This is a genomic window from Thermus thermophilus, assembly GCF_019974155.1.
Classification (GTDB): domain Bacteria; phylum Deinococcota; class Deinococci; order Deinococcales; family Thermaceae; genus Thermus; species Thermus thermophilus_C.
This window is the reverse complement of sequence record NZ_AP025158.1, coordinates 1030964-1084963: the sequence shown is the minus strand read 5'-3', so window position 1 is coordinate 1084963 and position 54000 is coordinate 1030964. Positions and strand designations below refer to the sequence as shown.

Sequence of the window (54000 nt, the reverse complement as noted above, 5' to 3'; positions counted from 1 at the left end):
CGGATGAAGTAGAGCTTAGCCCGGCGCGCGCGGCCCCGCTGGACGATTTCAATCTTCTGGATGAGGGGGGAGTGCAGGGGGAAGATGCGCTCCACGCCCACGCCGTAGCTCATCTTCCGCACGGTGAAGGTGGTGTTGAAGCCGTTGCGGCGGATGCGGATCACGATGCCCTCAAAGTCCTGGATGCGGGTGCGGTTGCCTTCCTTGACCTGGTAGGACACCCGGACGGTGTCGCCGGGACGGAACTCGGGAAGGTCCGTGCGAACGTAGCGGGACTCCACCAACTTGATGAGCGCTCCTCGGTTCATGCTCCCTCCTTCCCCAGAGGAACCCTCGGCGGGTTCATGGGCAAACAGCCCCAAGTTTACTCCTCCCGATCCATTTCCGCAAGCAAGCGGGCCTCCAAGAGGCTAAGGGGCGCCCGGGCGACGAGCTCGGGCCGCAGGGCCAGGGTGCGGCGCAAGGCCTCCTGCCGCCGCCACCTCTCCACCTCTTGATGGTGGCCCGAAAGGAGGACCTCGGGCACCCTAAGCCCCCGGAACTCGGGGGGGCGGGTGTACTGGGGGTAGTCCAGAAGGCCGCGGACGAAGGAGTCCTCCCGGTGGCTTTGCGGGTCCCCGATCACCCCGGGGACGAGGCGGGCGGTGGCCTCGAGGACCGCCAGGGCCGCCACCTCCCCTCCCATGAGGACGTAGTCCCCGATGGAGAGGATCCGGGTGGCGAAGGCCTCTACCCTGGCGTCAAACCCCTCGTAGCGGCCGGCCAGGAGGACGAGGTGCTCCTTTCCGGCGAGCTCCTCCGCCACCTTCTGCGTGAAAGGCCTCCCCGCCGGGGAGAGGAGCACCACCTCGTCCGCCGGGAGCGCCCGCTCCAGGGCCGCCACCGCCACGTCGGGACGGATCACCATCCCCGCCCCGCCGCCGTAAGGGGTGTCGTCCACCGTGCGGTGCCGGCCGAGGCCGAAGGCCCTGAGGTCCACCACCTCCACCTGGATCAGGCCCCGCTCCAGGGCCTTCTTCAGGAGGGACTCCTCCAGCCAGGGGCGGACGAGGTTGGGGAAAAGGGTGATGACGGTGTAGCGCATCAGTCAAAGAGGCCGGGGATGGGGTCCACGTGGATGCCCCCCTCCTCCACCCGCACGTAGGGGGCCTGCAGGGGCACGAGCCGCTCGGCCCGGTCCCTGAGCCTCTCCCCTACGCCCCGGATGATGAGGACGTCCTGGGCCCCGGCGTCCAGGATGTCCACCACCTCCCCCACCTGCCGCCCCTCCACGTACACGGGCAGGCCGATGAGGGCGAAGTAGTAGTACCGCCCCTCCTCCAAGGGGGGGAGGTCGGCCACCTCCGCGTAGACGCGAAGCCCCACCAGGGCCTCGGCCAGGGTGCGGTCGGTGACGCCCGCCAGGTGGACCACCAGCTCCTCCCCCACCCGGTAGAGGTCCTCAATGGCCCGCCACCCGTGGCCTTCCACGTAGACCCGTTCCAAATGGAGCACCACGGGCTCTCCCCGGAACCTAAGGCCCCCTTTCAGGGCGTAAGGGGCGCCGAACCGGCCGATCTCCACCAGGCGCATACCCTCATTATGCCGGGTCCTTCCGCCGCGGCCTCAGCGCACCTCCACGCCCACCTTGCGCTTGGCGTACGCCCGGACCACGGTGCGGAGGGACTCAATGACCCTCCCCCCTTTGCCGATGAGCCGCCCCTTGTCCTCCGGGGCGACCTCCACCAGGTAGACCGTGCCCTCCTTGCCCCTACGCACCTGAACCCGCACCGCCTCGGGGCGGTCCACCAGGTAGCGCACCAGGTACTCCACCACGTCCTTCATACGTCCATGCTAAACGAAAGGCCCCGGGGACTTCCCGGGGCCTCGGCCGGCCCTCCCCTCAGGCGCCCTCCTGGGCCTCCTGCCGAAAGACCCCCGCCTGGCGGAGGAGCCTGCGGGCGGTGTCCGTGGGCTGGGCGCCCACGGAAAGCCAGTACCGGGCCCGCTCCACGTCCACCTTGAGCCAGTCGGGCGTGGTCTTCCGGGGGTCGTAGTAGCCGATCTTCTCAATGTACTTGCCGTCCCGCTTCCTGCGGGCGTCGGCGACCACGATGCGGTAGTGGGGGTTGTGCTTGGAACCAAACCGAGCCAGACGGATCTTGACCATGCGCTTACCTCCTGAACATTCCCATGAGTCCCCGGCCCTTGCGACGCTCCAGGGACTTCATCAGGGCCTTGGCTTCCTCAAAGGCCTTGACCAGCCGGTTGACCTCCTGAACCGTGGTGCCGCTTCCTTTGGCGATGCGCCGCCTGCGGGAGGCGTTGAGGATCCGGGGGTCCTTGCGCTCCTCCGGGGTCATGGAGAGGACGATGGCCTCCAGGCGCTTGAAGGCCCGCTCGTCCACCTGGAACCCCTGGGGCAGGGCCCGGCTCACCCCGGGAAGAAGCTTTAGGAGCTCGGAGAAGGAGCCCAGCCGCTTGAGGTTCTGCATCTGCTTGAGGAAGTCCTCCAGGGTGAGCTCCTTGGCGGACTTGGGCGCCTCGGCCTCGAGGCCCGCCTGGCGCACCTTCTCCGCCAGGGTGGCCACGTCCCCCATGCCGAGGATCCTGCCCGCGAGGCGGTCGGGGTAGAAGGGCTCCAGGCCCTCCGGCCGCTCGGAAACCCCGGCGAAGTAGATGGGCTTGCCCGTGACCCGCCGCGCGGAGAGGGCCGCCCCGCCCCGGGCGTCCCCGTCCAGCTTGGTGAGGACGAGGCCCGTGACCCCCACCCGCTCGTCAAAAGCCTGGGCCACGGAGAGGGCCTCCTGGCCCGTCATGGCATCCAGGACGAGGAGGACCTCGTCGGGGCGCAGCGCCGCCTTGAGGCGCACGAGCTCCTCCATGAGGCGCTCGTCAATCTGGAGGCGGCCGGCGGTGTCCACCAGGACGAGGTCCCGCACCTCCAGGCGGGCCCGCTCCTCCACCCGCCGCCGGATGGACTCGGGGCTTTCCCCGTCCTGGACCTCGAGGACCGGCACCCCCACCTTCTCCCCCAGGACGCGGAGCTGCTCCCGCGCCGCCGGGCGCTGGGTGTCCGCCGCCACCAGTAAGGGGCGCCGCCCCTTCCCCTTGTAGTAAAGGGCGAGCTTGGCGGCGGTGGTGGTCTTCCCCGACCCCTGGAGCCCCACGAGGAACCAGACGTTCCGGTCCTTCAGCTGGGGATGCTTGGGCTCCCCGCCCAGGGCCTCCTTCAGGGCCTCGTAGACCGTGGCCAGGACCACCTCGGCCGGGGTGAGGCTCTCCAGGACCTTCCGCCCCAGGGCCCGCTCCCGCACCTCCTCCACGAAGGCCCGGGCCACCTCCAGGTTCACGTCGGCCTCAATGAGGGCGCGGCGGATCTCCCGGAGGGTCCCCTTCAGGTCCTCCTCCGTGATCCGGCCCCGGCCCCTGAGCCGGTCAATGGCCTCCTGGAGTCGCGCGGCCAGTTGCTGGAACATAAGGCTCCCCGGCCCTTAAGGCCGGGGTCCAGGATAGACCAAGGGGGTTGAGCGTGTCAACCGCAATTTTTCTGATGTGTTTACCGGGCCTCGAGGGCTAGCCCGCCCCGCCGCCGAAGCCCTCGGCGATCTGAACCAGGACCGCCTCCCCCCGGACCGTGAGCGTTCCGTCCGCGTAGAGCTCCGTCTCCACCACCACCTTCCTCCCCTTCACCTCCTTGGGCCGGCCCACGAGGCGGAGGCCCGGCCCCAGGGGGGTGGGCTTGAGGAAGTCCACCTTGAGGCTCGCGGTGACGAAGCGGAGAGGGGTGGCCTCCAGGGAAAGCCCCTCGGCCTGGGCCTTGGCCGCGGCCGCGGTGGCGGTGGAGTGGCAGTCCACCAGGGAGGCGAGAAGCCCCCCGTAGACGAAGCCGGGGATGGCGGTGTGGTAGGGGCGGGGGGTGAAGCGGGTCTCGCTCTCCCCCTTCTCCGGGTCCCAGTAGGTCTGGATGTGGAGGCCGTGGGCGTTCAGGTAGCCGCACCCGTAGCAGTGGGCCCACTCCGGGGGGTAGTAGAGCTGGATGGCCTTCATGCGAGCCCCTGGGCCTTCCAGCGCTCCGGCACCGCCTTCTTCAGGAAGTCCACGATCTCCTGGGTGCTGGTGCCGGGACCGAAGACGGCGGCCACGCCCAGCGCCTTCAGCTTGGGCACGTCCTCGTCGGGGATGATCCCCCCGCCGAAGAGGAGGATGTCCGAGGCCCCCTGCTCGTCCAAAAGGCGCTTCACCTCGCGGAAGTAGTGCATGTGGGCCCCGGAGAGGATGGAAAGCCCAATGGCGTCCACGTCCTCCTGGATGGCGGCGGAGACGATCATCTCCGGGGTCTGCCTTAGCCCCGTATAGATGACCTCCATCCCCGCGTCCCTGAGGGCCCGGGCCACCACCTTGGCCCCCCGGTCGTGGCCGTCCAGGCCCGGCTTAGCGATGAGGACCCGTATCCGCCTGTCCACGTCTGCCATTCTACCCCTCCCTTCCCAGGCTTCTCACGATGGCCAGGGTCACCGTGGCCTTGGCCACCAGGCGGTCCGTGTGCACCTCGGACTCCACCACGCTCAAGGTCCGCCCTCCCCGCAACACCTGGGCCCGGCACCGAAGGCGTTCCCCTTGGGCTGGCCGGAGCAGGTTGAGCTTGAACTCCACGGTGAGGACGGCTTCCCCCGGGGCCACCAGGGTGGTGGCCGCCGCCCCTGCGGTGTGGTCGGCCAAGGTGGCCTGCACCCCGGCGTGGACGAAGCCGTCCTGCTGCAGGTGGACTGGGCCCACGGGCATTTCCGTGAGGCACCACCCCTCCCCGGCTTCCACGAGCCTGATCCCCAGGTGGTTCACAAAAGGCGCCGTGAACACCCGTGAAAGCTCTTCCTGGTTCATGGGCGTGGATGTCCTCTTGGGGCTCCTTAGACGTAGGCCGGTTCCTGGTAGGTGCCGTAGACCTCCCGCAGCACGTCCATCATCTCCCCCAGGGTGCAGTAGGCCAGGGCGCACTCCACGAAGTGGGGCATGGTGTTCTGCCCCTCTGCCGCAGCGCGCCTTAGGCCCTGAAGGGCCTCCTCCACCCGCTTGGGGTCGCGCTCCCGGCGCACCTTGGCGAGGCGCTCCGCCTGGACCCTTTCCACCTCGGGGTCCACGAGCTGGATGGGCACCTTCAGGGGGATCTCGTCGGTGAAGGCGTTCACCCCCACGATGATCCGCTCCTTCCGCTCCACCTCCTGCTGGTAGCGGTAGCTGGCCTCGGCGAGCTCCCGGAGGAAGTACCCCTCCTCAATGGCCCGCACCACGCCCCCCATGCGGCGGATCTCCTCAATGATCTCCATGGCCTGCCGCTCCATCTCGTCGGTGAGCCACTCCACGTAGTAGCTCCCCGCCAGGGGGTCAATGGTGTGGGTGACCCCGGTCTCGTAGGCGATGATCTGCTGGGTGCGCAGGGCGATGGTGGCGCTCTCCTCCGTGGGCAGGGCCAGGGCCTCGTCGTAGGCGTCGGTGTGAAGGCTGTTGGTGCCGCCGAGGACCGCCGCCAGGGCCTGGATGGCCACCCGGGCGATGTTGTTCAGGGGCTGCTGCGCGGTGAGGGAGACCCCGGCGGTCTGGGCGTGGGTGCGGAGCATCCAGCTTTGGGGGTTCTTGGCCCCATAGCGGTAGCGCATCTCCTTGGCCCAGATGCGCCGGGCCGCCCGGAACTTGGCGATCTCCTCAAAGAAGTCGTTGTGGACGTCAAAGAAGAAGCTGATGCGGGGGGCGAACTCGTCAATGTCCAGCCCCCGCTTGAGGGCGGCCTCCACGTACTCAAACCCGTCCGCCAGGGTCCAGGCGAGCTCCTGCACCGCGGTGGAGCCCGCCTCCCGGATGTGGTAGCCGGAGACGGAGATGAAGTTCCACTTGGGGACGTTCTTGGGCCCCCACTCAAAGGTGTCAATGACCAGCTTCACGCTGGGCTCGGGGGGGAAGATGTACTCCTTCTGGGCGATGAACTCCTTGAGGATGTCGTTCTGGATCGTGCCCCCGAGCTTCTTCCAGTCGTAGCCCCGCTTCTTGGCCACCGCCAGGTACATGGCCCAGATGGCGTTGGCGGGGCTGTTGATGGTCATGGAGGTGGTGACCTCCTCGAGGTTGATCCCCTCAAAGAGGATCTCCATGTCGGCGAGGCTAGAGACCGCCACCCCGCACTTCCCCACCTCCCCCTTGGCCAGGGGGTGGTCGGAGTCGTAGCCCATGAGGGTGGGGAGGTCAAAGGCCACGCTGAGGCCCGTCTGCCCCGCCTTCAGGAGCTTCTTGAAGCGCTCGTTCGTCTGCTCGGCGGTGCCGAAGCCGGCGAACATGCGCATGGTCCAGAGCTTGGACCGGTACATGGAGCCGTAGACCCCCCGGGTGTAGGGGAACTCCCCGGGGAAGCCCCGCTTCTCCTCGTACTCGGGGTCCAAGACGCCGATGTCCTCGGGGGTGTAGAGGGGGTCGGGGGCGATGCCCGAGAGGGTGCGGTGGGCCACGGGGCGCTCGGGGATCTTCTCCAGGCTCTTCTTATAGGTCTCCCTGAGCCAGTCGTGCTTCCTGCGCATGGGGCCTCCTTTGCCCCATAGTTTACGCTTTTTTGCCGGGAAGGAAAAGAGCGTTAGGGGTTTACCCGCTTCCGCTCGCCCTCGGGCTCCACGTGGATGGTGGCCTGCAGGCCGGGAAAGGCCTGGGCCAGGGCCCCTTCCAGCTCGTCGCAGAGGCGGTGGGCCTCCTCCACGGGGGTGTCCCCCCGCACCACGAGGTGGAACTCCAGGAAGCTCCTGGGACCGGCCCTTCGGGTTCTGAGGTCGTGCACCTCGAGGGCCCGGCCCCGGATGCGCTCCTGAAGGAAGGCGCGGATGCGCTCCACCTCCTCCGGGGGAAGGCCCTCGTCCATAAGCCCCCCCACGGAGTCCCGCACGATGCGGTAGCCCAGGAAGAGGATCTGGACCGCCACCGCGAGGGCGAGGAGGGGGTCCAAGACCCAAAGGCCCGTGAGCCCGGCGAGGCCCACGCCCAGGACCACCCCCAAGGTGGTAAGGACGTCGGAGAGGACGTGGTACCCGTCGGCGGCGAGGGCGGGGGAGCGGTGGCGGCGGCCCTCCTTGAGGAGGTGGTAGGCCAGGAGGCCGTTGAGGAGGGAGGCGAGGAGGCTCACCCCAAGCCCCAAGCCCAAGCCCTCGAGGGGCACGGGGTGGAGGAGGCGGGGCAGGGCCTCCTTGGCGATCCAAAAGGCGGCCAAGACCACCAGCACCCCTTCCAGGACGGCGGAAACGTACTCGGCCTTGGTGTGGCCGAAAGGGTGGTTCTGGTCCGGCGGTTTGCGGGCGACCCGGAGGGCGAGAAGGGCGGCGAGGGCCGCGGCCACGTTCACCAGGGACTCGAGGGCGTCCGAGAGCAGGGCCACCGAACCCGTGAGAAGGTAGGCGAAGGCCTTGAGCCCCAAGACGAGGAGGGCGACGACGAGGCTCAACCGGGCGGCGTTTTCGGCCATCTAAACCCCTCCTTCCACCGCCTCCTTCTTGGGCTTGAGGAGGGGGAAGAGGAGGACGTCCCTTAGAGAGGGCTGGTCGGTGAGGAGCATGGCGAGGCGGTCTATCCCGAGGCCCAGGCCCGCCGCCGGAGGCATCCCGTACTCCAGGGCCAGGAGGAAGTCCTCGTCGGGCTCCGGGGCTTCCTCGTCCCCTTCCTTGCGGCGCCTTGCCTGCTCCAGGAAGCGCTCCCTCTGGTCCAGGGGGTCGTTGAGCTCGGAGTAACAGGGGGCAAGCTCCATCCCCCCGGCGTAGAGGTCCCAGCGCTCCACGAGGCCCGGCTTCTCCCGGTGCCGCTTGGCCAAGGGGCTGATGGCCAGGGGGAAGTCAAAGACGAAGGTGGGGTCCTGGAGCTCGGGCTCCACGTAGATGCCGAAAAGCTTGTCCAGAAGCTTATAGTTCGGCACCTGGGAAAGCTCGGGGTGGTGGGCGTCGGCCCAAAGCCTTAGGCGCTCCAGGTCTAGGGGGTCAAAGGGGAGGCCCGCCTTCTCCTTCAGGGCCTCCACGAAGGAGATGCGCTTAAAGGGCGGCTTGAAGTTCAGCACCCGCCCCTGGTAGGGGACCTCGTGGCTCCCGAAGAGGTGGAGGACGAGGCCCGAAAGGAGCTCCTCCACCAGGCCCGCCATGTCCTGGTAGTCGGCGTAGGCCCAGTAGGCCTCCAGCATGGTGAACTCGGGGTTGTGGTTGTGGTCAATGCCCTCGTTGCGGAAGTTGCGCCCGATCTCAAAGACCTTCTCGTACCCCCCGACGAGGAGGCGCTTGAGGTAGAGCTCCAGGGAGATGCGGAGGTAAAACTCGTGGTCTAGGGCGTTGTGGTAGGTCTTGAAGGGCCTGGCCTCCGCCCCGCCCGTGGTGGGCTGGAGGATGGGGGTTTCCACCTCCAAAAACCCCTTGGCCTCAAAGAAGCGCCGGATGTAGCGGACGATCTCCGAGCGGCGGCGGAAGACCTCCCGCACCTCGGGGTTGACGATGAGGTCCAGATAGCGCTGGCGGTAGCGGACCTCCTTGTCCCGGAGGCCGTGCCACTTGTCGGGGAGGGGGTGGAGGCTCTTGACCAGGGGCGTCCAGTCCAAGACCTTGACCGTCACCTCCCCCGTCTTGGTGGTGAAGGGGTGCCCCCTCACCCCCAGGATGTCCCCCACGTCCAGCTTCTTGAGGAGCTCGTACTTGGGCGTGAGGTCCCTCTGGAAGTAGAGCTGGATCCTTCCCGTCTCGTCCAGGAGGTGGGCGAAGGTCACCTTGCCCATGCGCCTCAAGGCCACGAGGCGCCCGGCCACGGCCACCTCCTCCTCCGGCCACTCGGACTCGGGGGGGGCGCCCCGCTTGGCCTTGAGGATGGCCTCGGCGCTGTGGGTCTTGGGGAAGCGGTAAGGGTAGGGAGCAAACCCCGCCTCCACCAGGGCTTCCAGGTTGAGCAGGCGCTGGCGGGTCTGGTCGTTCATGGTCTCAACCGTGGATGGCCACCACCCGGAACTCCCGCTTGCCCTTGGGGGTGTCCAGGGAGAGCACGTCCCCCACCCGGTGGCCCAAAAGGGCCTTGCCCATGGGCGAGGCGTCGGAGATCTTCATGGGCGTGTCCAGGACGTTGGCCTCCGCCGGAGAGACCACCTGGACGGAAAGCCGCTCCCCGGAAAGGGGGTCTTCCAGCTCCACCACCGAGCCCAGGCCGATGACCTCCCCGCTTCCCTCCTCCAGGATCACGGCCCGGGAGAGGATGTCCTCCAGGGAGTCAATCCGGGCCTCAATCCGGGCCTTCTCCTGCTTGGCCGCCTCGAGGCCCGAGTCGTCGTAGTCGTCGCTGGACTCCATCAGCTCCTGCAGGATCTTGGTGGCCTCCTGCAGGCGCTCCCGCTCGCGCTCCAGCTGCTGCATGAGCCGCTCGTAGCCGGCCTTGGTAAGCTTCACCTCGCGCGCCATAGGTCACCTCGCTAACCCCCACTGGCAAACGGGAGGCCGGCGGCTGCCGACCTCCGCGCGGCCCTGGGGCCTTTCTCAGGAGAGTATACCCCGAAGGAGGATCTCCCTCAAACGCCCGGGTGGGGCGTGGCTGGCGCAGCGGGCCGTGTCCTGGCAGAGGACCAGGTAGCGCAGGTGCCTCGGGTCCCCTCCCACGGTGTGGCGGAAAAACCCAGCCGCCTGCCCGGAGAGGTGGCGGTGGCAGGCCTCGCAGACCTGGGGGGTGGCGGGGCTTCCCGGGAGGGGTTCCAAGACGAGCTTGAGCTCGGGCGGGCCCTTCTCCAGGATCACCACCCGGCCCTCCCCGTCCCGGTAATAGAGGATCTCCCCTATGGGCAGGAGGTCGGGGGAGGTTCCTGGAAATAGCTCCAGGATCAGCTCCCTCTCCTCGTATTCCATACCTTCGTGTGCTACTTGATCTGGACCCCCGGGGTGTGAAAAAAGAGGGGGTGCCATGCGGCAAGATCGTGAGCACCCCCTTTACCATCTTGACGCAGAGACCCTTCTCGTGGCTATCTACGTCTGGGTAGATGACGAACTGAAAGCCCTGCAGGCCCAAGGATTCAAGCTCCCCCCAAAGCAAAAGCACCAGAAGGCCACCCTGGCCGAGCTCTTGACCCTCGCCATCTTCGTCCTGTTGCAAGGCCAGGACCTCGCCAAAGGCTACCTGGCCGCCAAGACCACCCTCAAGGCCTACTTCCCCTCCCTCCCCCACCTCTCCCGCTTCTACCGGGTCCTTCAGAAGGCTCAGGGGTTGTTGGCTCACCTGGCCATAAGGCTCTCCGGAGGGCAAGGTCTTCTGCAGGTGGTGGACCTCAAACCCATCCCCCTGGCCCACGGCCACCGGATTCACGGCTTGGACCTTCCTGAGGCCGCTGTGGGGGTGGGCCCCCTGGGGGCTTTCGCGGGCTACGTTCTCATGCCGGTGATGAACGAGCGCGGCCTCTTTTTTCGTTGGGCTATCCTCCCCGGGAATGCCCGGGAGACCTGGGGGAGGGACCTGCTGGACGGTCTGCCCGCGGTCTTGGGGGACCGGGGCTTTCGCTGGGTCCAGGGGGTCAAGACGCCACCCTATCGGGTCAGGGGAGGAACGGTGGTGGAGACGGGATGGAAAGAGTGGATGGGGAGGGTACGGAACTGGATTGAGACGCGGTTTAGCGTGATGGTGCGGTCTTTGGGGCTTCATCGGATAGAAGCGCGGTCCTACTGGGGGCTGGTGGCCCGGGTGAATCTCATCCTGCTCGTTCACAACCTCATACGTAGCCGGGTGCTTCTCAGGATGGCCGGGGTGGAGCTATGAGGTAGCACACGAAGGCATATCCCTAGCTTAGCCCAAACCGGGCCCAAAGGGCGGGGAGAAAGAGGTAGACCCCGAGGCCGAGGGCGAAAAGGCTCGCCAGGAAGACGGCCGCCGCGGCGGTGTCCTTGGCCCGCTTGGCCAAGGGATGGTAGACGGGGCTTGCCAGGTCGGTGAGGGCCTCGAGGGCCGTGTTGACAAGCTCCAAGGAAAGGACCAGGGCGGCCACGAGGAGGATGGGCACGAGGTCCACCCCAAGCCAAAGGCCAAGCCCCAGGGCAAAGAGGCCCAAGGCCACCTCCACCCGGAAGTTCCGCTGGACCCGCCAGGCGTAGGCGAGGCCCTCCCACGCGTAGCCGAAGGACCGGAGAACCCCTTTTAGAGGGCGAGGATCCTCTCTTGGACGCGGCGGAACCCCTCCCAATCCTCCTCCTCCCGGTGGTCGTGGCCGAGGAGGTGCCAAAGCCCGTGGGCGGCGAGGACCAGGACCTCCTCTTCCAAGGAGGCCCCCCGGGCCTCGGCCTGCCTCCTCGCGGTGTCCAGGCTGATCCAGATGTCCCCGAGGTGGGGGGGAACGAAGGGGTCCCCCGGCTCGTAGTGGGGGAAGGAGAGGACGTCCGTGGCCTCGTCCTCCCCCCACCACTCCCGCTTCAGGGCCCGCATTCTCCGGTCCCCGGTGAGGATCACGGTGACCCCCTTGTCCCCCACGCCGAGCTCCTCCATGAGGGCGGCCAGGGCCCGCCTAAGCCTGGGGACGAGCCCCCGGGGAGGGCGCTTATTGCGCACCACCTCCACCACGCTCCGCCTCCTCGTAGGCCTTGATGATGCGGGCCACCAGGGGGTGGCGCACCACGTCCGACTCCTTGAAGTAGACGAAGGCGATCCCCTCTATGCCCTTGAGGATGCGGACGGCCTCCACCAGGCCGGACCGCTGGTGCTTGGGCAGGTCAATCTGGGTCACGTCCCCCGTGATGACCATCTTGGAGGAGAAGCCCATGCGGGTGAGGAACATCTTCATCTGTTCTGGGGTGGTGTTCTGGGCCTCGTCCAGGATGATGAAGGCATCATTCAAAGTTCTTCCACGCATAAAGGCCAAAGGCGCCACCTCAATGATCCCCGACTGCAGGTACTGCTCAAACCGCTCCGCGTCAATCATGTCAAAGAGGGCGTCGTAGAGGGGTCTGAGGTAGGGGTCCACCTTGGCCTGGATGTCCCCCGGCAGAAAGCCCAGCTTCTCTCCCGCCTCCACCGCCGGGCGGGTGAGGACGATGCGCTTCACCCGGCGCGCCCGAAGGTGGCTCACGGCCATGGCCACGGCCAGGTAGGTCTTCCCCGTGCCCGCGGGGCCGATGCCGAAGGTGATGTCGTGCCGGGCGATGGCCTCCACGTACCGCTTCTGCCCCGGGGTTTTGGGGCGCAGGCGGCCCGGGAGCTGGAGCTCCAACTCGGGCTCGGTGGCCTGGTAAAGCCCCTCCCCTTCCGCCGCCAGGCGGACCGCCTGCTCCAGCGTGGCCTCGTCCAGCTCCGCTCCCTGGCGCAGGAGGGCGAGGAGGTCCCGGAGGGCCCTCTCCGCCTTCTCCACGGCCTCGGGAGGCCCCAAGACCTCCACCTGCTCCCCCCGGGAGACGAGGCGGACCTCGTCCCCCAGGTAGGTCCGGAAGAGGCTCCGCAAGCGCTTCAGGTTGCGGTCGGCCTGGCCCAGAAAGGCCAGGGCCTCCTCGCTTCCCAGGGGGATCACAACCCTTTGGGCTTCTTCAGGATTTCGTGCCATATCATTCCCTGGACCACGTCCTTGGCGCGGGTGCCAAGCCGCCTGCCTTTGGGCCGCTCGGGCGCCTCCTCGAAAGGCGCCCCAGGCTCCGCCTCCCGGAGGCCCACTTCCGGTGGCCTGGGGGGTGTGGCCTGGAGCACCTCCAGGGAGGACTCAGGCCACCGCGGAGGGGGCGGGGGGGGCGGGGGCGCCTCGGCCTCCCCCTCCACGGGAAAGGGGAGGTCGGGCGGGGGGTTCCGGCGGAAAAGCCCCTGGAGGGCCGGAAGGACGATGAAGAAGAAGACGAAGAGGAGGCCCAAAAGGTCGTCTAAGCTCATTCCTCACCCTCGGGCTTCGCCGCGCGGCTGATGGACTCCCGCATATCCGTGTCGGCCTCAATGTTCTTCAGGCGGTAGTAGTCCATCACCCCAAGGTGGCCTTTTCTCAACGCCTCCGCCAGGGCCAGGGGCACCTGGGCCTGGGCCTCCACCAGCTTGGCCCGCATGGCCTCCACCAGGGCGCGGTTTTCCTGCTCGGCGGCCACGGCCATGGCCCGGCGCTCCTCGGCCTTGGCCTGGGCGATCTTCTTGTCGGCCTCCGCCTGGTCAATCTGGAGCTGGGCGCCGATGTTCTTGCCCACGTCCACGTCGGCGATGTCCACGGAGAGGATCTCAAAGGCGGTGCCCGCGTCCAGGCCCTTTTCCAGCACGGTCTTGGAGATGCGGTCGGGGTTCTCCAGGACCTCCTTGTGGGAGTTGGCGCTGCCGATGGTGGTGACGATGCCTTCCCCCACCCGGGCGATGATCGTCTCCTCCCCCGCCCCGCCCACCAGGCGGTCAATGTTGGCCCGCACCGTGACCCGGGCGGTGGCGAGGAGCTGGATCCCGTCCTTGGCCACCGCGGCCACCATGGGGGTCTGGATGACCTTGGGGTTCACGCTGACCCGCACCGCCTCCAGGACGTCCCGGCCCGCGAGGTCTATGGCCGCCGCCCGGTCAAAGGTGAGCTTGATCCCCGCCTTGTCGGCGGCGATGAGGGCGTCCACCACCCGGTCCACGTTCCCCCCGGCCAGGTAGTGGGCCTCGAGGCGGTCCAGCCTCACGTCCAGCCCCGCCTTGGTGGCCTTGATGAGGGGGTAGATGATCTTGGCCGGGGGGACGCGCCTTAGGCGCATGGCCACCAGGGTGAGGAGGGGGACCCTGACCCCCGCCGCCCAGGCCGAGATCCAAAGCCCCACCGGGATGAAGCTGAAGAAGAGGAAGACGAGAAGCAGGACGACCGCCGCCAGGAAAACGATGCCCAGTCCTTCCATAGCTACTCCTCCAACGGTTCCACCACGACCGTTATGCCCCGGACCTCCACCACGCGCACCGGGGTCCCCTTGGGGATGAACCCCCGGTTCGCCACCACGTCCACCCGCTTGGCCCCGAAGCGGGCCACGCCCCCGGGCCTTAGGTCCGTGAGGGCGGTCCCCACCGCCCCCACCTCCACCGCCTCCTCGGTGGCGTGCCCCTGGATGGCGCTTTCCAGGACCAAGGCCTGGGCGGGCCTCGTCCGCGGGAGGTAGCGGAAGACCAGCACCAGGCCGAGCCCCAAGGCGATCACGGCCACGGAGAGGACGAGGAGGGCGTTCTCCCCGAAGGTGAAGTAGACGGAGGCCAGGATGCTCCCCACCCCCAAGACCCCGGCGATGCCGAAGCCCGGGAAGAGGAAGACCTCCACGAGGAGGAGGGCGACCCCGAGGAGGAAGAGGAGGAGCTCAAAGGCTCCGGAAAGCCCCGCAAGCCACCCCCCGGCGAAGTAGAGGGCGAGGAAGGCCAGCCCCAGGGCCCCCGCCACCCCAAACCCCGGGGTGAAGAGCTCCACCAGAAGGAGGAGAAGCCCCAAGGCGAGGAGGAGGCCCGCCACGGTGGAGCTCGTGAGAAAGCGGGCCACCTGGACGCGGGGGCCCGGGGCGAGCCGCTCCACCTCAGGGCTGAAGCCCGCGGCCTGAAGGGCCTCGGAGAGGCTCGCCGCCTTGAGGTCGGCCACCTTGAGCTCCACCGCCTTGTCGGCGGAGAGGGTCAAGGGCTCCCCCTTGGCGGAAAGGCCGGGGACCTCGAGGTTCGGGTCCACCATGGCCTCGGCGAGCTCCACGGGCCGCCCCCGGGCCTCGGCCACGGCCCGGAACTTCCCCTTGAGGGCGGAGATCACCTTTTGGTCCGCGGCCTGGGGCTCCTGGAAGGGCAGGGCCACCACGGGGAGGGCGGCCCCGATCTCCGAGCCCGGGAGCATGACGATCTGGCGGCAGGAGAGGGCGATGAGGGCCCCGGCGGAGAAGGCGTTCTGGACGATGGCCAGGGTGGGGAGGGGGGTCTGGAGGATGCGGTCGGAGATGCGGATGGCCGCGTCCACCCGCCCTCCCGGGGTGTCTATGAGGAAGGCCACGCCGCTCGCCCCTTCCCGCTCCGCCCGGGCGAGGGCCTGCTCCACGAAGACCGCCAAGGCGGGATCAATCTCCCCTTGTATGGGCACGAGGTAGGTCTTCCCCAGGGCCAGGGGGAGGAGGAGGAGGATCAAAGCCCAAAGCCTTTTCACCGTCCTTATTCTATAGGCCCGTGGGGAAAAAGTGTGCCCCAAGCCGCGCTATCCTTAAGGGGATGCTGCGCTTCGCCGTGCTGGGCCACCCCGTGGCCCACTCCCTCTCCCCCGCCATGCACGCCTTCGCCCTGGAAAGCCTGGGGCTTGAGGGCAGGTACGAGGCCTGGGAAACCCCCTTGGAGGCCTTGCCCGGGCGCCTAAAGGAGGTGCGTCGGGCCTTCCGGGGGGTCAACCTCACCCTCCCCCTGAAGGAGGCGGCCCTGGCCCACCTGGACTGGGCCTCCCCCGAGGCCCAAAGGATCGGGGCGGTGAACACCGTCCTCCAGGTGGAGGGAAGGCTTTTCGGCTTCAACACCGACGCCCCGGGCTTCCTCGAGGCCCTGAAGGCGGGGGGGATCCCCCTAAAAGGCCCCGCCCTGGTCCTGGGAGCGGGGGGGGCGGGCCGGGCCGTGGCCTTCGCCCTGAAGGAGGCGGGCCTCGAGGTCTGGGTCTGGAACCGCACCCCAAAGCGGGCCCTCGCCCTGGCGGAGGAATTCGGCCTCAGGGCCGTGCCCCTGGAGAGGGCGAAGGAGGCCCGGCTCCTCGTGAACGCCACCAGCGTGGGGCTCGGCGACCCCGGGGCCACCCCCTTGCCGCCGGAACTCCTCCCGGAGGAGGGGGCGGCGGTGGACCTCGTCTACCGCCCCCTCTGGACCCGGTTTCTGCGGGAGGCCAAGGAGCGGGGCCTGAAGGTCCAGACCGGCCTTCCCATGCTCGCCTGGCAGGGGGCTTTGGCCTTCCGCATCTGGACGGGCCTCCTCCCGGACCCCTGGGGGATGGAGGAGGCGGCCCTTAGGGCCTTGGGGGTTTAAGTACCCCGCGCTGGCTTGCGCCAGAGCGGGGGCCCCAAAAGAGGCTTCGCAGAGCCCTACCTCCGGCGTTCCATGTGGCGAAATCAAGTGCGGGCACTTAGGGCCAGCATGGGGGCCCCGGCAAAGGGTCCTCGGGTTAGCCAAGCGAAGGAAGGCGGAGAAAGGGTATAAGGTGGTGAGGATGAAGCTTCACCGGGTTCAGGTGGTGCTGGAGGAGGACCAGTGGGCCGAGGTCCAGCGCCTGGCGCGAAGGCTCGCCCTCATCCGTGGACGACGGGTGAGCGCCAGCGAGGCCTTGAAGGAGCTCGTGGCCCGAGGCCTCGCCGAGGAGGCCAAGCGAAAGGAAGACTACCTCGCCCTTCTGGAGGAGCTAAGCCGCCTCGGCGGGGAAGCCCCCGTGGGGCAAGACCTCATGGAAGAGGACAGGCGGGCCCATGACGAGCGCCTGGGTCCTTGACGCTTCCGTGGCCGTGGCCGCGGCCACGGGCCATCCCTTGCGGGAACATGCCCAGAGGCTCCTCCGGCGGGCCGTGGTGGAGGAGAGGCCCCTCTTCGTCCCCCGGCTCTTCGCCGCCGAGGTGGCCTCGGCCCTTCGGCGGGCCTCCTTCCACGGCGCCTTGACCCAGGAGGCCGCGGAAAGGGCCTTGGACCTGCTTCTCAAACTCCCCTGGATCTATGCCAAAGACGAGGAACTTGCCCTCCCCGCCCTGCGCTGGGCATCTAAGCTGGGCCAGGCGCGGGCCTACGATGCCTTCTATGTGGCCCTGGCCGAGAGGAAGAGGGCCCTCCTCTGGACGGCCGATGCCCGTTTGGTCCAAGGCCTAAGGGCGTTGGGCTTCCCCAGGGTCAAAGGTCTAGAGGAAGCATGAGCCTCACCCTGGCGGATAAGGTGGTCTACGAGGAGGAGGTCCGGAAGAGCCGCTTTATCGCCAAGGCCGCCCCCGTGGCCTCGGAGGAGGAGGCCTTGGCGTTTTTGGCCGAGAACCGGGAACCGGAGGCCACCCACAACAGCTACGCCTACAAGATCGGCCCCCTCTACCGCTTCTCTGACGACGGGGAGCCCTCGGGCACCGCGGGGAAGCCCATCCTCCACGCCATAGAGGCCCAGGGCCTGGACCGGGTGGCGGTGCTGGTGGTGCGCTACTTCGGCGGGGTGAAGCTCGGGGCCGGGGGGCTGGTGCGGGCCTACGGGGGGGTGGCGGCGGAGGCCTTAAGGCGGGCGCCCAAGGTCCCCCTGGTGGAGCGGGTGGGGCTCGCCTTCCTCGTGCCCTTCGCCGAGGTGGGCCGGGTCCACGCCCTCCTGGAGGCCCGCGCCCTAAAGGCCGAGGAGGCCTACACCCCAGAGGGCGTGCGCTTCGCCCTCCTCCTCCCGAAGCCCGAGCGGGAAGGGTTCCTCAAGGCCCTCCGGGACGCCACCCGGGGGCGGGCGGTCCTCCTGTAGCATGGAGCCGATGCTGCCCCTCTTTGAACCCAAAGGCCGGGTCCTCCTGGTGGACGGCCACCACCTGGCCTACCGCACCTTCTTCGCCCTCAAAGGCCTCACCACGAGCCGGGGCGAGCCGGTGCAGGCGGTGTACGGCTTCGCCAAAAGCCTCGTCAAGGCCCTGAAGGAGGACGGGTACAAGGCCGTCTTCGTGGTCTTTGACGCCAAGGCCCCCTCCTTCCGCCACGAGGCCTACGAGGCCTACAAGGCGGGCCGGGCCCCCACCCCCGAGGACTTTCCGAGACAGCTTGCCCTCATCAAGGAGCTCGTGGACCTCCTGGGGCTAGTCCGCCTCGAGGTCCCCGGCTACGAGGCGGACGACGTCCTCGCCACCTTGGCCAAGAAGGCGGAAGGGGAGGGGTACGAGGTGCGCATCCTCACCGCCGACCGCGACCTCTACCAGCTCCTTTCCGAGCGCGTCCACATCCTCCACCCCGAGGGCCACCTCATCACCCCGGAGTGGCTTTGGGAGAGGTACGGCCTCAGGCCCGAGCAGTGGGTGGACTTCCGCGCCCTGGTGGGGGACCCTTCAGACAACCTCCCCGGGGTCAAGGGCATCGGGGAGAAGACCGCCCTCAAGCTCCTCAAGGAGTGGGGAAGCCTGGAAAACCTCCTCAAGAACCTGGACCGGGTGAAGCCGGAAAGCGTCCGGGAGAAGATCCAGGCCCACCTGGAAGACCTCAGGCTCTCCTTGAAGCTTTCCCGGGTGCGCGCCGACCTCCCCCTGGAGGTGAACCTCGCCCAGGGACGGGAGCCCGACCGGGAGGGGCTTAGGGCCTTCCTGGAGAGGCTGGAGTTCGGTAGCCTCCTCCACGAGTTCGGCCTCCTGGAGGCCCCCGCCCCCCTGGAGGAGGCCCCCTGGCCCCCGCCGGAAGGGGCCTTCGTGGGCTTCCTCCTCTCCCGGCCCGAGCCCATGTGGGCCGAGCTCAAGGCCCTCGCCGCCTGCAAGGAGGGCCGGGTGCACCGGGCGGAGGACCCCTTGGCGGGGCTAAAGGACCTCAAGGAGGTCCGGGGCCTCCTCGCCAAGGACCTCGCCGTCTTGGCCTCGAGGGAAGGGCTGGACCTGGTGCCGGGGGACGACCCCATGCTCCTCGCCTACCTCCTGGACCCCTCCAACACCACCCCCGAGGGGGTGGCGCGGCGCTACGGGGGGGAGTGGACGGAGGACGCCGCCCAGCGGGCCCTCCTCTCGGAGAGGCTCCAGCAGAACCTCCTCGGGCGCCTCCAGGGGGAGGAGAGGCTCCTTTGGCTCTACTACGAGGTGGAAAGGCCCCTCTCCCGGGTCCTGGCCCACATGGAGGCCACCGGGGTCCGGCTGGACGTGGCCTACCTAAAGGCCCTCTCCCTGGAGGTGGAGGCGGAGATAAAGAGGCTAGAGGAGGAGGTCTTCCGCCTGGCGGGCCACCCCTTCAACCTGAACTCCCGGGACCAGCTGGAAAGGGTCCTCTTTGACGAGCTCGGGCTTCCCGCCATCGGCAAGACGGAGAAGACGGGCAAGCGCTCCACCAGCGCCGCGGTGCTGGAAGCCCTCCGCGAGGCCCACCCCATCGTGGGGAAGATCCTGGAGTACCGGGAGCTCACCAAGCTCAAGAGCACCTACATAGACCCCCTCCCGGGCCTCGTCCACCCCAAGACAGGCCGCCTCCACACCCGCTTCAACCAGACGGCCACGGCCACGGGGAGGCTTTCTAGCTCCGACCCCAACCTGCAGAACATCCCCGTCCGCACCCCCTTGGGCCAGAGGATCCGCCGGGCCTTCGTGGCCGAGGAGGGCCACCTCCTTTTGGCCCTGGACTATAGCCAAATAGAGCTCCGGGTCCTCGCCCACCTCTCCGGGGACGAGAACCTGATAAGGGTCTTCCAGGAGGGGAAGGACATCCACACCCAGACCGCAAGCTGGATGTTCGGCGTCCCCCCGGAGGCCATAGACCCCCTGATGCGCCGGGCGGCCAAGACGGTGAACTTCGGGGTCCTCTACGGCATGTCCGCCCACCGCCTCTCCCAGGAGCTTTCCATCCCCTACGAGGAGGCGGTGGCCTTCATTGAGCGCTACTTCCAGAGCTTCCCCAAGGTGAAGGCCTGGATAGAGAAGACCCTGGAGGAGGGGAGGGCGCGGGGCTACGTGGAGACCCTCTTCGGAAGAAGGCGCTACGTGCCCGACCTCAACGCCCGGGTGAAGAGCGTCCGGGAGGCCGCGGAGCGCATGGCCTTCAACATGCCCGTCCAGGGCACCGCCGCCGACCTCATGAAGCTCGCCATGGTGAAGCTCTTCCCCCGCCTCCAGGGGACGGGGGCCCGCATGCTCCTCCAGGTGCACGACGAGCTGGTCCTGGAGGCGCCTAAAGACCGGGCCCAGGAGGTGGCCGCCCTGGCCAAGGAGGTGATGGAAGGGGTCTACCCCCTGGCGGTGCCCCTGGAGGTGGAGGTGGGGATGGGGGAGGACTGGCTTTCCGCCAAGGGCTAAAGGAGCCCTGGTATAGTGGCCGCCATGAGGCGCTACTTCGGCACCGACGGGGTGCGGGGGGAGGCGGGAAAGCCCCCCTTGACCCCGGACTTCGTCCTAAAGCTCGGCCAGGCGGCGGGGGCCTATTTCCTTACCCAGGAGAAGAGGCCCGTGGTCCTCCTCGCCAAGGACACCCGGGAGTCCTCGGACCTCCTGGAGGCTGCCTTGGCCGCGGGGCTCATGAGCCAGGGGGTGCGGGTGGAGCACCTGGGGGTCCTCCCCACTCCCGGGGTCGCCCACCTCACCAAGGCCCTCAAGGCCACGGCGGGGGCGGTGATCTCGGCGAGCCACAACCCCTACCAGGACAACGGCATCAAGTTCTTCGGGCCCACGGGGGAGAAGCTTCCCGACGAGGCCGAGGAGGAGATTGAGCGGCTTCTTTCGGAAGACCACCCCACCCGGGGCATCGGCACCGTGGGGGACTTCCGGGAGGCGGAGAGGATGTACCTGGACTTCCTCCTCGCCCACGCCCCGGACCTCACGGGGCTCAAGGTGGGCCTGGACCTCGCCCACGGGGCCACCTACCGCATCGGGCCCAAGCTCTTCCAGAAGGCGGGGGCCGAGGTCATGGCCTTCTTCAACACCCCGGACGGCCGGAACATCAACCGGGGGTGCGGCTCCACCCACCCCGAGGCCTTGAGCCGCTTCGTGGTGGAGCTCGGGCTGGACCTGGGCCTCGCCTTTGACGGGGACGGGGACCGGGTGCAGTTCATAGACCGCAAGGGGCGCCTCTTCCACGGGGACCACGTCCTCTACCTCGCCGCCTTGGCCTTTGGGGAGAAGGGGGTGGTGGGGACGGTGATGAGCAACATGGCCCTGGAGGTGGCCCTAAGAGAAAGGGGCCTCGCCTTCCACCGGGCGGCGGTGGGGGACCGGTACGTCCTGGAGAAGCTCAAGGAGACGGGCCTGGCCCTGGGAGGGGAGCCCTCGGGGCACGTGATCTTCCTCCGCCACCACACCACGGGGGACGGCCTCCTCACCGCCCTCCTCACCCTGAAGGCCCTCAAGGCCCTGGGCGGGGACCTCGCCGACTGGTACGAGGCGCTTCCCCTCTACCCCCAGGTGCTCCTCAACGTGCGGGTCTCCGACAAGGCCAAGGTGATGGCCGACCCGAGGCTTGGGGAGGCCGTCCGCGAGGCCGAGGCCCGGCTAGGGGGAAGAGGCCGGGTAAACGTCCGCCCCTCGGGCACGGAGCCCGTGATCCGGGTCATGGTGGAGGCGGAAGAAGGGGCAGAGGAGGTGGCGCGGGAGCTCGCCGAGCGCGTCCGGGCCCTCTCCCAAGAGGCCCAGGCGGTATGATGGACCCCGATGGCGGAACCCCTCGGCCACTACCAGGAGCAGCGGGTAGGGGTGTTCGTGGACACCCAGAACCTCTACCACTCGGCCCGGGACTACTACGAGCGCAACGTCAACTTTGAGAGCCTCCTGCGCTTCGCCGTGGGGGGAAGACGTCTGGTGCGGGCCACCGCCTACGTGGTGGAGAAGGAGGGGGACACCTCCGCCTGGCCCTTCATCTACAAGCTTTCCACCATCGGGTACAAGGTCCGCCGGATGTACCTCACGGTGAAGGAGACGGGGGAAGGGGGGCGGCCCATCTACTCCGGCAACTGGGACATGGGCATCGCCGCGGACATGGTGCGCCTCATGCCCTACCTGGACGTGGTGGTCCTGGGGAGCGGGGACGGGGACTTCGTGGAGATCCTCGAGGTCCTGATGGAGCGGGGCATCCGGGTGGAGGTCATCGCCTTCCGGGAGACCACGGCCCAAAGGCTCATTGACGCCGTGGACCGCTTCACCCACCTCCCCGAGATCCCCGGGGCCTTCATGGAGCCTCGGTCGCCTGAGCGCTAGCCATGGAAGGCCTGGAAGCCTACGACTACCACCTCCCTCCCGAGCAGATCGCCCAGGAAGGGGTGGAGCCCCGGGACATGGCCCGGATGATGGTGGTCTACCGGGAAGGCCCCTTCCGGGTGGCGCACAAGCGGGTGCGGGACCTGCCCGAGTTCCTGCGCCCGGGGGACGTCCTCGTCTTCAACGAGAGCAAGGTGATCCCGGCGAGGCTTCTCGCCAGGAAGCCCACGGGGGGAAAGGTGGAGATCCTCCTGGTGAGGGAGCGCTCCCCGGGACTTTGGGAGGCCCTTTTGGGCCCCGCGAGAAAGGCGCCCCCCGGGACCCGGCTTCTCCTCCTCTCCCCCAAGGACCTGGCCCCGGTCCCGGGCCTCGAGGCGGAGGTGGTGGGGGTGGAGGAGGACGGGGTGCGCCTCCTCCGCTTCCAAGGCGACCTCATAGCCCACCTGGAGGAGGTGGGGGAGGTGCCCCTTCCCCCCTACATCAAGGCCAAGATCCCCATGGAGCGCTACCAGACGGTCTACGCCAAACGCCCGGGGTCCGTGGCCGCCCCCACCGCCGGCCTCCACTTCACCCCAGAGCTTTTGGAGAGGCTCCGGGGGATGGGGGTGGAGCTTCGCTTCCTCACCCTCCACGTGGGCCCGGGCACCTTCCGCCCGGTGAAGGGGGACCCTGAGAAGCACGAGATGCACGCCGAGCCCTACGCCATCCCCGAGGAGGTGGCGGAGGCCGTGAACCGGGCCAAGGCGGAGGGGCGGCGGGTCGTGGCCGTGGGCACCACGGTGGTCCGGGCCCTGGAGAGCGCCTACCGGGAAGGGGTCGGGGTGGTGGCGGGCGAGGGGGAGACGCGGCTCTTCATCCGCCCCCCCTATACCTTCAAGGTCGTTGACGCCCTCTTCACCAACTTCCACCTGCCCCGCTCCACCCTCCTCATGCTGGTGGCCGCCTTCTTGGGGAGGGAGCGGACCCTTAAGGCCTACCGCCTGGCGGTGGAGGAGGGCTACCGCTTCTACTCCTTGGGGGACGCCATGCTCATCCTGTAGAGGGCGAGGGCCAGGGCCTCCATCTCCTCCCTTAGGTGGAGGGCTCTAAGCCAGCGCTCGGGGATGGCCTCCTTGCCGTAGTGGGCCCCGGCGAGCTCGCCGTAGACCGCCCCCACGGTGTCCGCGTCCCCCCCTAGGTTCACGGCCAGCACCATGCCTTCCTCAAAGTCCCGCCCCCGGGCGAAGGCCCAAAGGGCCGCGGCCAGGGTCCCGGGGGCGTGGCCCGGGCCTTCCTCCGGCGCCTCCCAAAACCCTCCTTCCACCACCCGCTTCAGGGCGGGGTGGAGGTCGGCCTCCCGGAAGGGCTTAAGGGCGAGGAGGGCCTCTTTGGGCGCCCCCTTGAGGGCCTCCCGGAGGAGCCAGGCGAGGACCTCGGTGGCCTCGAGGGCCTCCCTCGCCCCGTGGGTGGTGCGGGCGGAGAGGCGGGCCAGGGAAAGGAGATCAGGGTGGTTCTCGTAGGCGAGGACCAGGGGAGCAAGGCGCATCAAGGGCCCGTTTCCCGCCCCCGCCTCGTCCCCCTGGTAGGGGTCGCCCGTGGCGGCGTAGCGCTCCAGGGCCCTCCTGGTGGCGTGGCCGAGGCCGAAGCAGGTCCCGGTGGCGCTCCGGTACCCCTCCCGGTACCAGCGCAGGTAGCGGTCCATCTGGTCCTTGGGGTCAAACCCCCGCTGCAAGAGGCTTTCCGCGAGGCAGAGGGCCTGGCTCGTGTCGTCCGTCCAGAACCCGGGGGGAAGGCGGTGGGGCCCCCCGCCCCGCATCTCCCGAACCTCCGGGAAGGTGCCCTTGGATAGGCCCTCCACCTGGGCCCCCAGGGCGTCCCCCACGGCGAGGCCCAGGAGGGCCCCGAGGCGCCGGTCCTGCTCCTCCTTTAGGCCCTTCACCCAGGCCCCGGCCTCCTCAGGCCCCAGGAGGGTGGGCCTGCGTTCCGGGGAGAACCAGGCGAGGAGGCGGGCGGCCTCCTGGGGGTCCAGGCCCTCGGGGCTTTGGGCCAGGAGGAGCTTGTGGTCCCCGTCGGCCAGGGCCACCATGCCCAGCAAAAGGCCCTCCGCCTCCTCCCCCGGGGGCAGGGGCGGCCCCAGGTAGACCGCGTCCACCTCCTCCCCGTCGGCGGGGTTCAGGAGGCCCGGGAGAAGGCCGTAGTTCACGGGGGCGGGGCGGTCTTGGCCCACGAAGCGAAGCCTTCCCCCCTCCCAGGCGTAGCGGTGGGGGCTTCCCCGGCTCCATTCCACGCGCATCCGAAGCCTCATACCGCCTCCAAAAGCAGGCGGGCCACGGAGAGGTAGATGAGGAGGCCGGTGATGTCCGTGAGGGTGGCCACCAGGGGGTTGGACACCAAGGCCGGGTCCACGCCGAGGCGCCTAAGGAGGAAGGGGAGCATGGCCCCCACCAGGTTGGCGAAGAAGACGATGAGGACCAGGGACAGGCCCACCACGGGGAGGAGGAGGGGGTGGCCGTCCCAGTAGACCTTGCCCAGGAGGAGGAGGCTTAGGGTGAGGCCCAGGAGGAGGCCCACCGCCACCTCCTTGAGGAAGACCCGCCACCAGTCCCTGAGGTCCAGGTCCCGGGTGGCGAGGGCGCGGATGATGAGGGTGGCGGACTGGTTGCCGGTGTTCCCCCCGGTGCCGATGAGGACCGGGACGTAGAAGGCTAAGGCGGTGATGGCCTCGAGGACGCCCTCAAACCCCTGGAGAATGGAGCTCGTGACCATCCCCGTGAGGATGAGGATCACCAGCCAACGCACCCGGGCGAGCCAAAGCTGTACCGGGCCCGCCTGGCTGTAGACGAGGTCGGGCACGTCCACGGCGCCGAGCTTGTGGATGTCCTCCGTGGCCTCGGCCTCCAGGACGTCCAGGACGTCGTCCACGGTGACGATCCCCACCAGGCGGCCCTCCTCGTCCACCACGGGCAGCACGGTGAAGTCGTAGTCGGCCATGAGGCGGGCCACCTCCTCCTGGTCCGTGTCCGTGCGGGCGTAGACCACCTTGGGGTTCAGGATCTCCGCCACCCGCGTCCTGGGGTCGGCCACGATGAGGTCCCGCAGGGAGAGCACCCCCTTGAGGCGACCCTCCTCGTCCACCACGTAGATGTAGTAGATGGTCTCGGCGTCGGGGGCGGCCCGGCGCAGGAAGCGGAGGACCTCCTCCACGGTCATCCCCTCGCGCACGGCCACGTACTCCGGGGTCATGAGCCCGCCCGCCTCGTCCTCCTCGTACCTGGCCAGGGCCTCCACCTCGGCCCGCGTCCTCGGGTCCAGGAGGTCTTTGAGGCGCTGGAAGTAGGCGGGGTCCTCCTTCCCCACCGCCTGGAGGGCGTCGGCGAGGTCGTCCAAGGAGAGCTCCTCCAGGATCTCCCTCAGGCGCCAGGGGGGAAGGGTCTTCAGGTACTCCGCCTGCTCCTCCGGGGAGAGGTGGGAGAGGACCTCGGCGGCCTTGGCCTTGGGGAGGAGGGTGAGGACCACATAGCGGTGCTCTCCCTTAAGCTCGTCCCAGAAGGCGAGGAGGTCCTGGGGGTGGACCTCCTCCAAGAGCTCCCGGAGGGCCCGGGTGTCCCCTTCCTGCAACGCTTCTTGGAGGGAAACGGTCAGCTTTTCCTCCACAGGCGGCCTCCTTTCCCGCCGAAGGCCGCCCGGAGGCGGCCCTCAGCGCTCGGGACTCGAGGGCAAGGGCCCTTCGCGCATACCCGCCCTAAAGTAGGGCCCAGGAAGCCCCCTTGTCAAGGCGGGCCTCCAGGAAGCGCTCCAACAGGAAGAGGGCCAGGGCGAGGCCCACGAGGAAGGGCCTCAAGGGAAGGGCCTCCTTCCCCGAGGAGGCCGCCGGGCCCGCGAGGAGCCTGCCCCCCGAGGCCTCGGCCAAGGCCCTCAGGACCTCCCGCCCGTCCCGCGGGCTCCACTCCCCCGGGAGGGGAAGGGCGAGGGGGAGGCGGAGCCCCCTGTCCAAAAGCACCCCCTCCCCTTCCACCCGGGCCTCAAAGCGGAGGGGCCCGGTGGGAACCATGGGCCGCCTCGCCCCTCCCGAGAGGAGCTCGGGCGCCTCCAGGGGGCCCAAGGCCACCACCCTCACCCCCTCCCCCTCCGGGTAGGCGTAGAGGGCGAGGGCCCGCCTCGCCCCGATGAGCCAGCGGAAAAGCCCCCCGAGGAAGGCGGAGGCCTCGGGGAAGTCCCGCCAGGAGCGGGAGAGGTCCGTGGCGAGGGCCGCAACCCTCCCTTCCCCCCGCTCCCCCACGGCGAGGACGGCCCGCTCGCCGCTCGTGAGGAGGACCTCGGCCCAAGGCTCGGCCCTCGCGGGGAGGAGGACGGAAAGGGGGGGAAAGCGGAAGCCCTCGGTGAGGGGGTGGGGCCTGGCCTCCACGGGGAACCTTCCCTCCAGGGCCTCTCCCCGGAAGACCTCCTGCCCCTCCCGCAGGAAGAGGCGGGGAAGCTCCCTGGGGGAGGCCGCCCGGTAGAACCGCCCCCCGCCCCTTTGGGCCAGGGCCTCGAGGAAGGGGGCGTCGGCGTCCCCTCCCAGGGCGATGGCGGAGACCTCCACCCCGCTCCGTTCCGCGAGAGCAAGGAGGACCTCCCGGTCGTCCGCCACCTGGCCGTCGGTGAGGACCAGGACCCCCTTCCGGGACCGGGGCACCCCCTCGAGGAGGCGGAACGCCTCCCGGAGCGCCCCGCCCATGACCGTGCCCCCGCCAGCCCGCAAGGAGAGGAGGAGGGTTTCCAGCTCCTTCCTGGCCCGGTCGGTCATGGGCCGCGGGGGGAAGAGGACCCGGTGGCCGGAGGCGAAGACCACCACCCCCAGGTAGTCCTCCGGGGTAGCGGTGCGGGCGAGGGCCAAGGCGGCGGAGACCGCCAAGGCGAGCTTCTCCCCCTCCATGCTTCCCGAAACGTCCAGGACAAGGACCAAGGCCGCCCCCTCCCGGCCCAGGGGCTTTAGGGGAAGCTCCTCGGGCAAAGCCCGGTCCCAGCCCCCAAAGAAGAGGCCCTTCGGGGTGGCGGTGAAAAGGAGGCCGCCTCCTTGGCGGAGGAAGGCCTTAAGGGCCTCGGGCGCCCCCTCGGGGAGGTCCAAAACCCCCACCCCCACGACCACCAGGTCGGCCTCCAGGGGGAGGCGGAAGGGGCCCTCCTCCACCTGGAAGCCCTGGGCCTCGAGGTAGCGGGCGAGGGCCGCATCCCCGAGGACCAAGGCCTTGGCCCGGTCCGCGGGGGCCACCTCCACCGCCGCCTCGCTCCGCCCCCAGGGGCCTTCCGCCACCGCCTGCACCCTGGCCTTCTCCGTGAGGGAAAAGGTGTAGACGAGGGCCTTCCTCCCCTCCACCCTCAAGGTCCTCTCCAAAACCCCCCCAGGCCCCTCCACCCTAAGCCTCGCCTCCGCGGGCGCGGGGGCCTCCAGCACCACCCCCACCCCCACGGTCTCCCCGTAGAGGGGGTAGGCCGGGGGGACGAGCCGCACCGCCACGTAAGGCCTTGGAGGGACGTAAAGGGCGTCCAGGGGAAAGGGCGGGGGGATGGGCTCCAAAAGCCCGTCGGAGACCAGGACCACCCGGCTTGGCCGGTGGCGGAGGGCCTCCTTGTAGGCCTCCCGGAGGTCCGTCCCCTCCCCGAGGTCCAGCCTTCTCGCCGTGGGCGAGGGCAGGGTGGCGGCCCGCTCGGCGAAGGCCACGTAGACCCCATCCCGGGGAAGGCGAGGGGCCAGGGCGAAGACGCTCTCCCGGGCCGAGGGGGAGAAGTCCAGGAGGTAGACCACCCGGCCCGGCAAGGACCCCTTGGGATCCAAAAAGGCCAGAACCAAGAGGAGGAGCACCGCTCCCCGCAGGAGGCGGAGCATGGCCCCATGCTACCCGGGCCTGGGGTAGGATCAGTCCATCCAGTGCCCGAGCTTCTCCTTCTTGGCCTGGAGGTAGCGCTCGTTGTGGGGGTTGTCCCCGGCCCTCAAGGGGATGCGCTCCACGATCTCTATGCCGAAGCCGGAAAGGGCCTTCACCTTGCGGGGGTTGTTGGTGAGGAGGCGCATCTTCCGCACCCCGAGGTCGTAGAGGATCTGGGCCCCCACGCCGTAGTCCCGGAGGTCCGGGGGAAACCCCAGGGCCAGGTTGGCCTCCACCGTGTCCAGCCCCTGGTCCTGGAGGTGGTAGGCCTTGATCTTGTTCACGAGGCCGATCCCCCGCCCCTCCTGCCTCAGGTAGACCAAGACCCCCTTCCCCTCCTCGGCGATCCGCTGCAGGGCCAAATCCCTCTGGAAGCCGCAGTCGCACCGCAGGGAGTGGAGGGCGTCCCCGGTGAGGCACTCGGAGTGCATGCGCACCAAGACGGGCTCCTCGGGGTCCCACGCCCCCATGACCAAGGCGGCGTGCTCCTCCCCCGTGAGGGTGTCGCGGTAGCCCAGGATGCGGAACTCCCCGAAGCGGGTGGGGAGCAGGGCCTCCGCCTCCCGCCGCACGTAGAGGTCCCCCTTCTCCAGGCGGTAGCGGATGAGGTCGGCGATGGTGCCCACCTTGAGGCCGTGCCTTTTGGCGAACTCCATGAGGTCGGGCAGGCGGGCCATGGTGCCGTCCTCCTTGAGGATCTCAATGAGGCTGCCCACCGGGGTGAGGCCGGCGAGGCGGAGGAGGTCCACCGTGGCCTCCGTGTGCCCGGCGCGGCGCAAGACCCCCCCGGGCCTCGCCACCAGGGGGAAGACGTGCCCCGGGCGGCGGAAGTCCTGGGCCGTGGCCTCGGGGTCGGCGAGGAGCCTGATGGTGGCCGCCCGCTCAAAGGCGCTGATCCCCGTGGTGGTCCCCCGGGCGTCCACGCTCACGGTGAAGCGGGTCCCTTGGGGGTCCTGGTTCCTCTCCACCATGAGGGGGAGGTCCAGGGCCTTGGCCCTTTCCTCCGTGAGGGCCACGCAGAGGAGGCCCCGGCACTCCTTGAGCATGAAGTTCACCCACTCCGGGGTCACGTGCTCCGCCGCCATGATGAGGTCGCCCTCGTTCTCCCGGTCCTCGTCGTCCACCAGGATCACGGGGCGGCCCGCCTTGAGCTCCTCCAGGAGTTCCTTGACGCTGGCGATGCCTTCCATCACGCTCTCCCCAAAAGCCGCGCCACGTAACGGGCGATGAGGTCCACCTCGAGGTTCACCCCATCCCCCACGCGAAGCCTCCCCAGGTTGGTCACCTCGAGGGTGTGGGGAATGAGGGTGACCCAGAAGGCCTCCCCCGCAAGCCCCGCCACCGTGAGGGAGACCCCGTTCAGGGCCACGCTCCCCTTCTCGGCGATGTAGGGGGCGAGCCCCTTGGGGGGGAGGAAGTAGAAGTCCTTGGCCCCCGGGGCCTCCCGCACCTCCAAAAGCCTCGCCACCCCGTCCACGTGCCCGGTGACGAAGTGCCCCCCAAGCCTGTCCCCCACCTTCAGGGCCCGCTCCAAGTTGGGCCTGTGCCCCACCCGCCAGGTGGGGGCGGTGCGGCGCAGGGTCTCCTGGGCGAGCTCCACCCAAAACCCCCCCTCCTCCACCGCCACCGCGGTGAGGCAGGCCCCGTCCACGGCCACGGAGTCCCCCACCTTGAGGTCCTCCAGCACCCTCCGGGCGGCGATATGAACCCGGAGGAAGGGCCCTTCCTCCACCTTCAGGATCTCCCCCGTTTCCTCCACGAGTCCCGTGAACATCTATCCCTCCGGGTAGGCCTCGAGCCAGAGGTCCTCCCCCAACCACTCCCTGCGGGCAAGGCGCAGGCGGAGGGCCTCCGCCATCCGCTCCACCCTAAAGCCCTCGGCAAGCCCCCTCCCCTCCCCCAGGAGCTTGGGGGCGAGGAAGAGGGCGAGCTTGTCCACCAGGCCCCTTTCCAGAAAGGCCCCGGCAAGCCCCGGCCCTCCCTCCAGGAGCACCCCGTCCACCCCCTCCTCCAGGAGGAAGGCGAGGGCCTTTTGCAGGTCCACCCGCCCCCCCTCCCGGGGAAGGGCCACCACCCGGGCCCCCGCCTCCTCCAGGACCGAAACCCGCGCCCTCGGGGCCCCCTCCCCCACGAAGACCAGAACCCGGGCGGGCTCGCCCCTGGGGCCCTTCCGGAAAAGGCGGGCCGTGGGGGGGGTGCGGGCCTCGGTGTCCAGGACCACCTTGAGGGGGTCGCGGAGGGGCGGGGGCTCCACCATGAGGGGGAAGGGGCGGAAGTCGGGCTCCCGCACGGTGAGGGCGGGGTCGTCCTTTAGGACGGTCCCCACCCCCACCATCACGGCGGGAAGCCACTGCCGGTAGGCGTGGGCCACGCGGCGGCTCGCCTCCGAGGAGATCCAGCGGGCGTCCCCCGAAGGGGCGGCCACCTTCCCGTCCAGGGTGAGGGCCGCCTTGAGGAGGACGAAGGGAAGGCCCTTTCTCTGCACGGCGAAGAAGACCTCGTTCTGGGCCCGGGCCTCGGCCTCCAAAAGGCCCGCCTCCACCTGGACCCCCCCCGCCCGCAGGCGCTCAAGCCCCCCCTTGGCCACGGGGTTTTCCTCCCGGGCCGCCACCACCACCCGGGAAACCCCCGCCTGGAGGAGGGCTAAGGAGCAGGGCGGGGTGCGGCCATGGTGGTCGCAGGGCTCGAGGGTCACGTAGGCCGTGGCCCCCCGGGCCTCCTCCCCCGCCTGCCGGAGGGCGAAGACCTCGGCGTGGGGCTCCCCCGCCCGGGGGTGGAACCCCTCCCCCACGATCCGCCCCTCCTTTACCAGCACCGCCCCCACCAGGGGGTTCGGGCTCGTGTGGCCCCGGGCGCGCTCGGCCAGCTGCAAGGCTCTTCGCAGAAAGCGCTCGTCCAGGTCGCGCAAGTGGCCCTCCTTCTCCCATCCGGACTTTCACCGTCGGCCCCGGAATTCCACCGGGTCGGGCCCCTTTAGGGGCTTCGCGGGCTTTCACCGCCGGTGGGGACTTCCACCCCGCCCCGAAGGAGGTGCCGAAGCACCTGGCCTTAGCATACCACCCGCCGGGAGCCCAAGCCCCCAGGGAGGCCCCGGCAGAGGGTTTCCGCGGAAACCCAAAGGGGTCAGCGGGCAGCCAGGGAGGCCAGGAACTCCTTGTTGTTCTTGGTGCGGGCGAGCCGGGCGAGGAGCATCTCCATGGCCTCCGCGGGGTCCATGTCTGCCAGGACCTTGCGCAGGAGCCACATCTTGTGGGTAACCTCCTCGCCGAGAAGCAACTCCTCCCGCCTCGTGCCGGACTTGAGGATGTCAATGGCGGGGAAGATGCGCCGCTCCTCCAGGCGGCGGGAGAGGTGGAGCTCCATGTTGCCCGTCCCCTTGAACTCCTCAAAGATCACGTCGTCCATGCGGCTACCCGTCTCCACGAGGGCGGTGGCGAGGATGGTGAGGCTCCCGCCCCCACGGATGTTCCGGGCCGCCCCCAGGAAGCGCTTGGGGAAGTAGAGGGCGGCGGAGTCCAGGCCGCCCGAGAGGGTGCGCCCCGTGGGCGGGGTCACCAGGTTGTTCGCCCGGGCCAGGCGGGTGATGGAGTCCAGGAGGATCATCACGTGCCCCCCCTCCTCCACGATGCGCTTGGCCCGCTCGTGGACGAACTCGGCCACCCGGATGTGGTTCTGGGGCGGCTCGTCAAAGGTGCTGGCGATGACCTCGGCCCCCTGGACGCTTTCCCGGAAGTCCGTGACCTCCTCGGGGCGCTCGTCAATGAGGAGGACGATGACCTTGATGTCGGGCTCGTTCTTGAGGACGGCGTTGGCGATCTTCTTGAGGAGGGTGGTCTTCCCCGCCTTGGGGGGGGCCACGATGAGGCCGCGCTGGCCCCGGCCGATGGGGGCGAGGAGGTCAATGACCCGGGTGGAGAGCTCGTCCGGGGTGGTTTCCAGCCGGATCTGCCGGTCGGGGAACTGGGGGATGAGCTCGTCAAAGCGGGGGCGGCTCTTGGCGGCCTCGGGGTCCAGGTTGTTCACCGCCTCCACCTTGAGGAGGGTGGCGTAGCGCTCGTTCTCCCGGGGCGGCCTGGCCTGGCCCACCACGTAGTCCCCGGCCCTCAGGGCGTACTGCTTGATGAGCCCCGCCGAGACGATGGCCACCCGGGACTCCAGGTTGTGGAGGTTCTCGGTGAGGAAGCCGTACCCGTCCTGGCTGATCTCCAGGTAGCCCTTGACCAGCCTCAGCCCCTCTCCCTGGGTCTGCCGCTCCAGGAGGGCCATGATGAGCTGGTCCTTCTTCATGCGCTTGTAGCCTTCAATGCCCGCCTCCTGGGCCAGGAGGTGGAGCTCGGGCAGGATCTTGCTGGCGAGCTCCTGGTAGGTGAGGGGGGTTTCCTGAAGGGTTTCCTTCCTCCTCATGGCTTCACCTTCTCCCAGTCTTCCAAGAAACGCTTAAGGCCGATGTCCGTGAGGGGGTGCTTCAAGAGCTGCTTGAAAACAGCGTAGGGCATGGTGGCGATGTCCGCCCCCAGAAGGGCGGCCTCGGTGACGTGCCGGGGGTGGCGGATGGAGGCGGCGATGACCTTGACGGGAAGGTCCTGGACCTGGATCATCTCCACGATCTCCCGAAGAAGCCCCCCCCCGTCCCAGGAGATGTCGTCCACCCGCCCCAGGAAGGGGCTCACGTAGCTGGCCCCAGCCCGGGCGGCGAGGAGGGCCTGGTTGGCGGAGAAGATCAGGGTCATGTTGACCTTGATCCCCTCGGCGGCAAGCCGTTTGCAGGCCTTGAGGCCTTCCTCGGTGGTGGGGAGCTTGACCACGATATTGGGGTGGATGGCGGCAAGCCGCCTGCCCTCCGCCGCCATGGCGGGGGCCTCGAGGGCCGTCACCTCCGCCGAAACCGGGCCGCCCACCGTTTCGCAGATCGCCCGTAGGTGGGCGGCGAAGGCCTCCTCGGTCAGGGCCTCCCCCTTGGCGGCGAAGGCCTTGGCCACCAAGGTGGGGTTGGTGGTCACCCCGGAGAGCACCCCCCAAGCGGCGATCTCCCGTATCTCCTCCAAGCTCGCGGTGTCCAAGTAAAGCTCCATGACCGGCTCCTTGTGGCGTGGGAAGGTTTCGGCTTGGCCTCAGTCTAGCAGGCCCCGGGCGGGCGTTGTCAAGCCAGGGCATGGGCTGCTAGCATGGGCTTAGCCGCCGACGGGGGATTTTACCCCAGAAAGCAGGCGGTGTAAAGGCGAGGATGGGGAGAGTACCCCTGCCCAAGAGCCCCAAGCGAGCCGGGGAGGGTGGGAGCCCGGCGGTGAGGGCAGGCGGGAAGATCGCCCCGGAGCCGCGGGAGGAAAGGGGCCCAAGGCCCCGAGTAATGCCCGCCGGGTGGCGCCCGTGATCGCGCCCCAACGAGGGCCTGGGGGCTTCCCCAGGAAGCGCGGTGGTACCGCGGAAGCCTTTCGTGGCTTTCGTCCGCGCCTTCGGGCGCGGGCGTTTTGCTAGGAGGTGGGAGATGTTCAAGGAGGTCGGCGAGCCCAACTTTCCCAAGCTGGAAGAGGAGGTCTTGGCCTTCTGGAAGCGGGAAAAGATCTTCCAAAAGAGCGTGGAAAACCGCAAAGGCGGTCCCCGCTACACCGTCTACGAGGGCCCTCCCACCGCCAACGGCCTCCCCCACGTGGGCCACGCCCAGGCCCGGAGCTACAAGGACCTCTTCCCCCGCTACAAGACCATGCGGGGCTACTACGCGCCCCGGAGGGCGGGCTGGGACACCCACGGGCTTCCCGTGGAGCTGGAGGTGGAGAAGAAGCTCGGCCTCAAGAGCAAGCGGGAGATTGAGGCCTACGGCATCGGGCGCTTCAACCAGGCCTGCCGCGAGTCCGTCTTCACCTACGAGAAGGAGTGGGAGGCCTTTACCGAGCGCATCGCCTACTGGGTGGACCTGGAGAACGCCTACGCCACCTTGGAACCCACCTACATTGAGAGCATCTGGTGGAGCCTGAAGAACCTCTTTGACCGGGGCCTCCTCTACCGGGACCACAAGGTGGTGCCCTACTGCCCCCGCTGCGGCACCCCCCTCTCCTCCCACGAGGTCGCCCTGGGCTACAAGGAGATCCAAGACCCCTCGGTCTACGTCCGCTTCCCCTTGAAGACCCCCGAACGGCTGGGCCTTAAGGAGGCGAGCCTCCTCATCTGGACCACCACCCCCTGGACCCTGCCCGGGAACGTGGCCGCGGCGGTCCACCCGGAATACACCTACGCCGCCTTCCAGGTGGGAGACGAGGCCCTGATCCTGGAGGAGGGGCTGGGGAGGAAGCTTTTGGGCGAGGAAACCCCGGTCCTCAACACCTTCCCGGGCAAGGCCCTGGAAGGCCTTCCCTACACCCCCCCCTACCCCCAGGCCCTGGAGAAGGGCTACTTCGTGGTCCTTGCCGACTACGTGAGCCAAGAGGACGGGACGGGCATCGTCCACCAGGCCCCCGCCTTCGGCGCCGAGGACCTGGAGACGGCGAGGGTCTACGGGCTTCCCCTTCTGAAGACCGTGGACGAGGAGGGGAAGCTCCTCGTGGAGCCGTTTAAGGGCCTCTTCTTCCGCGAGGCCAACCGGGCGATCCTAAGGGACCTGAGGGGGCGGGGCCTCCTCTTCAAGGAGGAAAGCTACCTCCACAGCTACCCCCACTGCTGGCGGTGCTCCACCCCCCTCATGTACTACGCCACGGAGAGCTGGTTCATCAAAAACACCCTCTTCAAGGACGAGCTCATCCGCAAGAACCAGGAGATCCACTGGGTGCCCCCCCACATCAAGGAGGGCCGCTACGGGGAGTGGCTCAAGAACCTCGTGGACTGGGCCTTAAGCCGCAACCGCTACTGGGGGACACCCCTCCCCATCTGGGTCTGCCAGGCGTGCGGCAAGGAGGAGGCCATCGGGAGCTTCCAGGAGCTAAGGGAAAGGGCCACGAAGCCCCTCCCCGAGCCCTTTGACCCCCACCGCCCCTACGTGGACCAGGTGGAGCTCGCCTGTGAATGCGGCGGGACCATGCGCCGCGTCCCCTACGTCATTGACGTCTGGTACGACTCCGGGGCCATGCCCTTCGCCGCCTTGCACTACCCCTTTGAGCACCAAGAGGCGTTCCGGGAGAGCTTCCCCGCGGACTTCATCGCCGAGGGGATTGACCAGACCCGGGGCTGGTTCAACTCCCTCCACCAGCTCGGGGTGATGCTCTTCGGCTCCATCGCCTTCAAGAACGTGATCTGCCACGGCCTCATCCTGGACGAAAAGGGGCAGAAGATGTCCAAGTCCAAGGGGAACGTGGTGGACCCCTGGGACATCATCCGGGAGTTCGGGGCGGATGCCCTCAGGTGGTACATCTACGTCTCCGCGCCTCCCGAGGCCGACCGGCGCTTCGGGCCCAACCTGGTTCGGGAAACGGTGCGGGACTACTTCCTCACCCTCTGGAACGTCTACAGCTTCTTCGTGACCTACGCCAACCTGGACCGGCCCGACCTCAAGAACCCCCCTCCCCCCGAGAAGCGGCCCGAGATGGACCGCTGGCTCCTCGCCCGCATGCAGGACCTCATCCAGAGGGTGACGGAGGCCCTCGAGGCCTACGACCCCACCACGAGCGCCCGCGCCCTGAGGGACTTCGTGGTGGAGGACCTCTCCCAGTGGTACGTCCGCAGGAACCGGCGCCGCTTCTGGAAGAACGAGGACGCCTTAGACCGGGAGGCGGCCTACGCCACCCTCTACGAGGCCCTCGTCCTGGTGGCCACCCTCGCCGCCCCCTTCACCCCCTTTCTCGCCGAGGTCCTGTGGCAGAACCTGGTGCGGAGCGTCCGGCCCGAGGCCAAGGAGAGCGTCCACCTCGCCGACTGGCCCGAGGCCGACCCGGCCCTGGCCGACGAGGCCCTGGTGGCCCAGATGCGGGCGGTGCTCAAGGTGGTGGACCTGGCCCGGGCGGCCCGGGCGAAAAGCGGGGTCAAGACCCGCACCCCCCTTCCCCTCCTCCTCGTCACCGCCCCCACCCCCTTAGAGCGGGAGGGGTTGAAGCGCTTCGCCCACGAGATCGCCGAGGAGCTCAACGTCAAGGAGGTCCGGGTCCTGGAACCCGGGGAGGAGATCCTCTCCTACAGGGTCCTGCCCAACCTCAAGCTCCTGGGGAGGAAGTACGGCAAGCTCGTCCCCAAGATCCGGGAGGCCCTGCAGAGGGAAAGGGAGCGCGCCGCCGCCTTGGCGCTTAAGGGCGAGGCCATCCCCCTGGAGGTGGAGGGCGAGGCCCTCACCCTCCTCCCGGAGGAGGTCCTCCTCGAGGCCGAGGCCCCCAAGGGCTACCAGGCCCTGGAGAAGGACGGGTACGTGGCCGCCCTCAAGGTGGAGGTCACGGAAGCCCTCCGCATGGAGGGCCTCGCCCGCGACCTCATCCGCCTCCTGCAGCAAGCCCGCAAAGACATGGGCCTCAGGGTCTCGGACCGGATCCGGGTGGGCTACGAGGCGGAGGGCCCCTACCTCGAGGCCCTGAAGCGGCACGGGTCCTGGATCGCCGAGGAGGTGTTGGCCACCGCCTTCGGGGAGGGCCTCTTCGGCGGGTTTGAGGCCCGGGTGGAGGACGAGGAGGGCAAGGCGGTCTTCCACCTGGCCCGGGCGGAGTGAACCCCCCGATGCTGGCGCAAGCCAGCATGGGGACCCCGCAAAGGCCTCCCTAAGCTTTACCGGGGGGAGGGGCCTTGGGGTATAGTGCCCCCGTGTTGCCGAAGGACCTCCTAGAGCCCCTCGGGCTTGACGCCCTCCTCGTCACCCGGCCGGAGAACGTCCGCTACCTTTCGGGCTTCCCCCACCCCGAGGACGCCCAGGTCCTGATCACGGGGGAAGGGGCTTTCCTCCTCACCGACCCCCGCTACCCGGAGGCCGAAAGGGAAAGCCGCATCCCCGCCAAGGTCCTCAAGCGGGAGGAACGGGAGGCCCTCCTCAAGACCCTGAAGGGCCGGGTGGGCTTTGAGGCCGAGCACCTCCCCTACGCCGCCCTAGAGCGCCTGAGGGAGCTCGTCCCCGCCGAGTGGGTGCCCACCAAGGGGGTGGTGGAAAGGCTCAGGCTCCGAAAGACCCCGGAGGAGGTGGAGAGGATCCGCAGGGCCCAGGCCCTGGCGGAGGAGGCCCTGGCCCACGTCCTCCCCCTCCTCAGGCCGGGGGTGGAGGAGCGGGAGATCGCCCTGGAGGTGGAGTTCTTCCTCAAAAGGCGGGGGGCCGAAGGGGCGGCCTTCCCCCCCATCGTGGCCTCCGGGGAGCGGGGGGCCCTGCCCCACGCCCGGGCCTCGGAGAAGCGCCTTAAGGAAGGGGAGCTCGTCACCCTGGACCTCGGGGCGCGGCTTGAGGGGTACCACTCGGACATGACCCGCACCTTCGCCCTCGGCAGGCCCAAGGAGGAACTCCGCCGGGCCTACGAGGCGGTGGCGGAAGCCCTGGAGGCGGCCCTCGCCGCCTTAGCCCCCGGGAAGCCGGGCAAGGAGGTGGACGCGGTGGCCCGAAAAGTGCTGGAGGCCCACGGGCTGGACCGCTACTTCGTCCACTCCTTGGGCCACGGGGTGGGCCTCGCCGTCCACGAGGGGCCGAGCCTCTCCCCCTACGGCGAGGACGTCCTGGAGCCCGGCATGGTGGTGACGGTGGAACCCGGGGTCTACCTGCCGGGGCTTGGCGGCGTGCGGGTTGAGGAGCTCGTCCTCCTCACCGAAAGCGGCGTGGAGCTCCTCTCCCGTTTTCCCCGGAACTTTCAGGAGCTCTAAGGCAAAGCCCGTAAGATGGGGGCGTGTACGCCATCCGCGAGGGGCTAAAGCAGGTCTTCCGCCACCCCACGGCAAGCCTCGCCACCTTCTTCACCGCCCTGGTCTCCTTCACCCTGCTCTACTTCCTGGGGCTCCTCCTCTGGAACCTGGAGCGGGTGGTCCAGACCATGGAGCGGGAGCTGGAGGTGGCCGCCTTCCTCGGCCCCAAGGCGGACGTGGAAGGCCTCCTCGCCGAGATCCAAGGGTGGCCCGAGGTGGCCTCTGCCCGGCTCCAGACCAGGGAGGAGGCCCTGGCCCAGCTGGTCCTGGACTACCCCTATCTGGCGGAGGCCAAGGACCTGGTGGAAAACCCCCTGCCCGACACCCTGCGCCTGCGGCTTAGGGAACCCGAGGCGGTGCGGCGGGTGGCGGCGCGCCTCGCCCGCCTCCCCGGGGTGGAAGGGGTGGAGTACGGGGGAGAGATCACGGAAAGGCTCGTCCAGCTCCTCCAGGGTAGCCGCGTGGCCATGCTGGTCCTCGTGGGGCTTCTCCTCCTCAACACCTTCTTCAGCGTCATGGGCGCCATCCGCCTGTCGGTGGAGAGCCGGCGGGAGGCCCTGGGCATCATGCTCCTCGTGGGCGCCACCCGGCGGTTCATCCAGGCCCCCTTCGTCGTGGAGGGAGCGTTCCTCACCTTGGGCGCGGGGCTTCTCGCCGTGGCCGTGGGGGCCTTCCTCTACCGGGCCCTGGCCCAGGCGGTCCAGACCCTCCTGCCCTTCGTCCCCGTCCTCTCCCCCGAGGACCTGGGGCGGACGGCGGGCCTCGTCCTCCTCCTGGCCCTCGTCCTGGGCGCAGGCGGGGCTTTCGCCGCAAGCCGGGCCCACCTGCGGGAGGTGTGAGGTGGGCCGCCTCCTCCTCCTTGTCCTCCTCCTCCTCGCCCCCGCCTGGGGCCAGGACCTCGTGGCCCAGGAAAGGCGCGTCCAGGCCCTGGAGGCCCAGGCCGCCCGGGCCCGGGCCCTGGAGGAGGAGGCGGCGAAGCGCATCCAGGCGCTGAACCGGGAGCTCGCCCAGATCTCCCAAAGGCTCAAGAACCTCCTCGGGGAAAAGGCGGCCTTGGAAAAGGAGATCGCCCGCCTCGAGGCCGAAAGGCGGCGGCTCAAGCAAGAGGCGGACCGCCTCGAGGAGGAGGTGCGGCAAACGGAGGCCCGGATCGCCAAGCTGGAGAAGGACCTCGAGGCCCTGCGGGAAAGGCTCCAGGCCCTCATGGTGAGCCTGCACCGGGAGCGGGCAGGCCGCTACCTTCCCTTGCTTAGGGCCGAGTCCTTCACCGACCTCGCCGTCCGGGCCCGCTGGGTGGGGTACATCTCCCGCCAGGACACCGCCTTGGTGAAGACCCTCCAGGCCACCCTGAAGGCCCTTAGGGAGGAGAAGGCGAGGCTGGAGCTTCTGGTCCAGTCCCTCACGGCCAAGGAGGCGGAGCTTGCCGAGACGCAGCGGGCGCTGGAAGCGAAGCGGCGGGGGCTTGAAGCGGTCCTCGCCGAGCTCAGGCAGGAGGAGGCGGGCAAGAAGGCCCTGCTGCGGGACGCCCTCGAGGAGCGGGCCCAGCTCCAAAGCCGCCTGGCCGAGCTGCAAAAGCGGCTCCTGGAGGAACGTCAACGCCTAAAGGCCCTCCAGGAGGAGGCCGAACGGCGGCGCCGGGAGGAGGAGGCCCGCCGGGCCGCCCAGGCCAGCGTGGTGGTCCCGCCGCCCCCTCTTCCGGCCACGGTGGGCCGCCTCGCCTTCCCCGTCCCCGGGGGACGGATCGCCGTCCCCTACGGGAAGGAAGGCCCCTTCCAGGTCATCGCCGCCCCCGCCCCGGGAAGCCCGGTCCAGGCGGCCGCCGACGGGTACGTGGCCGGGGTCTTGTACCTGCCCAACCTGGGCTACACGGTGATGCTGGTCCATACGGAAGAGCTGGCGACCGTCTACACCAACCTGCAGGCCCCTTTGGTGCAGGAGGGGGACCGGGTGCGCCGGGGCCAGGTGATCGGCTACCTGGGCGGGGGCCTCCTCATCCAGCCCAACGAGCTGGAGTTCCGCGTGGCCCTCCGCACGGGGGACGCCACCCGCTTCGTGGACCCGAGCGCCTACTACTGAGGCCGGAGCGCAGGGGCTTATCGGTAAGGCCCCAAGGCCCCAGGGTCCCGCACCGCCAGGAAGGCCCCGTAGACGTAGGCGGCCCCCGCCTCGAGGAGGGCTCCCCGGGCCCGGAGAAAGGTGGCCCCGCTGGTGAGGACGTCGTCCACCAAAAGCCAGGCCCCCTCCACCCGCACCCGGGCCCCGAAGAGGTCGCCCGGGAGGAGGCGGCGCTCCTTGAAGCCCCGGGTGGGCTGGCCCGGGGTGTACCGCCTCCGGAAGAGCACCGGGCGGTAGGGCACCCCTAGGGCCCCGGCGAGGGCCCGGGCCAAAACCTCGGGCGGGTTGTAGCCCCTGAGGGCGAGCCGGTGGGGCAGGGTGGGCACCGCCGTGACGCCCTGGAGCCGCCACCCCCTCGCGGCCACGGCCCGGGCCAGGGGCTCGGCCAGCGCCCGGGCCAAGGCCTCCCGCCTCCCGTACTTCAGCGCCCGCACCAAGGGGCCCACCCGGGCGTAGTGGCCCAGGTAGACCATCTCCCCCGTGGAAAAGGCCTCGAGGCCCGCCCGGCAACGCCCGCAGAGGGCGGGAAGGTCCAAGGGCCCCCCGCACCCCGGGCAGGCGTGGCCCAGCAGGGCCTCAATCCAGCCCCAAGGCACGCCGCAACCCCTCGGCGAAGGGGGGGTAGAGGACCCCCTTCTCCGTGATGATCCCCGTGAGGTACCGGTGGGGCGTCACGTCAAAGGCGGGGTGGTAGGCGGGAAACCCCTCGGGGGCGATCCGTACGCCGCGGAAGGCCACCACCTCCTCCGGGGAGCGTTCCTCTATGGGGATCCCCTCCCCGCTCGCCAACCGGGGGTCCACGGAGGAAAGGGGCAAGGCGGCGTAGAAGGGGATCCCGTGGTGGTGGGCCAGCACGGCGAGGGCGTAGGTCCCCACCTTGTTGGCGAAGTCCCCGTTCAGGGCCATGCGGTCCACCCCCACCACCACCGCGTCCACGGCCCCCCGGGCCATGAGCCAGCCCGCCATGCTGTCGGTGATCAGGGTGGCGGGTACCCCCGCCTTCTGGAGCTCGTAGGCGGTAAGGCGGGCCCCTTGGAGGTAGGGCCTGGTCTCGTCCACCCAGACGTGCCGCACCCGCCCAAGCCTGTAGGCCTCCACGATGGCCCCAAGGGCAGTGCCGTAGCCGCCCGTGGCCAGGGGACCCGTGTTGCAGTGGGTGAGGACCTGGCCCCAGAGGACCTGGGCGCCGTGGCGGCTGATGGCCGCCTCCGTTTCCTCCACCTCCCGCCAGATGCGCCGCGCCTCGAGGAGGCTTCCCGCCAGGTCCCCCCAAAAGGGGCGCATCCGGTCCAGGGCGTGGAAGAGGTTCACCGCCGTGGGGCGGCTCGCCCTGAGCCTCCGGTCCGCCTCCTCGAGGTCCTCCCCCGCCAGGTGGGCCAGGACCATGCCGAAGGCGGCGGAGACGCCGATGGCCGGCGCCCCCCGGACCACCATGTCCCGGATGGCCTGGGCCATCTCCCGGGCGGTGCGCACCGGGACGTAAACCTCCTCCTGGGGCAGGCGCCTCTGGTCCAGAAGCCAGAAGACCCCCTCCTCCTCCGCAAAGCGAAAGGGAAGCACCCGATCCACGCCGCCTCCTAAAGGAAAGCGGGCGGGGCCGTCCCCCGCCCTAGACCCGAGGGCCTAGCGCCCCTTGCGGTAAGAGTCGCCGTAGCGCCGCTGGAACCGCTCCACCCGCCCCTCGGTGTCCACGAAGCGCTGTTGCCCCGTGTAGAAGGGGTGGCACTTGGAGCAGACCTCCACGTAGATCTCGGGCTTGGTGGAGTAGGTCTCAATGACGTTGCCGCAACCGCAGATGATGCGGGCGGGAACCAGCTTGGGATGGATGCCTTCCTTCACGTTCGCCTCCTTCTTCGCACGGTCTTGGCCGTGCGCAAGCCACCTTTCAGTGTACAGGGGGTGAACCCCTAAGGGCAAGGCCTCCTCACCCCGGGGGAAGCCTCCGCCAGCGCCGCCTGGGCCAGACGCTCCTAAGAAGGGAGAGCGCTCCGAAGCCCAGAAGGGCCAACACCCCCACCGCCCAAAGCACCGCCAGAAGCCCCAGGCCCACCAGGGCGAAAAACGCCAAGAGCAATGGCCACGACCAAGCGGGAAGCCTTCGCACCCCTTTACCCTAACCCACACGCTGGCTAAAATAAAGTCGCCCGGGACGAGGGCGCGGTCGCGCCCAAGGGCCAACCCCCTTGGGTGAGGAAAGTCCGGGCACCATAGGGCAGGGTGCCAGGTAACGCCTGGGCGGGGTAACCCGACGGAAAGTGCCACAGAGAAGAGACCGCCAGCGGCCGGGGCTTCCCCCGGTGCGGGCAAGGGTGAAACGGTGGGGTAAGAGCCCACCGCCTGGCCTGGCAACAGGCCGGGGCACGGCAAACCCCACCCGGTGCAAGGTCCGGTAGAGGGGAAGGGCTTGCCCGGCCCGCCAGAACCCCTGGGATGGGCCGCTTGAGGCCGGTGGCGACACCGGTCCCAGAGAGATGACCGCGGAAAACAGAACCCGGCTTACGCCTCGTCCCGGAGGCGCCCGAACGTTCGGGCGCCTGTTTTTTCGCCCTGGGGTGGGACAGAAGTGGGAGGAAAGTGGGAGAGAGTGGAAAACTGTGGGACGTCCATGCTATACTTCGCGTCAGAAAACCTTCCAGCCTCACGGTCCCCGGAGGCCCTCCTCTGCTCCGGACCCGCGGCCGGAAGGTGGGACCAGGTGGAAGATGCCCTTCGGCGAGTACCAGTACAGCCTGGACGACAAAGGGCGGGTGGTCATCCCCGCGCCCTTCCGCGACTTCGTGGAGGACGGGCTGGTGCTCACCCGGGGGATGGAGGGGTGCCTCTACGTCTTCCCCCTGGACCGGTGGAAGAAGATTGAGGAGCAGCTGGTCAACCTGCCGCTGACCGACGCCGAGGCCCGGGCCTTCGTGCGCTTCTTTTACTCGGGGGCGCACAAGACCCGGATGGACAGCGCCTCCCGGGTCCTCATCCCCCCGCCCCTCCGCCTCTTCGCCGGGCTCAAGGAGGGGGGGGAGGTGGTCATCGCCGGGGCCCCGGGGAGGCTGGAGATCTGGAGCCAGGAGCGCTGGTGGAAGGCCATTGAGGAGGTGCTGGCCAAACCGCCGGCCCCGGAGGCCTTGAAGGGACTGGTGGGATGAGGCCCATGACCCACGTTCCCGTCCTCTACCAAGAAGCCCTAGACCTCCTCGCCGTCCGGCCCGGGGGGGTGTACGTGGACGCCACCCTGGGCGGGGCGGGGCACGCCCGGGGCATTCTGGAGCGGGGAGGCCGGGTCATCGGGTTGGACCAAGACCCCGAGGCCGTGGCCCGGGCTAAAGGCCTCCACCTCCCCGGCCTCACGGTGGTGCAGGGCAACTTCCGCCACCTGAAGGGCCACCTCGCCGCCCTCGGCGTGGAGCGGGTGGACGGGATCCTGGCGGACCTCGGGGTCTCCAGCTTCCACCTGGACGACCCAAGCCGGGGCTTCAGCTACCAGAAGGAAGGGCCCTTGGACATGCGCATGGGCCTCGAGGGCCCCACGGCCAAGGAGGTGGTGAACCGGCTTCCCCTCGAGGCCCTCGCCCGCCTGTTGCGGGAGCTCGGGGAGGAACCCCAGGCCTACCGGATCGCCCGGGCCATTGTGGCCGCCCGGGAGAAGGCCCCCATAGAGACCACCACCCAGCTTGCGGAGATCGTCCGCAAGGCCGTGGGCTTCCGCAGGGCGGGCCACCCGGCCCGCAAGACCTTCCAGGCCCTCAGGATCTACGTCAACGACGAACTCAACGCCCTTAAGGAGTTCCTGGAACAGGCCGCGGAGGTCCTGGCCCCAGGAGGGCGGCTCGTGGTCATCGCCTTCCACTCCCTGGAGGACCGCGTGGTGAAGCGCTTCCTACGGGAAAGCGGCCTAAAGGTCCTCACCAAAAAGCCCCTCGTCCCCTCGGAAAAGGAGGCGGCCCAAAACCCCAGGGCCCGGAGCGCCAAGCTCCGGGCGGCGGAAAAGGAGGCCCCGTGAAGGCGGCGTTGCGGCTCGGGCTCATCTACTGGGCGGTCCTCCTCCTGGTCTTCGCCCTAGGGCACCGGAACCAGGCGGAGAAGGAGGCCAACGCCAGGCTGGCGCGGGAGCTTCAGGCCCTAGAGGCGCAAAAGGCGGCCCTCGTCATGGAAAAGTGGCGCCTCCTCCGCCCCGAGCGCCTCCTGGCCTGGGCGGAGGAGGAGGGGTTCGTCCCCATGAGCCTGGGGAGGTGGTCCCGGTGACCGCAGGCCGGGAGCGGGTCCACCTCGTGGTCCTCGGCTTCCTCGCCTACGTGGCCCTCCTCGCCCTCGGGGTCTACACCCTGGCCCTCCACCCCCCGAGGATCCAGCCCGCGCCCCCCCCGCCCCCGCCGCCTCGAGGGGGGCTTTACGCTGCCGACGGCACCCCCCTCGCCCTCACCCTGGAGGGGAAGCGGCTCCACCCCTTGGGGCGGAGCGCAAGCCAGCTCCTGGGCTTCGGGGAGCGGGCCTCGGGCCGGGGCCTGGAGGGGCTGGAGCGGGACCTCAACGCCTCCCTGAGCGCGGGGCGGTCTTACACCCTGACCCTGGAACCCTTCGTCCAAGCCCTGGCGGAAAGGGCCCTTTGGCGCGGGCTAGGGGAAACCCGCGCGGACTACGGGAGCGCCGTGGTCATGGACGCAGAGGGGCGCCTCCTCGCCGTGGCCAACGGCCCCCCCTTTGACCCCGATGCCCCGAGGAAAAGCCCCGAGGAGGACATCTCCTGGCGCAACCACGCCTTCCTCGTCCCCTTGGAACCGGGGTCCACGGCCAAGACCCTGACCGCCGCCATGCTCCTGGAGGAGGGCGCCGCCACCCTGGCCACCCGGGTGGAGGCCCCCATGCGGAGGGAGCTTGAGGGCTGGACCATACGGGACATCGTCCCCCACCCCCCCGTCCTGACCCTGGAAGAGGTGCTCCGCTACTCCTCTAACGTGGGCATCAGCCTCCTCGCCGAACGCCTTCCCAAGGAAACCTTCTTCGCCTACATGGAAGCCCTGGGCCTCACCCGCACCGACCTCCTGCCGGGCGTCCGGGTGGCACCCCCCCTCTTCCAACCCCCAGAGAAGTGGAGCCGGGTGGCCTACGCCAACCACACCTTCGGCCAAGGCTTCCTCATCACCCCCCTGCACCTGGCCGCCGCCTACGGGGCCCTGGTGGACGGGGTCTACCGGACCCCCGTCCTCCTCAAGGGAACGGAGGGCCGTTCCTGGCGCGTCTTCTCCCCGACCACGGCCCAGGCCCTGCGGGAGGCCCTGGCCCGGGTGGCCGTGCCCACAGCCCACCTTCCGGGCTACCGCCTCGGGGGCAAGACGGGCACCGCCCAGGTGGTGGTGAACGGGCGCTACTCCCAGGAGGTGTTCACCGCCTGGTTCGCCGGGTTCGTCCCCGCCGACCGCCCCCGGTTCACCGTGGTGGTCGCCGTCCACCACCCCAAAACCCGGATCCACGGGAGCCAGGTGGCCGCCCCCATCTTCCGGGAGATCGCCGCCGGGCTCTTGGCCTGGGCGGGCCTGCCCCCCTATGCTGAAGGGCGGTGAGGATGTTATGCAAGGGACGCATGTTAGGGAACTAACGCCGGAGTGGGTGGCCCGGGCCGTGGGAGGACGGCTCCATCCGGGCGGAGGACCGGTGCGGGACCTGGTCTGGCACAGCGGCGCCGCCACGCCGGGAAGCCTCTTCGCCGCCCTCCCCGGGCGCACCACCCACGGGCGGCGCTACATCCCGGAGGCCCTGGCCCGGGGGGCAAGCCTGGTCTTGGCCGATCAGGCGGGCCCCGCCACCTTGGAGGTGGAGGACCCTTGGCAGGCCCTCCTGCGCCTGGGCGAGGCCCTCCGCCGCCTCTTCCCGGGCCCGGTCCTGGCCGTGGGGGGAAGCTCGGGCAAGACCACCACCAAGGAGGCCCTGGCCCAGGGCCTGGGCCTTCCCGCCCCTCCGGGGAACCTCAACACCGCCCCGCCCCTCGTCCGCTTCTTCTGGCACCTGGACCCCCAAAGCCCCGGGGCCGTGGTGGAGCTCGGCGTGGACCGCCAGGGGGAGATGGCGGAGCTCTTCGCCCTGGCGAAGCCCCACCTCGCCGTCCTCACCGCCCTCGGGGAGGAGCACCTGGAGGCCTTCGGCACCCTGGAGAAGGCGGTGGAGGAGGAGGCCCACCTCCTCCGGGCCCCCACCGCCTTGGTGGGCGAGCAGGCCGCCCCCTTCGTCTTGAGCCTCAGGGAAGACCTCCTCGTCTACGGGTTCGCCGAGGGCACCTTCCGGGGACGGGAGTTGGAGCTCGGCCTCCGGGAAAGCCGCTTCCGCTACGGAGGGCTCCTCGTGCGCGTTCCCTACCCCGGGCTGGGCCCCGCCTACGGGGCGCTCGCGGCCCTGGCGGCGGCCGAGGTTCTGGGCCTTCCCCTGGAAGAGGTGGCGGAAAGGCTCTCCCGCCTCACCCTCCCTCCAGGGCGCATGGAGACGCGGGAGGTGGGCGGCGTGGTCTTCGTCAACGACGCCTACAACGCCAACCCCCTTTCGGTGAAGGCCGGCCTCCGCTGGCTCGCCGCCCAGCCGGGGCGGAAGTGGGCCGTGCTCGGGGAGATGCGGGAGCTCGGCAGGGAAAGCCTCCGCCTCCACCTCGAGGTGGCGGAGGAGGCGGCGAGGCTGGGCCTCTCCCCCCTCTACCTGGGGCCCCACGCCCGGCACCAGGCCGCCTTCTCCGGCGAGGCGGTGGAGCGCCTGGAGGAAGCCCTGGCCTGGCTCAAGGCCCGGGTGGCCCCGGGGGACCTCGTCTACCTCAAGGCCTCCAGGGCCGTGGGCCTGGAACGGATCGTGGAGCTATGGGACGCGCCCTTCTCCTCCTAGTCCTCCTTGCGGCCTGTGCCCCCTTTCCCGAGGGGCCAGGCCTGCCCTACCCCGGAGGGTTCGTCCGGGGAAGCGTGGTGGAGGGCCGCTTCCAGGCCATCCTCCCCGGGGCGCCCCTCCTCGTGGACGCGGACGCCGAGGCCCTCTACGCCGCCTACCCCTACCAGCTCCTCGAGGTGCGGGCGGGGAAGGTCCAAAGCCTCCCCCTTCCCGGGGTGCCCCGGTTCCTCAGGGCCCGGCCCGGCCTCGCCGTGGGCCTCGAGGGCGGCGTCCTTACCCCAAGAGGCCTCCTCCCCTACCCCGCCCGAGACGCCCTGGAGACCCCCGAGGGCCTCTACTGGGTGGACGCCGAGGGGCTCCACCTGGAAGGCCGCCGCCTCCTCCCCGGGAGCTTCCGCCAGGTGGTGGCCTGGGAAGGGGAGGTGGTGGCCCTGGGGACGGAGGCCCACTTCTTCCCCTCGGGGCGGCGCCTCGCCCTGCCCGCCCCCGCCCTCAAGGCCCAGGCCGCCCGGTGCGGGGTGGCCTTCCTCGCGGAGGGCGGGCTCGCCCACCTCCTCACCCCCACCGGCCTCATCCCCCTGGGCCCGGCGGAGGACCTCGCCGCCTGGGAGGACACCCTCTACCTCAGCCCCGGGGAACGGAAGCTCCGCTGCGGGGAGGTGCCATGGTCCTAGCCACCGCCCTCCTTCTCGCCTGGGTCCTCACGGCCTTCTGGATCGCCTTGGCCCCCGGCCTGGGCCTGGGAAAGCGGGTCCGCGCCGAAGGCCCCAAGGCCCACCTCGCCAAAGCAGGCACCCCCAGCATGGGCGGGGTGGCCTTCCTCCTGGCCGCCGCCCTGGCCTACGGGCTTCACGGGGGGGACGCCTTTAAGGGGCTTTGGCTCCTCGGCCTCGGCTTCGCCCTCCTCGGGGCGGTGGACGATCTTTCGGGAAGCCGCCTAAGGCCCCTCAGGGCCCGGGAGAAGCTCCTCGCCCAGGGGGTCATGGGCCTCGTCTTCGCCCTCTGGGCCTCGAGGCTCGTGGACTACACCCCCTGGCCCTGGCTGGACGTCCTCCTCATCCTCCTCGCCGTGGTGGGGGCGGCCAACGCCTTCAACTTCACCGACGGCCTGGACGGCCTCCTCGCCTCGGTGACCGCCGTGATCCTCCTGCCCTTCTACCCCTACCCCCTGGCCCAGGCCCTGCTGGGCGGGGTGCTGGGCTTCCTCTGGCACAACGCCCCCCGGGCCAAGGTCTTCATGGGGGACACGGGGAGCCAGGCCTTGGGGGCCATGGTGGCGGGGCTCTTCGTCCTCACGGGGAAGCTCTGGCTCCTGCCCCTCGCCGCCATCGTCCCCGTGGCGGAGGTGCTCTCGGTGGTGGCCCAGGTGGCCTACTTCCGGCGCACGGGGCGCCGCCTCCTCCGCATGAGCCCCCTCCACCACCACTTTGAGCTCCTCGGCTGGGACGAGGCCAAGATCGTCTTCCGCTTCGCCGTGGTCACCGCCTTGGCCGTGGCCCTGGCCTTCGGAGGTGGAGGATGAGGCTCGTCTACGGCTTAGGACGAAGCGGCCTCGGCGTCCTCCGCTTCCTGAGGAAACGGGGGCTTCCCGCCCGCTTCTACGACGACCGCCCCCGGGAAGAGGAGGTGAGGGAGGCTTTGGCCCTGGGCTTCCGGCCGGACTGGGACCTGGAGGAGGCCTACGAGGAGGTGGTGGCCGCCCCCGGGGTGCCCCTGGACCACCCCCACCTGAGAAGGCTCACCGCCCGGGGCGCCAAGGTCCTCGGGGAGGCGGAGCTCGCCTACCGCCTCTCCCCCACCCCCATCGTGGGGATCACGGGAACCGCGGGCAAGACCAGCACCACCCTCTTCACCGCCCACCTCCTCCGCGCCCACGGGCTTAGGGCCCGGGAGGGGGGGAACGTGGACCCCCCGCTCGTGAGCGTGGTGGACGAGGCGGAGGTGGCTGTGGCGGAGCTCTCCAGCTTCCAGCTGGAAAGGGTCCACGCCTTCCGCCCCAGGGTGGCCGTCCTCCTGAACCTCGGGGTGGACCACCTGGACCGGCACGGCACCGTGGAGGCCTACCACGCCGCCAAGCTCAACCTCCTCAAAAACCTCACCCCCGAGGACGCCCTCGTCTACAACCGCCTGGACCCCAAGGTGCGCCGGGCGGCGGAGGCAAGCCCCGCCCGCCTTTACCCCTTCACCCCGGGGTCCACCCCCAGGGAGACCAACCTCCAGGCCGCCTTGGAGGCCACGCGGGCCTACCTGGACCTCCTGGGGAGGCCTCTGGACCCCGGGGCCGTGGCCGAGGCCCTAAGGACCCTCCCCGAGGCCCCCCACCGCTTCCAGGCCTTCGCCCGCAAGGGGGGGGTGGTCTTCATTGACGACTCCATCGCCACGAGGACCGAGGCGGTGCGGGCCGCCCTCGAGGCCGCCCCCGCCCCCATCGCCTGGATCCTGGGCGGGAAGGACAAAGGGGCCGACCTCGCCCCCCTCCTCCCCCTCCTCGGCCGGGTCCGGGTGGCCCTGGCCCTCGGCCGGGACGGCCCCCGCTTCGCCCGGGCCCTGGAGGGGAGGACCGAGGTGGTGGTCATCGCGGAGAAGGACGGCCGCACCGCCATGCGCAAGGCGGTGGAGGAGGCCCTCTCCCGGCTGGAGCAGGGGAGCGTCCTCCTCGCGCCCCTGGCGGCGAGCTTTGACCAGTTCCGCGACTACAAGGACCGCGCCCAGGCCTTCCGGGAAGCGGTCTTCGCCTTGGGAGGTGAGCCGTGGACCCCGTCCTCCTTCTAAGCGCCCTCCTCCTCCTCGCCTTCGGCCTCATCGGCGTGGGCACGGCGGAGCCCGGCCTCCTCCAGGACCACCTCCTCCGGGTGGCGGCCGCCCTCCTGGCCCTGGCCCTCGGCCACCTCCTCCCGCCCCGCCTCCTCCTCCGCTACGCCCTCCACGCCCTGGTGGGCGTCCTCTTCCTCCTCGTCCTGGTCCTCCTCGTGGGGGACGGGCCCGGGGGGGTGCGCCGCTGGTTCTACCTGGGCCCCGTGGCCCTCCAGCCCTCGGAGCTCGCCAAGCTGGCCCTGATCCTCTACCTCTCCTCCTTCGTGGGGCGGCGGGGGGAGGACTACCCCATCCTGGGGCCGGTCCTGGCGGTGGGCTCCCTGGTGGGCCTCGTCCTGGTGGAACCCGACTTCGCCACGGCCGCCTTCCTCGCCGGGCTGGCCGCCCTCCTCTTCGTCCTCGCCGGTGTCCCCTGGCCCCGACTCCTGGGGATGGGCCTGGCGGTGGCCCTGGTCGTCCTCCCCTTCTCGGGGCTCTACCTCGCCCAGTTCCGCTACGTCTCCGAGCGCTTTGCCAACTTCGTGGACTACCTCCAGGGCGAGTCGGAGCCGGGGGGCGGGGCCTACCAGGTGGTCCAGGCCAAGAAGGCCCTCCTCTTAGGGGGCCCCTTCGGCCAGGGACCGGGGGCCACCCTGCCCCACCTGCCTGAGGCCCACAACGACATGGTCTTCGCCAGCGTCGTCTTCGCCACCGGGTGGCTCGGCGGGGCCGTGGTCTTCCTCCTCTACACCCTGATCCTATTGAGGAGCCTGGCGGTGGCCCTGGGCCTGAAGGGCGGGGAGCGCCTCCTCGCCCTCGGCCTCGGCCTCTACCTCACCCTCCAGGCGGCGCTCAACATCGGGGTCACCCTGGGGGTCCTCCCGGTGACGGGGGTGCCCCTGCCCCTGGTGTCCTACGGGGGCAGCAGCCTCTTGGTCTCCGGCTTCGCGGTGGGCCTCCTCTCCCGGCTCGCCCGGGAGGCGGCGGAGAGGCCCAGGGGGAAGGAGGTGGCCCGGTGATCCTCCTGACCGGCGGGGGCACGGGGGGGCACCTCTTCCCCGCCCTGGCCGTGGCGGAGGAGCTTGGGCGGCGGGGCCACCCCGTCTTCTACCTGGGGGCAGAGGGGGGCCTCGAGGCCCGCCTCCTCCCCAAGACCCCCATCCCCCACGCCCTCATCCCCGCGGGGAAGCTGGACCGGAGCGCCCTAAGGCCCCAGGAGGCCCCCAAGGTGCTCCAAGGGGTCCTCCGGGCCCAGGCCCTCCTCCGGCGCCTCAGGCCCAAGGCGGTGCTCAGCACCGGGGGGTACGCCGGCTTCCCCGGGGGGATGGCGGCGAGCCTCCTCGGCATCCCCCTCCTCCTCCACGAGCAGAACGCCCGCCTGGGCCTCGCCAACCGGGCCCTGGCCCCCCTGGCCAAAGGCCTGGCCCTCTCCGTCCCTCTGGCCCTCCCCGCACCCCTGGCGCGGAAAGCCCGGGTGGTGGGCTACCCCGTGCGGGAGGTGCGCCACCCCAAGGACGAGGCCAAGCGCAGGCTCGGCTTTGACCCCCAAAGGCCCCTCCTCCTCGTCCTCGGGGGGAGCCAAGGCAGCCTGGAGCTCAACGAGCGCCTCCCCCCGGTCCTCAAGGGCCTCCCCGTCCAGGTGCTCCACCAGGTGGGGGAAAGGTGGGTGGAGCGCTTCCGGCCCCTCGAGGGGGAAGGCTACCGGGTGGAGGGCTTCGTGGACACCCCCCTGGCCATGAGCGCCGCCGACCTCCTCCTCTCCCGGGCCGGGGCAGGGACGTTGGCGGAGGCGGCCTTCCACGGCCTCCCGGCCATCCTCTTCCCCCTCTCCCCTAAGCTGGACGGCGGGGCCCAGCTCGCCAACGCCCGGGCCTACGCCCAAGCGGGGGGGGCGGTTTTGGGGGCGTGGGACCGCCTTGCCTCCCAGATCCTCGAGGCGCTGGAAGACCTGGAGGCGCGCCGAAGGGCCATGGCCCGCCTCTCCCCCGAGGGGGCGGCGGCGCGCCTCGCCGACCTTCTGGAGGCGTTCCTATGAGAAAGGCGCACATCATGGGCATTGAAGGCGTGGGCATGAGCGCCCTCGCCCGGCTCCTCATGGCGGAAGGGGTGGCGGTGACGGGGTGCGACCTCGCCCCAGGGCCCAGGGCAAGGCGGCTCGGGGTTCCCGTGCACCACGGGCACGACCCCGGCCACCTCGCCGACGAGGACACCCTGGTGGTCCCCACCCCCGTGCCCCTGGACCACCCCGAGGTGGTGGCGGCCCGGAAGAGGGGCCTTAGGGTCCTCCGCAGGATGGAGCTCCTCGCCCACTTCCTCGCGCAAAGGCCCTCCGCGGGCGTGACCGGCACCCACGGCAAGACCACCACCACGGGGATGCTCGCGGCCATCCTCCTGGAGGCGGGCCTGGACCCCTGGGTCTTCCTGGGGGGGGAGCTCGCCCTCCTCCCCGGGAACGCCCGCCCCGGCCGGGGGCCCCGGGTGGCCGAGGTGGACGAGTCGGACCCCCTCTTCCGGGAGGTCCGGGTGAGCGTCGCCGTGGCCACCAACCTGGAGGCGGACCACGTGGCCCCCCCGGGGGAGCGGGCCCCCAACTACCACGAAAGCCTCGAGGCCCTAAGAGAGGCCATGCGGGGCTTCCTCGCGGGCGCAGAAACCGTGGTGGTCCCCGCGGCGGACCCGGGCCTCCTCGCCCTCACCGAGGGGCTTCCCCGGAGGCTCTTCGGCCCCGGAGGGGAGGTTTGGGCGGAGGCGGTGGACCTAAGCCCCTCCTGTACCTCCTTCCGCCTCGTCCACCGGGAAGGCCCCCTGGGGGAGGTTCAGCTGCGGGTGCCGGGGAAGCACAACGTCCACAACGCCCTCGCCGCCGCCCTCGCCGCCCTGGCCCTGGGGGCGTCCCCGGAGGCCATCTCCCGGGGGCTTTCCCGCTTCCCCGGCGTGGGGCGGCGGTTTGAGCGGGTGGGGGAGGTGGGCGGGGCCTGGGTGGTGGACGACTACGCCCACCACCCCACCGAGGTCCAGGCCACCCTGGAAGCGGCCCTCCTCTCCGGGCGGCGGGTCCGCGTCTTCTTCCAGCCCCACCGCCTCCTCCGTACCCAAGAGCTCTGGGAGGCCTTCGCCCAGGCCCTCAAGGGGGCCCACGAGGTGGTGGTCCTGCCCGTCTACACCGCGGGGGAGCGGGGCCGGGAAAGCCCCGAGGCCCTTTCCGACCGCATCGCAAAGAGGCTTGAGGACCTGGGCCGGTCCGCGCGCCGGATGGACAAGGAAGAGGCCCTGGCCTACGCCCGCGCCACGGCAAGGCCCGAGGACCTCCTCCTCTTCATGGGGGCCGGGGACGTGACCCTTCTCGCGCGGAGGCTCGTCCATGAAGGTTGAACGGGTGCTGCTCAAGGACTACACCACCTTGGGGGTAGGGGGGCCGGCGGAGCTTTGGACCGTGGAGACCCGGGAGGAGCTTAAGCGGGCCACCGAGGCCCCTTACCGCGTCCTGGGCAACGGCTCCAACCTCCTCGTCCTGGACGAGGGGGTGCCGGAGCGGGTCATCCGGCTTGCGGGCGAGTTCCAGGCCTACGACCTGAAGGGCTGGGTGGGGGCGGGGACCCTCCTTCCCCTCCTCGTCCAGGAGGCGGCCCGGGCGGGGCTTTCCGGCCTCGAGGGCCTCCTCGGCATCCCCGCCCAGGTGGGCGGGGCGGTGAAGATGAACGCGGGCACCCGCTTCGGGGAGATGGCCGACGCCCTGGAGGCGGTGGAGGTCTTCCACGACGGCGCCTTCCACGTCTACCGCCCGGAGGAACTCGGCTTCGGCTACCGGAAAAGCCGCCTCCCCCCCGGGGGCATCGTCACCCGGGTGCGCCTCAAGCTGAAGGAGCGCCCCAAGGAGGAGATCCTGAGGCGCATGGCCGAGGTGGACCGGGCCCGCAAGGGCCAGCCCAAGCGGAAAAGCGCCGGCTGCGCCTTCAAGAACCCCCCGGGCCAGTCGGCGGGGCGGCTCATTGACGAGCGCGGCCTCAAGGGGCTTCGGGTGGGGGACGCCATGATCTCCTTAGAGCACGGCAACTTCATCGTCAACCTGGGCCAGGCCCGGGCAAAGGACGTCCTGGAGCTCGTCCGCCGGGTCCAGGAGGAGCTTCCCTTGGAGCTGGAGTGGGAGGTGTGGCCGTAAAGGAGGGGTAAGATGGGCGTGGTGAAAGGCGTTCTCCTCCTCATCCTCGGGGCGAGCCTCTACGTGGCGAGCCTCGTGGCCGTCCCCGTGGAGGAGGTGCGGGTGGAAGGGCTACGCCACCTCTCCAGGGAGGCCGTCCTGCAAACCCTCCGCCTCGCTCCGGGCGACCCGTGGCTTTGGGTCTCAGGGAACAGGCTCCGGCCCCTCCTGGAAAACCCCTGGGTGGCCGAAGCCCACCTGGAAAAGCCCGCCTTGGGACAGGTGGTCGTCCGGGTGCGGGAACGCCGGCCCTTCCTCCCCCTGGAAACCGGGGACGCCCTGGCCGAGGACGGCGTCCTCCTCCCCCAAGGAGCCCCCCTCGCCCCCGGGCCCCGGGTGCGGGGGGTAGGGCCCCTCCCCCGGGAAGCCCTCCTCTCCCTGGGCCGGGCCTTCCCCCAGGCCCGGGAGATCCGCTACACCCCGGCGGGCTTCTGGGTGGAGCTGGAAGGGGCCACCCTCTTTGCCCCCGAGGCCGCGTATCTGCTAAAGTACGCCCAAACCGCGCGCCCTAAGGGGCGGGTTTTCGTGTATTCTTGGGGGGTGAGTCAGCGCCCATGATCATCGCCGGTTTGGACGTAGGCACCACCAAGGTCAC

59 protein-coding genes, 1 other RNA gene and 1 riboswitch (2 of these 61 only partly in view) are annotated in these 54000 nt (G+C 69.9%); of the genes, 28 read left to right on the top strand and 32 right to left on the bottom strand.

Translation table 11 applies throughout. The annotated features are described in order from the left end of the window. From rplS to TthTMY_RS05790, 14 genes are all read right to left on the bottom strand, one after another. Positions 1-308, bottom strand: partial view of a 50S ribosomal protein L19 gene (gene rplS, locus TthTMY_RS05855; protein ID WP_096410608.1) — the 5' portion only. It extends 124 nt beyond the left edge of the window; only the first 308 of its 432 coding nucleotides appear in the window; it begins with the start codon at positions 306-308; its stop codon lies beyond the left edge, outside the window. Positions 309-364: 56 nt separating this feature from the next. Further along, entirely contained in the window at positions 365-1084 is a 720-nt protein-coding gene (trmD, locus tag TthTMY_RS05850) for a tRNA (guanosine(37)-N1)-methyltransferase TrmD (RefSeq protein ID WP_011173113.1), read from the bottom strand. After that, positions 1084-1572: a ribosome maturation factor RimM gene (rimM, locus tag TthTMY_RS05845; RefSeq protein WP_008632437.1), complete on the bottom strand. Its 489-nt coding sequence runs from the start codon at positions 1570-1572 to the stop codon at positions 1084-1086. The genes trmD and rimM overlap by 1 nt, the downstream gene beginning before the upstream one ends. A 33-nt stretch (positions 1573-1605) precedes the next feature. Beyond that, the gene (locus tag TthTMY_RS05840) at positions 1606-1824 is read right to left on the bottom strand and encodes a KH domain-containing protein (RefSeq protein WP_011173114.1); all 219 of its coding nucleotides are present in this window, start codon (positions 1822-1824) and stop codon (positions 1606-1608) included. 58 nt (positions 1825-1882) lie between these two features. Continuing rightward, positions 1883-2149, bottom strand: a complete 267-nt coding sequence (gene rpsP / locus TthTMY_RS05835) for a 30S ribosomal protein S16 (RefSeq protein WP_096410607.1) — start codon at positions 2147-2149, stop codon at positions 1883-1885. 4 nt (positions 2150-2153) lie between these two features. Next, positions 2154-3458: a signal recognition particle protein gene (gene ffh, locus TthTMY_RS05830; RefSeq protein WP_096410606.1), complete on the bottom strand. Its 1305-nt coding sequence runs from the start codon at positions 3456-3458 to the stop codon at positions 2154-2156. A gap of 97 nt (positions 3459-3555) precedes the next feature. Continuing rightward, the gene (locus TthTMY_RS05825) at positions 3556-4029 is read right to left on the bottom strand and encodes a PaaI family thioesterase (protein ID WP_223903074.1); all 474 of its coding nucleotides are present in this window, start codon (positions 4027-4029) and stop codon (positions 3556-3558) included. Beyond that, positions 4026-4454 (bottom strand): cobalamin B12-binding domain-containing protein, encoded by a 429-nt coding sequence (locus TthTMY_RS05820; protein WP_223903073.1) that lies wholly within the window; start codon positions 4452-4454, stop codon positions 4026-4028. The genes TthTMY_RS05825 and TthTMY_RS05820 overlap by 4 nt, the downstream gene beginning before the upstream one ends. Position 4455: 1 nt before the next feature. After that, positions 4456-4863: a PaaI family thioesterase gene (locus tag TthTMY_RS05815; protein WP_093006271.1), complete on the bottom strand. Its 408-nt coding sequence runs from the start codon at positions 4861-4863 to the stop codon at positions 4456-4458. Positions 4864-4889: 26 nt separating this feature from the next. After that, positions 4890-6545, bottom strand: a complete 1656-nt coding sequence (locus tag TthTMY_RS05810; protein ID WP_223903072.1) for an acyl-CoA mutase large subunit family protein — start codon at positions 6543-6545, stop codon at positions 4890-4892. A 53-nt stretch (positions 6546-6598) separates the two neighbouring features. Continuing rightward, positions 6599-7474: a cation diffusion facilitator family transporter gene (locus TthTMY_RS05805; protein ID WP_096410605.1), complete on the bottom strand. Its 876-nt coding sequence runs from the start codon at positions 7472-7474 to the stop codon at positions 6599-6601. Further along, the gene (gene lysS / locus TthTMY_RS05800; RefSeq protein WP_096410604.1) at positions 7475-8953 is read right to left on the bottom strand and encodes a lysine--tRNA ligase; all 1479 of its coding nucleotides are present in this window, start codon (positions 8951-8953) and stop codon (positions 7475-7477) included. A 4-nt stretch (positions 8954-8957) separates the two neighbouring features. Beyond that, a complete protein-coding gene (locus TthTMY_RS05795; RefSeq protein WP_011173122.1) occupies positions 8958-9428 on the bottom strand; it encodes a GreA/GreB family elongation factor in 471 nt (156 codons plus the stop codon). Positions 9429-9503: 75 nt separating this feature from the next. Next, complete coding sequence (locus tag TthTMY_RS05790; protein ID WP_096410603.1) at positions 9504-9866, bottom strand: hypothetical protein; 363 nt, start codon at positions 9864-9866, stop codon at positions 9504-9506. Between the two features lie 55 nt (positions 9867-9921). On the opposite strand from TthTMY_RS05790, the gene TthTMY_RS05785 reads away from it, so the two are divergent. Further along, positions 9922-10767 (top strand): transposase, encoded by an 846-nt coding sequence (locus TthTMY_RS05785; protein ID WP_096410485.1) that lies wholly within the window; start codon positions 9922-9924, stop codon positions 10765-10767. A 22-nt stretch (positions 10768-10789) separates the two neighbouring features. On the opposite strand, the gene TthTMY_RS05780 is transcribed toward TthTMY_RS05785, so the two are convergent. Genes TthTMY_RS05780 through TthTMY_RS05755 form a run of 6 tightly spaced genes read right to left on the bottom strand, consistent with a single transcriptional unit; the run spans position 10790 to position 15091 of the window. Then, complete coding sequence (locus tag TthTMY_RS05780) at positions 10790-11188, bottom strand: diacylglycerol kinase (RefSeq protein ID WP_096410601.1); 399 nt, start codon at positions 11186-11188, stop codon at positions 10790-10792. After that, entirely contained in the window at positions 11143-11562 is a 420-nt protein-coding gene (ybeY, locus tag TthTMY_RS05775) for an rRNA maturation RNase YbeY (RefSeq protein ID WP_096410600.1), read from the bottom strand. The genes TthTMY_RS05780 and ybeY overlap by 46 nt, the downstream gene beginning before the upstream one ends. Beyond that, positions 11540-12535: a PhoH family protein gene (locus tag TthTMY_RS05770; RefSeq protein ID WP_096410599.1), complete on the bottom strand. Its 996-nt coding sequence runs from the start codon at positions 12533-12535 to the stop codon at positions 11540-11542. Before TthTMY_RS05770 ends, ybeY begins: the two co-directional genes overlap by 23 nt. Then, entirely contained in the window at positions 12499-12852 is a 354-nt protein-coding gene (locus tag TthTMY_RS05765) for a hypothetical protein (protein ID WP_096410598.1), read from the bottom strand. The genes TthTMY_RS05770 and TthTMY_RS05765 overlap by 37 nt, the downstream gene beginning before the upstream one ends. Then, positions 12849-13826 carry a flotillin-like protein FloA gene (floA, locus tag TthTMY_RS05760; protein WP_096410597.1) on the bottom strand — a complete coding sequence of 326 codons (978 nt, stop codon included), beginning with the start codon at positions 13824-13826 and terminating at the stop codon, positions 12849-12851. Before floA ends, TthTMY_RS05765 begins: the two co-directional genes overlap by 4 nt. Positions 13827-13828: 2 nt before the next feature. Beyond that, complete coding sequence (locus tag TthTMY_RS05755; protein ID WP_172844617.1) at positions 13829-15091, bottom strand: NfeD family protein; 1263 nt, start codon at positions 15089-15091, stop codon at positions 13829-13831. A 62-nt stretch (positions 15092-15153) separates the two neighbouring features. Here TthTMY_RS05755 and aroE point away from each other — a divergent pair, with 62 nt between their 5' ends. From aroE to queA, 8 genes are all read left to right on the top strand, one after another. Next, complete coding sequence (gene aroE / locus TthTMY_RS05750) at positions 15154-15945, top strand: shikimate dehydrogenase (protein WP_096410595.1); 792 nt, start codon at positions 15154-15156, stop codon at positions 15943-15945. Positions 15946-16126: 181 nt separating this feature from the next. Continuing rightward, positions 16127-16402 carry a hypothetical protein gene (locus tag TthTMY_RS05745; protein WP_096410594.1) on the top strand — a complete coding sequence of 92 codons (276 nt, stop codon included), beginning with the start codon at positions 16127-16129 and terminating at the stop codon, positions 16400-16402. After that, on the top strand, positions 16380-16814 hold the full coding sequence (locus TthTMY_RS05740) for a type II toxin-antitoxin system VapC family toxin (RefSeq protein ID WP_096410593.1): 435 nt from the start codon (positions 16380-16382) through the stop codon (positions 16812-16814). Before TthTMY_RS05745 ends, TthTMY_RS05740 begins: the two co-directional genes overlap by 23 nt. Beyond that, positions 16811-17386 carry an IMPACT family protein gene (locus TthTMY_RS05735; RefSeq protein WP_096410592.1) on the top strand — a complete coding sequence of 192 codons (576 nt, stop codon included), beginning with the start codon at positions 16811-16813 and terminating at the stop codon, positions 17384-17386. The genes TthTMY_RS05740 and TthTMY_RS05735 overlap by 4 nt, the downstream gene beginning before the upstream one ends. 1 nt (position 17387) lies before the next feature. After that, positions 17388-19892 carry a DNA polymerase I gene (gene polA / locus TthTMY_RS05730; protein WP_223903523.1) on the top strand — a complete coding sequence of 835 codons (2505 nt, stop codon included), beginning with the start codon at positions 17388-17390 and terminating at the stop codon, positions 19890-19892. 24 nt (positions 19893-19916) lie between these two features. Beyond that, complete coding sequence (gene glmM, locus TthTMY_RS05725) at positions 19917-21230, top strand: phosphoglucosamine mutase (RefSeq protein WP_096412915.1); 1314 nt, start codon at positions 19917-19919, stop codon at positions 21228-21230. A gap of 9 nt (positions 21231-21239) precedes the next feature. Next, complete coding sequence (locus TthTMY_RS05720; RefSeq protein WP_011173134.1) at positions 21240-21782, top strand: NYN domain-containing protein; 543 nt, start codon at positions 21240-21242, stop codon at positions 21780-21782. Positions 21783-21784: 2 nt separating this feature from the next. After that, the gene (gene queA / locus TthTMY_RS05715; protein ID WP_096410591.1) at positions 21785-22822 is read left to right on the top strand and encodes a tRNA preQ1(34) S-adenosylmethionine ribosyltransferase-isomerase QueA; all 1038 of its coding nucleotides are present in this window, start codon (positions 21785-21787) and stop codon (positions 22820-22822) included. On the opposite strand, the gene TthTMY_RS05710 is transcribed toward queA, so the two are convergent. The 8 genes from TthTMY_RS05710 to fsa form a co-directional block, all read right to left on the bottom strand. Beyond that, positions 22789-24054 (bottom strand): ADP-ribosylglycohydrolase family protein, encoded by a 1266-nt coding sequence (locus tag TthTMY_RS05710; protein WP_223903522.1) that lies wholly within the window; start codon positions 24052-24054, stop codon positions 22789-22791. The two genes, queA and TthTMY_RS05710, sit on opposite strands and share 34 nt — an antisense overlap. Positions 24055-24062: 8 nt before the next feature. Next, the gene (gene mgtE, locus TthTMY_RS05705; protein WP_096410590.1) at positions 24063-25415 is read right to left on the bottom strand and encodes a magnesium transporter; all 1353 of its coding nucleotides are present in this window, start codon (positions 25413-25415) and stop codon (positions 24063-24065) included. Positions 25416-25503: 88 nt separating this feature from the next. After that, entirely contained in the window at positions 25504-27627 is a 2124-nt protein-coding gene (locus tag TthTMY_RS05700) for a VWA domain-containing protein (RefSeq protein ID WP_223903521.1), read from the bottom strand. Positions 27628-27657: 30 nt separating this feature from the next. Continuing rightward, positions 27658-28857, bottom strand: a complete 1200-nt coding sequence (locus TthTMY_RS05695; RefSeq protein WP_096412909.1) for a bifunctional 3,4-dihydroxy-2-butanone-4-phosphate synthase/GTP cyclohydrolase II — start codon at positions 28855-28857, stop codon at positions 27658-27660. After that, the gene (locus TthTMY_RS05690; protein WP_223903520.1) at positions 28857-29441 is read right to left on the bottom strand and encodes a riboflavin synthase; all 585 of its coding nucleotides are present in this window, start codon (positions 29439-29441) and stop codon (positions 28857-28859) included. Before TthTMY_RS05690 ends, TthTMY_RS05695 begins: the two co-directional genes overlap by 1 nt. Continuing rightward, positions 29442-30575 carry a bifunctional diaminohydroxyphosphoribosylaminopyrimidine deaminase/5-amino-6-(5-phosphoribosylamino)uracil reductase RibD gene (ribD, locus tag TthTMY_RS05685; RefSeq protein ID WP_096412906.1) on the bottom strand — a complete coding sequence of 378 codons (1134 nt, stop codon included), beginning with the start codon at positions 30573-30575 and terminating at the stop codon, positions 29442-29444. Between the two features lie 3 nt (positions 30576-30578). Further along, positions 30579-30700: riboswitch (FMN riboswitch) on the bottom strand. 90 nt (positions 30701-30790) lie between these two features. Beyond that, complete coding sequence (gene rho / locus TthTMY_RS05680; protein ID WP_096410589.1) at positions 30791-32071, bottom strand: transcription termination factor Rho; 1281 nt, start codon at positions 32069-32071, stop codon at positions 30791-30793. Further along, positions 32068-32739 carry a fructose-6-phosphate aldolase gene (gene fsa / locus TthTMY_RS05675; protein ID WP_096410588.1) on the bottom strand — a complete coding sequence of 224 codons (672 nt, stop codon included), beginning with the start codon at positions 32737-32739 and terminating at the stop codon, positions 32068-32070. The genes rho and fsa overlap by 4 nt, the downstream gene beginning before the upstream one ends. A gap of 413 nt (positions 32740-33152) precedes the next feature. Between fsa and ileS the strand changes: the two genes are divergently transcribed. From ileS to TthTMY_RS05655, 4 genes are all read left to right on the top strand, one after another. Then, the gene (ileS, locus tag TthTMY_RS05670; protein WP_096410587.1) at positions 33153-36284 is read left to right on the top strand and encodes an isoleucine--tRNA ligase; all 3132 of its coding nucleotides are present in this window, start codon (positions 33153-33155) and stop codon (positions 36282-36284) included. Positions 36285-36376: 92 nt separating this feature from the next. After that, a complete protein-coding gene (locus TthTMY_RS05665) occupies positions 36377-37411 on the top strand; it encodes a M24 family metallopeptidase (RefSeq protein WP_223903519.1) in 1035 nt (344 codons plus the stop codon). Between the two features lie 23 nt (positions 37412-37434). Next, on the top strand, positions 37435-38289 hold the full coding sequence (locus TthTMY_RS05660) for a cell division protein FtsX (RefSeq protein WP_096410586.1): 855 nt from the start codon (positions 37435-37437) through the stop codon (positions 38287-38289). A gap of 1 nt (position 38290) precedes the next feature. Then, positions 38291-39526, top strand: a complete 1236-nt coding sequence (locus TthTMY_RS05655) for a murein hydrolase activator EnvC family protein (RefSeq protein ID WP_096410585.1) — start codon at positions 38291-38293, stop codon at positions 39524-39526. A gap of 17 nt (positions 39527-39543) precedes the next feature. Here TthTMY_RS05655 and TthTMY_RS05650 read toward each other — a convergent pair whose 3' ends face one another. The 4 genes from TthTMY_RS05650 to TthTMY_RS05635 form a co-directional block, all read right to left on the bottom strand. Next, a complete protein-coding gene (locus TthTMY_RS05650) occupies positions 39544-40161 on the bottom strand; it encodes a ComF family protein (RefSeq protein ID WP_096410584.1) in 618 nt (205 codons plus the stop codon). Further along, positions 40142-41134, bottom strand: coding sequence for an S-methyl-5-thioribose-1-phosphate isomerase (gene mtnA, locus TthTMY_RS05645; RefSeq protein ID WP_096410583.1), 993 nt, complete (start codon positions 41132-41134; stop codon positions 40142-40144). Before mtnA ends, TthTMY_RS05650 begins: the two co-directional genes overlap by 20 nt. Positions 41135-41188: 54 nt before the next feature. Further along, on the bottom strand, positions 41189-41404 hold the full coding sequence (rpmE, locus tag TthTMY_RS05640) for a 50S ribosomal protein L31 (protein ID WP_008632496.1): 216 nt from the start codon (positions 41402-41404) through the stop codon (positions 41189-41191). Between the two features lie 85 nt (positions 41405-41489). Further along, positions 41490-41669, bottom strand: a complete 180-nt coding sequence (locus TthTMY_RS05635; RefSeq protein ID WP_096410582.1) for a hypothetical protein — start codon at positions 41667-41669, stop codon at positions 41490-41492. Positions 41670-41710: 41 nt separating this feature from the next. On the opposite strand from TthTMY_RS05635, the gene rnpB reads away from it, so the two are divergent. The 15 genes from rnpB to ftsA all read left to right on the top strand — a co-directional run. Next, an RNA gene (gene rnpB, locus TthTMY_RS05630) (RNase P RNA component class A) lies at positions 41711-42080 on the top strand. Positions 42081-42267: 187 nt separating this feature from the next. After that, positions 42268-42702 carry a division/cell wall cluster transcriptional repressor MraZ gene (gene mraZ / locus TthTMY_RS05625; protein ID WP_008632499.1) on the top strand — a complete coding sequence of 145 codons (435 nt, stop codon included), beginning with the start codon at positions 42268-42270 and terminating at the stop codon, positions 42700-42702. Beyond that, the gene (rsmH, locus tag TthTMY_RS05620) at positions 42699-43556 is read left to right on the top strand and encodes a 16S rRNA (cytosine(1402)-N(4))-methyltransferase RsmH (RefSeq protein ID WP_096410581.1); all 858 of its coding nucleotides are present in this window, start codon (positions 42699-42701) and stop codon (positions 43554-43556) included. Before mraZ ends, rsmH begins: the two co-directional genes overlap by 4 nt. Beyond that, positions 43553-43798 carry a hypothetical protein gene (locus tag TthTMY_RS05615; RefSeq protein ID WP_096410580.1) on the top strand — a complete coding sequence of 82 codons (246 nt, stop codon included), beginning with the start codon at positions 43553-43555 and terminating at the stop codon, positions 43796-43798. Before rsmH ends, TthTMY_RS05615 begins: the two co-directional genes overlap by 4 nt. After that, a complete protein-coding gene (locus TthTMY_RS05610; RefSeq protein ID WP_096412904.1) occupies positions 43795-45114 on the top strand; it encodes a peptidoglycan D,D-transpeptidase FtsI family protein in 1320 nt (439 codons plus the stop codon). Before TthTMY_RS05615 ends, TthTMY_RS05610 begins: the two co-directional genes overlap by 4 nt. Continuing rightward, positions 45098-46414, top strand: coding sequence for a UDP-N-acetylmuramoyl-tripeptide--D-alanyl-D-alanine ligase (locus TthTMY_RS05605; protein ID WP_096410579.1), 1317 nt, complete (start codon positions 45098-45100; stop codon positions 46412-46414). Before TthTMY_RS05610 ends, TthTMY_RS05605 begins: the two co-directional genes overlap by 17 nt. Next, positions 46390-47088, top strand: coding sequence for a hypothetical protein (locus TthTMY_RS05600; RefSeq protein ID WP_096410578.1), 699 nt, complete (start codon positions 46390-46392; stop codon positions 47086-47088). Before TthTMY_RS05605 ends, TthTMY_RS05600 begins: the two co-directional genes overlap by 25 nt. Beyond that, positions 47079-47936: a phospho-N-acetylmuramoyl-pentapeptide-transferase gene (locus TthTMY_RS05595; protein WP_223903518.1), complete on the top strand. Its 858-nt coding sequence runs from the start codon at positions 47079-47081 to the stop codon at positions 47934-47936. Before TthTMY_RS05600 ends, TthTMY_RS05595 begins: the two co-directional genes overlap by 10 nt. Then, the gene (locus TthTMY_RS05590; RefSeq protein WP_096410577.1) at positions 47933-49186 is read left to right on the top strand and encodes a Mur ligase family protein; all 1254 of its coding nucleotides are present in this window, start codon (positions 47933-47935) and stop codon (positions 49184-49186) included. The genes TthTMY_RS05595 and TthTMY_RS05590 overlap by 4 nt, the downstream gene beginning before the upstream one ends. Continuing rightward, positions 49165-50226 carry an FtsW/RodA/SpoVE family cell cycle protein gene (locus TthTMY_RS05585; protein ID WP_157745767.1) on the top strand — a complete coding sequence of 354 codons (1062 nt, stop codon included), beginning with the start codon at positions 49165-49167 and terminating at the stop codon, positions 50224-50226. The genes TthTMY_RS05590 and TthTMY_RS05585 overlap by 22 nt, the downstream gene beginning before the upstream one ends. Then, positions 50223-51242, top strand: coding sequence for a UDP-N-acetylglucosamine--N-acetylmuramyl-(pentapeptide) pyrophosphoryl-undecaprenol N-acetylglucosamine transferase (locus TthTMY_RS05580; protein WP_223903517.1), 1020 nt, complete (start codon positions 50223-50225; stop codon positions 51240-51242). The genes TthTMY_RS05585 and TthTMY_RS05580 overlap by 4 nt, the downstream gene beginning before the upstream one ends. Continuing rightward, a complete protein-coding gene (murC, locus tag TthTMY_RS05575) occupies positions 51239-52579 on the top strand; it encodes a UDP-N-acetylmuramate--L-alanine ligase (RefSeq protein WP_096410576.1) in 1341 nt (446 codons plus the stop codon). Before TthTMY_RS05580 ends, murC begins: the two co-directional genes overlap by 4 nt. Further along, complete coding sequence (locus tag TthTMY_RS05570) at positions 52569-53366, top strand: UDP-N-acetylmuramate dehydrogenase (RefSeq protein ID WP_096410575.1); 798 nt, start codon at positions 52569-52571, stop codon at positions 53364-53366. The genes murC and TthTMY_RS05570 overlap by 11 nt, the downstream gene beginning before the upstream one ends. Before the next feature lie 12 nt (positions 53367-53378). After that, on the top strand, positions 53379-53963 hold the full coding sequence (locus TthTMY_RS05565; protein ID WP_096410574.1) for an FtsQ-type POTRA domain-containing protein: 585 nt from the start codon (positions 53379-53381) through the stop codon (positions 53961-53963). Beyond that, positions 53960-54000, top strand: partial view of a cell division protein FtsA gene (gene ftsA / locus TthTMY_RS05560; protein ID WP_011173162.1) — the 5' end (the start) only. 1195 nt of this gene lie beyond the right edge of the window; 41 of the gene's 1236 nt are visible here — the first part of the coding sequence; the start codon lies at positions 53960-53962; its stop codon lies off the right edge, out of view. Before TthTMY_RS05565 ends, ftsA begins: the two co-directional genes overlap by 4 nt.

Bases quoted from the DNA above. Each gene is read 5' to 3' on its own strand.
- trmD (WP_011173113.1), bottom strand. From the start codon at position 1,084: ATGCGCTACACCGTCATCACCCTTTTCCCCAACCTCGTCCGCCCCTGG.
- rimM (WP_008632437.1), bottom strand. From the start codon at position 1,572: ATGCGCCTGGTGGAGATCGGCCGGTTCGGCGCCCCTTACGCCCTGAAA.
- TthTMY_RS05840 (WP_011173114.1), bottom strand. From the start codon at position 1,824: ATGAAGGACGTGGTGGAGTACCTGGTGCGCTACCTGGTGGACCGCCCC.
- rpsP (WP_096410607.1), bottom strand. From the start codon at position 2,149: ATGGTCAAGATCCGTCTGGCTCGGTTTGGTTCCAAGCACAACCCCCAC.
- ffh (WP_096410606.1), bottom strand. From the start codon at position 3,458: ATGTTCCAGCAACTGGCCGCGCGACTCCAGGAGGCCATTGACCGGCTC.
- TthTMY_RS05825 (WP_223903074.1), bottom strand. From the start codon at position 4,029: ATGAAGGCCATCCAGCTCTACTACCCCCCGGAGTGGGCCCACTGCTAC.
- TthTMY_RS05820 (WP_223903073.1), bottom strand. From the start codon at position 4,454: ATGGCAGACGTGGACAGGCGGATACGGGTCCTCATCGCTAAGCCGGGC.
- TthTMY_RS05815 (WP_093006271.1), bottom strand. From the start codon at position 4,863: ATGAACCAGGAAGAGCTTTCACGGGTGTTCACGGCGCCTTTTGTGAAC.
- TthTMY_RS05810 (WP_223903072.1), bottom strand. From the start codon at position 6,545: ATGCGCAGGAAGCACGACTGGCTCAGGGAGACCTATAAGAAGAGCCTG.
- TthTMY_RS05805 (WP_096410605.1), bottom strand. From the start codon at position 7,474: ATGGCCGAAAACGCCGCCCGGTTGAGCCTCGTCGTCGCCCTCCTCGTC.
- lysS (WP_096410604.1), bottom strand. From the start codon at position 8,953: ATGAACGACCAGACCCGCCAGCGCCTGCTCAACCTGGAAGCCCTGGTG.
- TthTMY_RS05795 (WP_011173122.1), bottom strand. From the start codon at position 9,428: ATGGCGCGCGAGGTGAAGCTTACCAAGGCCGGCTACGAGCGGCTCATG.
- TthTMY_RS05790 (WP_096410603.1), bottom strand. From the start codon at position 9,866: ATGGAATACGAGGAGAGGGAGCTGATCCTGGAGCTATTTCCAGGAACC.
- TthTMY_RS05785 (WP_096410485.1), top strand. From the start codon at position 9,922: ATGCGGCAAGATCGTGAGCACCCCCTTTACCATCTTGACGCAGAGACC.
- TthTMY_RS05770 (WP_096410599.1), bottom strand. From the start codon at position 12,535: ATGGCACGAAATCCTGAAGAAGCCCAAAGGGTTGTGATCCCCCTGGGA.
- TthTMY_RS05765 (WP_096410598.1), bottom strand. From the start codon at position 12,852: ATGAGCTTAGACGACCTTTTGGGCCTCCTCTTCGTCTTCTTCTTCATC.
- floA (WP_096410597.1), bottom strand. From the start codon at position 13,826: ATGGAAGGACTGGGCATCGTTTTCCTGGCGGCGGTCGTCCTGCTTCTC.
- aroE (WP_096410595.1), top strand. From the start codon at position 15,154: ATGCTGCGCTTCGCCGTGCTGGGCCACCCCGTGGCCCACTCCCTCTCC.
- TthTMY_RS05745 (WP_096410594.1), top strand. From the start codon at position 16,127: ATGAAGCTTCACCGGGTTCAGGTGGTGCTGGAGGAGGACCAGTGGGCC.
- TthTMY_RS05740 (WP_096410593.1), top strand. From the start codon at position 16,380: ATGACGAGCGCCTGGGTCCTTGACGCTTCCGTGGCCGTGGCCGCGGCC.
- TthTMY_RS05735 (WP_096410592.1), top strand. From the start codon at position 16,811: ATGAGCCTCACCCTGGCGGATAAGGTGGTCTACGAGGAGGAGGTCCGG.
- polA (WP_223903523.1), top strand. From the start codon at position 17,388: ATGGAGCCGATGCTGCCCCTCTTTGAACCCAAAGGCCGGGTCCTCCTG.
- glmM (WP_096412915.1), top strand. From the start codon at position 19,917: ATGAGGCGCTACTTCGGCACCGACGGGGTGCGGGGGGAGGCGGGAAAG.
- TthTMY_RS05720 (WP_011173134.1), top strand. From the start codon at position 21,240: ATGGCGGAACCCCTCGGCCACTACCAGGAGCAGCGGGTAGGGGTGTTC.
- queA (WP_096410591.1), top strand. From the start codon at position 21,785: ATGGAAGGCCTGGAAGCCTACGACTACCACCTCCCTCCCGAGCAGATC.
- TthTMY_RS05710 (WP_223903522.1), bottom strand. From the start codon at position 24,054: ATGCGCGTGGAATGGAGCCGGGGAAGCCCCCACCGCTACGCCTGGGAG.
- TthTMY_RS05700 (WP_223903521.1), bottom strand. From the start codon at position 27,627: ATGCTCCGCCTCCTGCGGGGAGCGGTGCTCCTCCTCTTGGTTCTGGCC.
- TthTMY_RS05695 (WP_096412909.1), bottom strand. From the start codon at position 28,857: ATGGAAGGCATCGCCAGCGTCAAGGAACTCCTGGAGGAGCTCAAGGCG.
- TthTMY_RS05690 (WP_223903520.1), bottom strand. From the start codon at position 29,441: ATGTTCACGGGACTCGTGGAGGAAACGGGGGAGATCCTGAAGGTGGAG.
- rho (WP_096410589.1), bottom strand. From the start codon at position 32,071: ATGAGGAGGAAGGAAACCCTTCAGGAAACCCCCCTCACCTACCAGGAG.
- fsa (WP_096410588.1), bottom strand. From the start codon at position 32,739: ATGGAGCTTTACTTGGACACCGCGAGCTTGGAGGAGATACGGGAGATC.
- ileS (WP_096410587.1), top strand. From the start codon at position 33,153: ATGTTCAAGGAGGTCGGCGAGCCCAACTTTCCCAAGCTGGAAGAGGAG.
- mraZ (WP_008632499.1), top strand. From the start codon at position 42,268: ATGCCCTTCGGCGAGTACCAGTACAGCCTGGACGACAAAGGGCGGGTG.
- rsmH (WP_096410581.1), top strand. From the start codon at position 42,699: ATGAGGCCCATGACCCACGTTCCCGTCCTCTACCAAGAAGCCCTAGAC.
- TthTMY_RS05605 (WP_096410579.1), top strand. From the start codon at position 45,098: ATGCTGAAGGGCGGTGAGGATGTTATGCAAGGGACGCATGTTAGGGAA.
- TthTMY_RS05600 (WP_096410578.1), top strand. From the start codon at position 46,390: ATGGGACGCGCCCTTCTCCTCCTAGTCCTCCTTGCGGCCTGTGCCCCC.
- TthTMY_RS05595 (WP_223903518.1), top strand. From the start codon at position 47,079: ATGGTCCTAGCCACCGCCCTCCTTCTCGCCTGGGTCCTCACGGCCTTC.
- TthTMY_RS05590 (WP_096410577.1), top strand. From the start codon at position 47,933: ATGAGGCTCGTCTACGGCTTAGGACGAAGCGGCCTCGGCGTCCTCCGC.
- murC (WP_096410576.1), top strand. From the start codon at position 51,239: ATGAGAAAGGCGCACATCATGGGCATTGAAGGCGTGGGCATGAGCGCC.
- TthTMY_RS05570 (WP_096410575.1), top strand. From the start codon at position 52,569: ATGAAGGTTGAACGGGTGCTGCTCAAGGACTACACCACCTTGGGGGTA.
- TthTMY_RS05565 (WP_096410574.1), top strand. From the start codon at position 53,379: ATGGGCGTGGTGAAAGGCGTTCTCCTCCTCATCCTCGGGGCGAGCCTC.